Genomic DNA, 57671 nt, shown 5'->3' on the forward strand with positions numbered 1-57671 from the left:
AGCCCTTCGGGGTGCCGATCCGGCGACGGTGCGCGGCCAGCAGACGGGCCAGATACTCCACGAGGTGGCGTGGGACGTCGAGCATGGCAGCATAGGGGACCAACGTGAAGCCTCTGGTTCATCGGACGATCTTGTGGTGAGAACCGTCCTACCAGGGGCTTCACGTCTGCCCACACCCGGGCCACCACTGTCCACCCGAGCCCGCAGGGACCAGATCAACCCGATTCGCGAAGATCAGCTCGCTGAGAAAACCTCAGTGTTCGAGGCCTCGCCCGTATAGAGCTTGAGGGCGCGTAGTGCTGCCGTACTGTCCGCGAGGCGGCTCTCGAGTGCCGCGAGCCGCGCCGCTGCCTCGTCGCGCTCGCGCCGGGCAGCCTCGATACCCTGCCGCAGCTCATCGGTCTGCGCACTCAGCTGCGCCAGGAAATGGTGGGTAGATGTGTCGATGTCGTCCACCGGTACTACCCCCTCCCCGTCTCTGTCAGCCTTGGTATCCAAGATCTGCGGCGACAGCTTAGACAACAACAACTCCCCGTGTCACACGGTCTGTTGGATGCGCATCAACTCATGAGTGCGCTATGAAGTACTACTTCGGATGCGTCTGCTGTGACCAGCGAAAACGGCCGCACGAAGGAATGCTGTTTCTTGGTGCGGAGGAGGGAAGTACTGGGGTGCGCACCAAAGTTGCAGGTGCGTCCTGCGAGGTTGCACCCTCACTGCGCGGCTCCAGCACGGGGGCGTGTCGAACTGCCCGCCTCCCACCGGCGCCGTCGGAGCGCCGGCACCGCTGCGGAGGACGTGCCCGTTGGCGGCGGACAGAGCGGCCAGATAGAAGTCGCTCACCCGCCGTACCGCCTGAACCGTCTCTATCCTGCCTCCCTGACTAGCCAGGCCCTCCGTGCATAGTCACGCAGAAGGTTATGCAGCCGGTACCGGTCTCCGGGCTGCTCATCGATCAGGTGTGCCTCGTCCAGCTCCTCCAGCCGGCTGCGCGCCTCGGCGACAGAGACGGAAGCGATGGCCGCGCCCGTGTAGGCATCGAGGTCGGTCCCAGCGTAGAAACCCAGGAGCCGGAAGAAGCGCTGCCGCTCCGCGTCCAGGCCCTGGTAGGACAGCTCGAACGCCGCGGCCACCGCCCTCTCGCCCGCGCGCAGCTCGGCCAGCCGGTCGCGTGGCACGAGAAGACGGCTGCGCAGATCGTCCGCACTCCACGACGGGTGGTGCCGAGCCGGGCCGCCAGCAGCGAGATCACCAGCGGCAGGCACCCGCACAGCCCGACCAGCTCCTGCACGACCGCCCGCTCGGGCGACTTCGCGGGCCTGCCGCTCAGCCGCACGAACAGCTCAACGGCGTGGCCCTTCGGAGGGGCCGCGACCCGCAGCACCACCTCCTCGCTCGCCGCCGGCCGCTTCCGGCTCGTCACCAGCACCAGGCAACCGCTGTCACCGGGGAGGAGCGGCTCGAGCTGTCCGTAGCTGGCCGCGTTGTCCAGGATCAGCAGCGCCTTTTTCGGACAGCCGCGTGCGCCCCATCGCCACCCTCGCTTCGGTCACTGGGGTGGCGTTGTCACCGACCGGGATCTGTCCGGCCGGCACCCCGGCCGCCGCCAGTAACGACGCGAGCGCGTCGCCGGGCTGCACCGGGCTCCGGCCGGTGGTGGGGCCGTTCAGGTTCACGAACAGCTGCCTGTCCGGGAACATGTGCGTCATCAGATGGGCGGCGTGCACCGCGAACGCCGTCTTCCCGACCCCAGGCATCCCGTCGATCACATGCACCGGCAACGCCTCGCCACGCTCCTGCGCCTCCTGTACCGACCGCACCAGCGCCTCAAGCTCGGCGGTCCGGTCGGTGAACACCGTGGTGTCACGGCGCAGCACCAGCGCGGCGCTCAACGGGCCTTCCTGCGGCGGCGAGGCTTCGGGGCATGATGTCGGCGTCGCCGTGGGGGTGCGTCCCGCGTCTCGGGCAGGGCGGCCAGCGCCGCCGACATCACGACCAGCAGGCCCCCGAGCAGCAGAAACGAGGCCCAGGCATGATCCTGGATCCAGCCCAGCCATCCCGGCCAGCGGCTCTCCTCCGAGACGGCGTTGGTCACCAGACCGACGAACAGTGTGGTGACAGCGCCGCCGCCGGCCACGATGGCGACCGACGCCCCACGCCGGAGTCTCATTCGGACACCAGCTGACGGGCTGCGCGGCTCCCACTTGCCGTACTGCGGAAGCACTCCGGTCGCTTGCGTCCCTTGCGCATCACGACCCCCCGGAAATCGGCATCTGCTGCAAGAGCGTCAGGGTAGGTGAAGACAGTCAAGAGTGCTGATTCGGCTGCTTGGCCCTATAACGCCCATCAGGGCAAAGGCCGGAATCTCCCGTCCAGGCGGCGCTGTGGTGCACGGGAGGCGTTAGGCATTGCCTGTCCATACGATCCGCTGCTGGAACGCGCCACGACCCAGGGCCTTCTGGACGCGGACCACGTCGAGTTCGGCGGGCGTGAACCCCAGGTGCCGGGCGAGGGCGTGCACCACCTCCAGGACATCGGCGAGCTCTTCCACCTGCGCCGAGACATGCTCGGCGACCAGGAACTCGGCGAGTTCCTCCTGAAGCTTGTCCTTCAGACGCTGCACGTACTCCTCGTCGTCAGCGACGTAGGTCCGAGGCTCCCCGCCATCGCGACGGATGATCTCCGGGATGAGATCGCGGACGAGTTTCCCCTGCGCCGCACCAGCGGACAAAGCAGGGGAAGAGCCGCCGTCTCCTCCGGTGTTACGTGAACTCACGGCCCTGTCGAATCTCCCAGGGCCCTGTAGGGACGACACGTACTTCGCCGAAGTACTTGAGCCACTCGCAGATGTTCTCCGCGGCCCGCTGCGCCTGTGCCTCCGTGGTTCCGTCCGCCTCCATCAACTGCTGCTGAAGGTCGGCCATGCTCAGCCGTCCGCTCGTCACCAGCTGCTCGACCTCGGGCATGGCGTGTAGCTCCGCCAGCACGGCCTTGGAGAAGGCAGTCTCACTGAGCCCCTGGGGCAGGTTGAGGTGGGCCAGGTCCCGGACCACCCCAGCGAGGATCTCGCTGACGTAGTCGTGGCGGCTGCCCCTGTAGACCGGGTAGAGGCGATGCGGCGCCCGCGTCTCGGGACGCCAGGAGGGACCGTCTTCTTCCGCCTCTTCCGTGACCACGACGAACTTCGGGCAGTCTTCGTCGCTCTTCAGGACGTCGGCCTGAGCGCGAATCTGGCGCGCAAGTTCGAGCGTCGCCGGCACAGCGGTCGCCTGGATGTCGCGCAGGAGTTGCTGCACCTCGGGATGCGCTTCGGGTACCTCGACCAGGACCTCCAGGTTCCTCGGCTGCCGACGCCCTGTGGCCTTCGCGGTGAGGTTGGCGGAGCCCACCAGGCACCGGTCGTCAGCGAGGTACAGCTTCGCGTGGAGATCGTGGCACAGCAGGATGGAGACCCGGCTGTCGGCCGCAGCAAGTTCGGCGATCTCCGGGTCGGACACGCCGGCCGCCACCTCCATCACGGACCAGCGAGTCACGCAGAGGATCTCCGCCTCGGCCGCCGTGACAGCGCCCACGGCGGCCGCGAAGACCTCGCGCTTGATGAACGGCGCCACGAGGACCACGCGGCCGCGAGCGGTCGCGAGCAAGCCCTCGATCTGCCGCCAGACGTGGTCAGACGTCACTCGTCATCCTCGTCGTCGTCATCGTCGTCAGGGAGGTCGGCGGTGAAGAACTCGCTGGCCAGGCGACCCCAGTCCTGGCGCATCTTCTTCACTCGGTCCTTGGCCTTGGACTCGTCCGGAAGCTCATCCTCGAAGCGCGCCCACGAGAAGAGCAGGAGCTTGAACGCGCTTGCCGCCTGCTCGAGGCGGTGGGCGAGCTCGGCCCGGCTGGCATCCTCAACGTCGCTGTCGAGGACGGCCACGAGCTGGTTGTACACCGGGTGGTCCATGTTGAGCGCGACCTGGAGCAGGCCCGGGATGAACTCGATGTTGAAGAAGGCCGGCGAGTCCGGGTTGCGGCTGGTCAGCAGCCGCACCTTGCGATGCTGCGCCGTCGTCTCCTCGATGATCCGCTTGGCATCGGCTTCCGGGTACCGATGAGTCTCCACGAGGCTCTCGAGCTGGGCCTGCTCGATCTCCTCAGGGGTGGCCTCTTTCTCCAGGGCCTCGGTCCGGCTCGGAGGAACCTCGGTGCGGCGCTTCTTGACCGCCTGGTCCGCTTGGACCTCGGCGGTCTCGTGCCGCTTCCTGTTGCTCCGACCGCCACGGGTCTGATCCTGGAGGTCCTTCCGGAGCCGGCCGATCAGCTTCTGGCGGATGTGGTAGACGATGTCGATCAACGGAAGTCGCTGATCCCCTTCTTCCTGGAGCTGTGCACGGAACTCGCCCCAGCTCATGCCGGTCCCCGCAGCTTCCTCCTCCCAGTCGAAGTGAGCCAGGTTGGAGAAGGCGGTGGCCGCCTGCTTGTTGTTGGTGACGCCGAACACCTCGTCGAGCTGGGGCGGAAACTCGATCTCGATGCCCCACCAGCGCTCGACCGGGTCGTAGGTGCTGGTCCAGCCCTTGTCGAGGTCCAGCTCGCGGTTGGCTCTGATCAAGGAGACGCCCAGGTTACGCGCCGCGTGCTTACCCCAAGGCGTGGAGCCCGGGTTGGCGGTGGGCGAGATGCCGTCCGGCCAGGGCTTGCCGTCGATGTCGGAGCGGCGGGCTTCATCCTTAGCGATGGAGGCCCGGACAATCACCGGGTACTCGTTGCCGTCGATGCCCTTGACCATGAACTCTTCGACACCCACCTGCCCGACGGAGCCGGCGCCGCACGGACGGAACATCGGCGCGGTGTCGAACGGGTAGGGGGTCGACGTGTGCGGCATCAGGTACAGGGGGTCGTTCGGTCGCGCGTCCTTGGCGTCGACCTCTTCCCCTCCGTGGACCGGGACGAGCCTGATCCGGCAGATGCCGTCAGAGATGAACCGCCGGTAGACGCGACCGATCAATTCCTCGGTGTTCCGCAGAGTCGCCGTGGCGCCGAGCCACTGGACACGGTCGAGGTTGGTCCACAGGACGAGCGTGCCCGACTGCCCGAGCCCCTGGCTGAGCTTCTGCCACTCGTCGGGCAGGGGGTAGTGCGACGGAGCCGGAACCTGGGCATGGGTCCCTTCTATCTCCTCGATGTCCAGGTAGGTGTAGAGCGCGTTGTCCGGGCCGTTCTGCCAGGACCACACCTCGACGCGCTTGCACTGGGACATGCTGGAGTTGGGCAGTCCGACTCCGAAGCGCCCTATTCCCTTGCGGTCCTGTCGGGTACCGACGCCGAACCGGAGGGACCGGCGCAAGGTCTCGCGGTCCATCCCCCTGCCGTTGTCCATCACGGCGATCTTCTCGACGTGGTACCGAGCGCGCTCGGTGCGGCGCTCGGACGCCTCCACCGCAAAAAGCTCGACGATGTCGGCGCCCGCCTCGATGCCGTTGTCGATCAGCTCGGCGATGGCGTGGGCAGTGGACTTGTAACCGCTGTCGCGCATCGCCTTGATCGTCATGTCGGAGCTGACGATCGGGTAGGAGTCCTCGATGTCGATCACCTGTTGCTCCATACGTCCTCCCAGTTCGTGAATGCCTGCGCTACGTCCCCGAATCCTGGGAGATCAGGATCGATGACCGTGATCACGTCACACGTTGAGGTGCCCCCCGCCTTGGGGCCGCGGATGACCCGTCCCACCATCTGGCTGTACAAGACCAACGAGCGGGTGGGCCGAGCGATAACGGCTGCGCTTGCAGCCGGCGCGTCGAAGCCGGTGGTGAGCACGCCGAAGTTGGACAGGACCATCGGCTTGCTCGACGGCCCCTTGAACCGAGCGATGACCTTGTCCCGGTGCCGGGGCGGCGACTCGGCCGTCACCTGCTCGGCGTCGATCCCGAGGGCAGACAGGGTCGCGACCAGGAGGCGGCTGTGCTCGACGGAGGCTGCGAACAGGATGATCCGCCGGTGTTCCTCCGCCAGGTCGAGGATGGTGCGCACCACCTGAAGGTTCCACTGCTCGTTGGCCGCGAGTGCTTCGACCATGCCCTCGGGTAGATCGAAGGTGGCGGCGACTGCGCGCCGGTCCGCAGCGCTCAGCTCCATGCCTGAGGAGGCCGCGACCGTCCGGAAGTCGGGGCGAGCCAGGTAACCCTGTTCGATCAAGGCGGTGACCGGATTGTCATAGCCGTCGATCTCGAGCATCACCTTCTGCCGCGCGAAGAACTCCGACAGCTTCTCGTCCGCCGAGATGTCGGCCCAGGTGCGACCGGGCGTCGCCGTCAGCCCGAGCAGGCTCGCGTCACGCCGCAGAGTGAGCGCCTCCACCACTCGGCTGTAGGTGGGCGCGATGGCTTGGTGAGCCTCGTCAAAGACCGTAAGCGTGGTGTGCAGCGCGAGCCGGTCGTAGAACGACGGATCGGCCTTGGCAGCAGCGACCGCCTTGTCCACGCTGAGAACAACGAGGCCGTCCGTGACGCCCTCCAGGTCAGCGGGAGTGTCGCCCCACATGCGCACCACGCTGACGTCGCGGTTGCCCAGAGCACCCCAGGCGCGCTCGAACTCGCCGGCGGCCTGCTCAAGAAGCTCACGCCCTCGGGCAAGCCACACCACCACAGTCGGTTCGTGTGCCCGGAGGTGGTCGCAGATGATGTTCATTCCGGTACGGGTCTTACCGACGCCGGTGGGCAGGTGCAGCACCGCACGGCGTTCGCCGGAGTAGAGCAACTTGTGTACTCGGCTCGCGGCGCGGCGCTGATGCGGGAAGAGGCCGTAGGCCGGTGTGGCGGAGGATCGCGGAGAAACGCGCGTCTCTGATGCACGCTCAACTACCAAGCCCAGAAAGCCGAACAGCGTCCGCTTCTGTTCGGCCGACCACTCGACCTTGGAGAGGAAGGCGTCCTCGCTGGCAGAGCCGTCCCAGCCGAGTCGCTGGGCGAGCTCCCGCCGCTTGGGGGCAGGCACCAGAGCAAGGAAAGCGCTCCGGTCCTCCGGATCCGCCATGACCGCTTCGGCCGACACGGCACTCGCCGCGACCTTGCGCAACAGCGCCTCGTCGGCCGCTCCACCGCTGAGCAGGTCGAGCAGCGAGCAGGCGCTGTCGCCGAGCAGATGCCGCACATATGTGAGGGGCGCCTGCTCAAGCACCTCTTGAAACGGGTAGCCGGGTGATGAGGCCGCGCTCACGCCCTGCCTCGCGGTCGCCGCACACCCAACATGACCTGTGGAGTCTTCATCGACACCTGTACGCCCCCCCGGGCTACTTGCGTAATGACACAACTACTCATCGCCACAGGGTCGGGATCAGTCGATCTCGCGGCGAGTGGTTCAGCGTAACCTCCACCGCCGACAGCAGAGGCGTGCCTGCGACGGAATGCCGCGGTTCGGGGATCACGTTGCAGCTAGCGGCTGCTTAGTCGAGGCGCGAACGGCTTCCGGTGCCCCCACCCGACCCTCCGTTACTGCGGACTGTCATAGGTGGCGGATAGCATCCCGGTACACTCCTGGTGGAAGAAGAGAGTCCGCCGAAAATCTCCACCAGGACCGGCCCAAGATCATTACAGCGAGGGGGGGAGTGGCGCGCATGCGTACGGAGGGCGAGGTCGTCTACCTCGACTACAACGCCACGGCGCCCATGCGACCCGAGGCGCTCGAGGCCACTGTCTCGGCGATGCAAACCGTCGGGAATGCCTCAAGCATGCACCATCTCGGGCGAGATGCCGCAACTCGCGTAGATCATGCCCGGCGTCAGGTGGCTGATCTGCTGAACTGCTCTCCGGGTGAGCTGATCTTCACGTCAGGGGCCACCGAAGCCAACAACCTTGCCCTGCACGCTGCCTACGCGCGTGGAGGGTATTTGATGACGTCTGCCGTCGAACACCCGGCCGTCCTGGAAGCTGCCCGGTCGCTCACGGCGGAGCAGCCGGATGCCCTCGTGGTTCTCCCCGTGGACTCCGATGGGGCGCTCGATCTGGAGCTGCTGTCGTTCACGCTTGCGGAGCGTGATGTCGCCCTTGTTTCGATCATGCTTGCCAACAATGAGACCGGCGTCCTGGTCGACCTCCGCCCGGTTGTCGAGGCGGCCCACGCGGCCGGTGCCCTGGTCCACACGGACGCCACGCAGTACGTGGGCAGGCTCCCGCTGGACCTGAGCGAGCTCGACGTTGATCTGCTCTCTCTGTCGGCGCACAAATTCGGAGGCCCGCAGGGAGTCGGAGCGTTGTTCGTTCGCCGCGGTGCCGCCCTGCCATACAGGCCGATCCTGGTGGGTGGAGGCCACGAGCGTGGCTGGCGCGCCGGCACGTTGAACGTCGCGGGCATCGTCGGCCTCGGGGCGGCGGCTGAAGCAGCGGGTAAGCGGCTGGAACATGAGGCTGTTCGCATCGGCGAGCTGCGTGACCGGCTAGAGGGACTGCTCCTGGCGAAGGTCGATGACTGTCACATCAACGGTCGCCGCCTGGCGCGGCTTCCCGGAGTCACGAGCGTTACGTTCCCCGGAGTGCCAGCAGATGCGGTACTGGTCGCGATGCCGCACGTGGCTGCATCTGATGGCAGTGCTTGCTCCTCCGGAGCGCCTAGCCCGAGCCACGTGCTTCTCGCGATGGGCCGCAGCAGGGAGGACGCCGACTCGACGATCCGGCTCTCACTCGGCTACGCCACAACAGAGCAGGACATCGAACGAGCCGCCGAGGCTGTGGTGGCCGGAGTGCAGCACGTTCGCACGGTCTTGGCCGCCACGCACGCCCCCTGAGCGACGTTGCCTTTATAGACCTTTTGACCGCATATCTAGGGAAGGGCGCAACCCCGATGCCAGACAGTCGGCTTGCTGAAGCCGTCGAGCTTTCCTTTGGGCGCCATGAGACCTTTGCCCCGCGCTTCGGCTGGCTCCACAAGGCTTACATGCAGGTAAAGGACCACAGTGACATCTTCCTTCGCGATGACGCCCCCGTGGTGCTCGGCGTCGGCAAGAACATGGTCTACGCCATGCGGTACTGGTCGCGCGCGTTCAAACTCACCAAGGAACACGACCACGAGGACCCCAAGCAGCGGGCGCAGCTTGCCGCTCCCACGTGGCGGGCACGCTGGCTCCTCGACGAGGACGGGGCGGACCCCTACCTCGAGGACACCGGAAGCCTGTGGCTGCTCCACTGGTGGTTGCTCTCCGCCGACTCACCGGCTGCCAAGTGCTGGGCGCCGAGTTGGTACGTGACATTCAACCTGGCCCCGCGGTCCCGGGTGACCGCGGCCGAGCTGACCCGGGTGATCACTCGTCACGTCCACGAGACCTTCCCAGAGAAGGACTGGCCGGCGGCTGAATCGATCAGCCGGGATGTTGACTGCTTGATCAAGATGTATGCCTCTGATCAGGAGCTCAACCCTCTGTCGCCGGGCAGCTTCGAGGACCTGCTGATGTCTCCGTTCCGCGAGCTCGGTCTGCTGGAGGGCCAGGGGAAGGGCAAGGAGCGCACATGGCGCTTCACCAACGGCGCACGGTCGAACCTCCCCGCCGCCGTCCTTGCGTACGTGTGCCTGGACTACGCGGCACGATTCCACTCGAGCGCCGGCTCCATTTCCGTCGCCCGCCTCGCCGAAGAGGAAGGGGCACCGGGCCGGGCCTTCCGAATGCGCGAGCCGGAGATCACCAAGGCGATCGAATCGATCGTCAGCGACCACCCGCGTCTCCAGCTGGTCGAAGCTCTCGGGCAGCGCAGCCTCCGCTTCGAAGATGCGCCGCAGGATCTGGCCTGGGACATCTTGGACGAGCACTACGACCACGTCCGGAGGCGGGACCGCTTCCCAACGCCGGAGGACTGGGAGGAGCGCTACCCCGGGCTCCGCCGTGCCGGCGTGAAGCGTCCACGCAAGCAGGGGCAGCGGACGGAAGAGCAGGACCTGATCGAGGGGATGGCGTGATCATGGAAGCCCAGTCCACCCAGCTGGCTAGCCTGGTGGCCGCTCCCCCTCAGGTTCCTGCCGGCATCTCGCTCGTCGGTTCCCAGATGCGCTCCACCAATTTGGAGCGCGATGTTCAGCTGCAGGACCTCGGAGAGCCGTACTTCGGGGTGCGAGCCCTGGACATCCTCGATCGCGTAACCAATGCCATCGAGGATCTTCGACGTCCCCGTGCATGGTCGTTCACTGGTCCGTACGGCTCCGGTAAGTCGACCCTCTCGAACCTTTTCGACGCGCTCCTCGGTGACGACCAGGCCCGCCGCGATGCAGCCCACAGGGCTGTCACCGCAACCAGCGAGGGGCAGGCGAACAGGCTTGCGCGAGTGCGTGACGAACTCGCCGAGAAGGGCTTCCTCGGAGCGGTCGCCACGGCGCAGCGAGAGCCTCTGGCCGTCACGCTTCACCGAGCACTGGAGACCGCGGCCACCCGGCGATGGGGGAAGCGGCGCCCGAAGGACGTCGCCGCGGCTCTGGCCGCCTGCGCCGAAGGGGAGCTGCCCACTCCGCAGAACCTGATCGAAGCGACCACCGTTCTGTGCAGCAAGGACCCCGTCCTGCTGATCATCGACGAGTTCGGCAAGACGCTGGAGTACCTGGCCGCTCAGGGCGACTCCGGCAGTGCTGCGAACGATGTCTACCTGCTCCAGATGCTGGCCGAGAAGGGCGCGGGCCGTACCGGCCTCCGGCTCTTCATGTTCACCCTGCAGCACCTGTCGTTCACGGACTACGCCGCCCGCTCGAGCGCGATCCAGACCCAGGAATGGGCCAAGATCCAAGGGCGCTTCGAGGACATCACCTTCGCACCGAACCTCGGCGACTCGGTTCACCTGATGTGTCGGCGCCTGGACCACTCCAAAGTCAGCGCACAAGGACACGCGCTCATCAGGGCTCAAGCTGATGCCGCTGACGCCTTCTGGCGTGACAACGCGCTGCTCTCGGTTGTGGACATCTCAGCGCGGAGATTCGCCCTCCTGTACCCGCTGCATCCGTTGACCGCAGTGGCTGCTCCGCTTCTGGCCTCCCAGATCGGGCAGAACGACCGGAGCCTCACGGGCTTCCTGTCGAGCGACGAGCCGAACACCGTCCGCCGAACGCTGGAGACTGCAGCGTCGGAGGCCTCCGAGCGGGCCACGACCATCCGGGTGCCCCAGCTCTACGACTACTTCTTTGCGTCGGGACGCACCACCATCCTGGCGTCTTCGAACGCCAGTCGCTGGCTGGAGGTGGACTCCCGGATCAATGAGGCTCACGGGCTGCCGACCGAGGACCAGGAAGTCCTCAAGGCGATCGGCATCCTGAACCTCATCGACACTGACGGGCTGCTGAGGGCAACCCCCTCGATGATCCACTTCGCGCTGAACGACCCGGTGCAGGTTACCGACCCTGTGTCGTTTGCCGCGCTGCAGGAGCGGCTTGAGAGGTTGGTAGAGGACGGCTTCGTCGTCCACCGTGCCTATAGCAACGAATACCGCGTCTGGCAGGGAACCGACGTCGACATCGACAACCGGGTCCGGGAAGTCACTGCCCGTATCGATCCGACCGATGTCGTGCAGTACTTCAGCCAGCACCTGGGGAGCGTGCTGCCGTCGGCAGTCGTCGCCGGCGGACACAGCCAGCGCACTGGCATGCTCCGCTACTTCACCACGGCGGTAAGCCACAAGGGCGGCAAGGTCAGTGGTCCGGACGTCATTCAGGACGCAGCGGACGGCATGGTCCTGTTCCACCTCGGACCCATCGAGGACCGGCCCATGGTGGACTCACCCTTGCCGGTGCTGATCGGCACGACGAAGGACCCGGACGCGGTGCTGCGCGCCGGCATCGACCTGGTTGCGCTCGAAGAACTTCTCGACGATGACACCATCGACCACGTCGCCAAGCGTGAGATCGAGGAGCGAGCCTCCGAACTCGCCCAGAACATGGGCTTCCTGCTGGACACGGCCTTCCACCCGCTGGCCTCCCAGTCGACGTGGTCTCTGTGGCACAAGGGCACGAATGTCCCCGACCAGGACAGTGAGCCGATCGAGGCGCGCAGCTACGCGAACCTGGCCTCCCAGGCGTGTGACCGCGTCTACAAGCACACGCCGCACATCCGAAACGAGATGCTCGGCCGTCACCAGCTCACCAGCAACGGAGCCCGTGCCCGTCGGGAGCTGCTGACCGCGACGCTTCAGCAGTCGGGTCTCCCTCTCCTCGGCTTCGACAAGACGAAGTACACGCCCGAGCGGGCGATGTACCACGGTGTCCTGGAGTACCTCGGGCTTCACCAGGCGGCGGGGGAGGTCAAGGCCGGCACAGAGGGAGGAAGCCTCCTCACCCACGGCCTGAGCCGCCCGAGCGCTGAGAAGAACGAGAGCGTCCTCGCTGTCTGGGAAGCAGTGGACGAAGCCCTCACCCACGCCAAGCAGCCCACCCCAGTCGTGGACATCTACCGGCATCTGATGGCGCCGCCCTACGGCGTGAAGGCCGGCGTCGTGCCGATCCTGCTCGTCACGGCACTGATCCTCCGCTCGCAGGACGTCGCCCTCTTCGAGGACGGAAACTACTGCCAGCGACTCACGCCAGAGATCATCGAGCGACTCAACGTCCCGTACCCGGACCGGTTCACCGTCAAGGCGTCGCCGTCCGGTCGAGGCCAGCGCCGGCTTGTCGTTGACCAGCTCGCCAAGTCCCTCAACGCGGACACCCCCAAGTCCCGAACGGCACGTAACCCAGCCCTTCTCTCGGTGACGCGGGCGATCCTCGAGCGGATCATGGTCATGGACCCGTACGGCCGTCAGACCCGCCGACTCAGCCCCGAAGCGGTCGCCATCCGCGCGGTGCTCTCGGCGGCGACGGATCCTGACGAGCTGGTCTTCATCTCGCTGCCCCAGTCTCTTGGCATGGAGCCGATCGGCCCGAGCATGCCCAGGGATGAGGGCGCCGCCCGGGCCTACGTCGATCGCCTCACGACGGCGCTCGACGAGCTCTCCGGGGCCAGAGCGGCCCTGCGGCGCGAAGTCGTCGGTGTCCTCGCCCGGGAGTTCAGGCTCCCCGCCGACCTGACGGAGTTGCGTACGGGCCTGACCGAGCGCCTCAGCGGGTTCGCCAGCGCGCCTCTGGAGCTCAGCCTGCAGGGTTTCGTCTCCCGGGTCCTCAACAAGAGCCTGCCGGACGAGGACTGGCTGGACCCGCTCATCATCCGCCTGACGAACAAGGCTCTGGGCGACTGGAACGACAGGGACGTCGAAGCGTTCCCGCGGCAGGTCCGCGAAGTCGCCCGAGCTCTTGACCGCGTGAGCCACCTCTACGAGGTCCAGGAGGCTTCGACCACCGGCGAGGGCAAGGCCGCCAAGCCGCGTCAGATCGACACCCATCTGCTGACGCTTACCACACCCAGTGGCACCGAGGAGCGCACGCTAATCCACGTGCCTCGACAGTCGCGCCAGACTGCTGACGAGCTTGTTGTCAGTGTCATCAAGCAAGCTGAAGATGCACTGGGCCCCGACGGAGCACGCATCCTGCTCGCCGCACTGGCCGAGCACCTTGCCGCGAAGGACTCCGCCGAGCAGCCCCATACTAAGGAGACGCCGTGACCAGCACGAACACCCCGGAAGGGAAGAAGCGCCACGTCCTCGGCCTGTCCGGGGGCAAGGACTCCTCCGCTCTCGCGATCTACATGCGTGACCGCGTCCCGGACATGGAGTACTTCTTCTGCGACACCGGCGCCGAGCTGCCGGAGACCTACGAATACCTCAACCGCCTCGAAGCTGCGGTCGGCAAGCCGATCGTCCGCCTCAACGCGAGCCGGGACTTCGACCACTGGCTGGAGGTCTACCAAGGCACCCTGCCCAGCCCCCAGATGCGCTGGTGCACAAAGAACCTGAAGATCAGGCCGCTCGAAGAGTGGGTGGGCGACGACGAGGTCATCTCGTACGTCGCGATCCGTGCTGACGAGAACCGTCTCGGCTACGTCAGCACCAAGCCGAACATCGAGGCCGTCTTCCCCTTCCGGGAGGACGGCATCGACCGGGCCGGGGTGGACCGCATCCTCGACGAGGCCGGCATCGGCCTCCCGGCCTACTACGAGTGGCGCACGCGCTCCGGCTGCTACTTCTGCTTCTTCCAGCGCAAGCACGAGTGGGTCGGTCTCAAGGACCGGCACCCGGAGCTTTTCGAGAAGGCCATAGCGTACGAGGAGAAGGTCAACTACCGGCGCACGGCCATGCAGGAGCGTCAGTACACCTGGTCCCAGGGCGAGTCGCTCCACGAGCTCATAGAACGCCGCGACGAGATCGAGGCCAAGCACGAGGCCGCCCTGGAGCGTGCCGCGAAGCGCACGAAGCCGAACCGCCCGCTCCTGGAGATCCTCTCCGACGCCCTCGACGAGGACGACGACTCGGCAGCCTGCGCGGTCTGCCACCTGTGATCTGCGCCCTGAGCCCGGTCCACGCATCAGCGTGAACCGGGCTCAAGCATGCAACCGGCGGGGCAGTGTCAGAGTTACCTGACACACTGTGAGGCCAGAGAGAACTTACGGTTCTTCTTTCCAAGATCAGTCGCTTGCAAGGGGGCGGGGAAAGATGGTTGAGCAGCACGGACAGCCTGCGCCAGACGCCGTGGTCGCGGAGGTTCCAATCAATCCGGGCCGGGTACTCCGCGCCATCGCGCGCATCGGCTACACGCCCGAAAGCGCAATCTGTGACATCGTAGACAATTCGGTTGCAGCTAACGCTCGTAGGGTTGCGATCGTCCTTGAGCGGCAGCCCAACGTGGCTGAGTCGCGCCGCAATAGTGCCGCGCGATACGTCATTGCCGATGACGGCGACGGTATGGACGAGACGAGCCTGATCGAAGCGCTGGGACTGGGCACCGAGAGGCCATACGACAAAGACAGCCTCGGGAAATACGGTCTCGGGCTGAAGAGCGCTGGTCTTTCACAGGGAGATCGCCTCGTCGTGGTCAGCGCTCCACGAGGGGGCAGCTGGAGCAAAGTTGTACTCGACCTTCCGCATGTGGAGAAGGTCGGGAAGTTGGAATGCTTGGTCATGGAGCCGAATGAGGTCGACCTCGCGCGTATTGAGCAACTGATCCCGGGAGCTGAGCACGGAACAGTCGTTACTATTGAGAAGGTTCATAAGTCCAATCATCCCAGCATCCGTAAGACGCGAGAAGCCCTGAAGCGAAACCTGGGGGTGACTTATTTCTATTTCCTTCAGGGCGGGGACCGTGAGTTCGATATTTGGCTCGACGGTGAGCCCGTAGCTCCATTTGACCCCCTGTTCGTTGACGAAGCTGACGCCGGAGGTAATCTGGACGATTCGACGTGGGATGGCCGCTCGGTTCGATGGCTTGAACGCCAGCGTTCGGTAGTACTGGACTCCGAAAATGGTGTGCGAGCACAGTTGGAGGCCACCCAGCTTGTGCACCCGCCAGCCTTCGATAATCCCGCAGAGATTCGTAAAAAGTACATGATTGGAGCCGGTCACTACGGCTTCTACATCTACCGGAACAGGCGGCTCATTCGCTGGGCTGAGCGTTTCGATGGGATCATCCCAACAGATCAGGATTTCTTTGCATTTCGAGGTCGGATTCTGATCGATGATACTGCTGACGACGCATTCAATATCGACGTCAAGAAGTCCCAGATACTGCTGAGTGAAGAAGCTGAGCAGTCGCTGGATGATGCCGTACATGAAGCTAAGCGCCAAAGCAAAGTTGCATGGAAGACGGCAGCCAAAATCCTCAGGCGGAAGGCGAACTCTGATCCATACAGCAAGGCAGCCGAGGCTCTGAGCGAGATTGAGTTCCCGGACCTTCTGCCGGCTGACCCCGACGACGTTATGGCCGAGGCGGAACGCAGTAAGCGTGCCGAGAAGGAGTCGGTTAGGCATCCGCTGAAGAGCGGTGAGCGCGAGCAGGCCCGCAAGGACGGGGCCAGAGTCACCCTCGTTGATCAGCTGGACGATAACGCGCTTTGGGAGCGAGCCCACGATGCAACGCTCGGGACAGTGGTGAGGGTAAATCGATCGCATCGCTTCATGCGCATGTTTGAGGAGCGATTCGGCAGTGATGCCGACGTCGTCCTCCTGCTGCAGGCCCTGTTCTTGAGCTTGGCATTCGCTGAAAGCGGGACAGTGCGCAATAAGCAAGACCTCGATGACGAGATCATTGAAGAGGTGTTCGTCAGGTTCCGCAATCAGGCTTCTGCGGCAGTCTATAAGGCGACCACTGACGCCCTTGAGCGGCGCTTCGCTTAGAGAAGGATAGAGGGTGGGGGACTCTCCGGCGGAAGGAGAATGGGGCTCCGCAATCATTGGGCGCCCCACTCTCTGTCGCACTCGCGCGTACGTCTACTGCGGCTACTCAAGAAGTGTCCGCGTTGCCTATATCGGCATGACCATGGGCCGTAATGGCATATTCGGCAGATGGGGTGATCACCTCGGGCGCGCTCTTGAGAGATCATCGTTTCGTAGGCGACTCTACGAGTTTGATGAAGATGCATGGGATCGCATGGATGACCTTGCCATCTTTTGGGCCGAAATGGGCGAGCAGCAGGAGTTTGTGACTGTGGAAACGCTCCATCGCGAGGCGGTTGAGTATCTTGTGCAGCGGGAATTGCGTGAGATTGTTGCTCTGGGTGACCCGCCTCTGCGAGTGATCAGCAAGGTGCGTTCCAATCGAGCTGTGCAACTTCCAATGGTGAGGCAGGGTGCCGGTCGTATTGTGGCTCAGTTCCGCGATCACTTCGAGGCTGCTAACGGGATGGCCTTCTGATAATAAAGGCAGGCGTCGACGATTCTTCTTCCCGCATCGACGATGCTGTCATTCCCTCGATTTGTCTCTCCAGTGCACGGACATTTTCTGCGCTGTTCACCGTGGCGACTCCCTGGACAGTCACGGTCAGGGGGTCGGATAGGAGGGCAGCTCTTCGGTCCTGCAGGACCTCCAGGGCGACGGCTTGGAACGACCCGAGGCGCTGGTGTCGGCGGTCCAGGTCGGCTCGGTCTGCCTCGCCGAGTTCGGAGCATAGGTAGGCGTACTCCGCATCCGTGAGGGCGGTCATGTCGGCTCCGCCTTGGCGAGGTGTCGAGGAGGATCTGCTCCAGCTCGCCGCCGACGAGCTTCTGGCCGAGGGGCGGCAGCATGCCCTCGGTGATGATGCGCTCCGCCTGGCGGCGGGCGACTGCCGTCTGGGCGTCGTACGCACGGAACTTGGCGGCGTTGACGCGGCGCTTGCTGGACCGGATCCGGAACTTCACGGAGTTCAGGCGCCGCTCGGGCATGACCGTGCGGGTCAGCTCGTAGTCGGCGGGGGTGGTCATCGTGCGGGCGAAGGCGTTGAGGTCGGCGGCGTCCACGCCGCGGAGCAGGGTGTCGAGCATGAGGGGATGAGCTCCTTCGGCGGGTAGGTCAGACGAAGTGGATCTGGGCGGTGGACGTGGCGGTGGCAGCCGCGGGGTCGAGGCCGCCGGGAATCTGGGCGGCTTCCACCACGCCGTGCCAGAGGAGTGCGGCGGCGGCGCGTCCGGAGCCGGGAGCGAACGCCACGTCGGTGAGGAGCAGGCCGGTGAAGGCGGCGCGGCTGTCGGTCGCGGAGGAGTCCCAGGGGCCGTACAAGCCGGTGGCTGCGATTTGGCCCAGGGGGAGCCCTGCGTGCATCACGTTGTGCGGCCGTCCCAGCCCGGGCGGCATGTAGTGGGTGCCCTCGGCGAAGAGGCTGGTGTCGAGGGTGATGGTGAGCGGGGCGTCGAGTCCGTGCCGCGAGGCGAGCCAGGGGCGGTCTGCGGTGGCGGACTCGAAGTATCGGATGGGCTGCAGGTCCATGCCTGCTCCTTCGCACGGGCGGGCCGGGTCGGCCACGGGTCCGTACGGTCACCGGTCGGTGCCGTCGTCCGCGGTGTGTCAGCCCGACGTGCGGGGTGGGGCGCGGTCCCCAGGTGGTGCGGTGTGGGCGGGCGGGTCGTCAGGAGGGCGGCAGGTGGCCGCGGCGGCGCGCGATGTCCAGCCCGCGCTGGCCCGGAGGCGGCGGCGATCCGCCGGCTCGTCCCGGTACGCCGGACGGCGGGCCTGCCGGGGGCCGCCCCTGTTCCTGCCCCTGGGCGAAGAGTTCGGGACGTCGCCTCTTCAGGTCGTCGGCCGCCTGGGCGAGCGCGGCGTCGTCCGCGTCCGGCTCGATGTCCCGGGTGAGCAGCGCGACGGCGTCCTCCAGGCCATCGCCGGCAGCACAGAGGTTGACGAGGACGGCTCGTCGGGCGGCGTCCCGTTCGCGGAGGGCGGCAGCGCTCTCACGTTCCCCCGCCTGGCGTTCACGCTCGGCGGCGGCCTGCTCGCGACGCTCCGCCTCGGAGAGGCGTGCCTGCTCTGCGGCTTTCCGCTCGTGCTCGGCGTCACGCTACGCCTGCACGAAGTCGGTGAGGGCCTTCTGCGAGTCGAAGCCGAGCCGGGCCATCAGGTCCCGCACGCCGGCGCGGCGCTCCTGGTCCTTCTCCCTGGCGAACAGGCGGGACAGTTCGTCCTGGGGGACGCTGATCGGTGTTCCGCCAGTGCTTTCGCCCCCGCGCCGCCAGCAGGCCCGTTGCTGGGGTCGTCGGCCGATGCGCCGAGGATCGGGTAGATCGGGCGGCCGTCCTTGCGGAAGCCGAGGGGTGCGGCTGAGGGAAGGGGCGCGTGTGCGGCCATGGGGAAGCTCCTTCGCCCAGACGTCCCCGCGTCGCGCGGAGCCTAACGCGTCATGGCGCTGTCGGCACCCTCGGAAGCCACGGTCAGCTGGTGACCAGCCGCAGTGCCGGCCGCTGCCGTTCCTCGGTCTTGGTCGTGCTGCCGCCGCTCTCGACGGTGGTGAGGGTGAGGCCGAACAGCATGGAGTTCATCTCCTCGACGGTGATGTCGAGTTCGGCGGCGACGTCGGCGGGCCGGATGCCCTTGGTCCGCAGGGCCCGGAAGACCTTGGTGAGGACCTGTGAGGTCTCGCGTTGCTTCAGACCGTTCGGTTCTCCGGTGCGGTAGCCGCGGGAGCTGAGTTCGGCGCAGACGGAGCGGTACTGCCAGTCGGTGAGGAGGTTGAGGTCGTGCAGCCGGTAGGTGAGGGCCATGGCCGACACCTTCCAGATCGACTTCGCCTCGAGGACCTGGTCGACTCGGGCGCCGGCCGGCATGTGGCCGAGGACGCTGGCGGCGGGCATGAGGAATGCGCTGGCAAAGCTGTTGGCCTGGCGCTCGGCGTCGGGGCCGCTGCAGTGTCTGTCGTCGCTGCCGTGCATCACTAGGTGGCCGAGCTCGTGGGCGGCGTCGAAACGGCCTCGTTCGACGGACTTCATGGTGTTGAGGAAGACGAACGGGATGGTGCCCCGCCAGACGGCGAAGGGGTCCACCTCGAGGGAGTCCGCGGGAAGGGAGAAGACGCGGACGCCGTGGGCCTCGAGGAGGTGAACCATGTTGGGCGCGGCGGCGTTCCCCAGGCCCCATCGGCTACGGACCATCTCGGCCGCGGTCTCGGCGTCAGGCTTCGTCAGCGAGGGGAGGTCTGGTTCAGGTAGGCGGAACTGCTCGTCGATCCAGTCGTAGAGGCGGGCTGCCAGGGTGCCGGCCGCTCGGGCGGCGTCGAGTGTGCGGGGTGGCGTCTTGGTGCGTGCCCGCCAGGAGATCCCTTCGGCAGGCAACTCGTCGATCTCGCGACCGCTGAAGAAGCCTTCCGGGAACCCGAGCGCCTCGGCGAGACGGCGCACGGTGGTGGAGCGAGGCGCGGTCCGGCCCGTCTCGTAGTTCGACAGGCTCTGCAACGACAGGCCCGTTGTTCGGGAGAGCTCGGCGAGGGTGAGCCCCCGGCGTCTCCGGGCCAGCGTGATGCGGGATGGGGTCACCATGGTCGTCGACTGCCTCGCGGGTTGGGTGGTGCGGGGGTGCGGCACTCCCGCCAAGAGTGCCGCACCCGGACGGTTGATCAGCGGAAATCGATGGCGATGTTGATCTCGCCATCCCCATCATCGTCCGGACGTTCGATTCCGTCCATCTGAAACGCCGGGAGAAGGATCCGCTGCTCCCACCGCGTGACGTACCCGTCCGTTACGTCTCCAGGCAGGGACAGCTCGCAGGGGAAGAACACCTTGTCGCCCACCTGATGGCGGTACCAGACGAGGAACCACACCTGCAGGCGCTGGGCCTCATCCTTGCTGAGAACGATCTCGTTGCGAGGGCGGGGACCGGAGAAGAGCTCCATCTGCTGGAAGGCGTTCTCCTCGGCTGCCCGCGCCGTCGATCCGCCGCGGCGGCGGGCGTTGCGGGGAAGCAGAAGAGGGTCGCCCGTCGCCGTGTCGCCGGGCATGACGCCGATGGCGACGGCTCCGTCCGGCGAGCAGACGAGCTCAAGGTAGTCGTGGCGGAGTCGCTTCCAGCCCTCGTGCCGGATGTGCATCTCGCGAAGGATCCGGACGTGCTCTTCGTACGCCCGAGTGCCCGCCGTGTTGGCCGGGTGGTTGAGGGTCGCGGTGCGGCGAGCTTCCTCGCCGGCGCGCAGCGCCTCGTACAGGTACTCCAGCTTGGTGCCGAGGGCGGCAAGCCGCGCGTGACAGTCGTGGTTGTCGGGCGCGGCGAGGGGAAGGACTGCCATGCAACCTCCGGGGTGGGGAACAGATCTTATAGGAACCATACCGCATCTGCGGTTCCATTCTTATAATCGCCTGCTGCTGGCTGAGCGTTACATCGCCCCCGTCTATCCCCGGTTGTGGACTGGAATCCTGGGGCCGTTCTGTTCGGCGGCGCTGTCGACCTGACCACGCAGTCGCTCAGCTTCCGCCGTGACGTCCTCGACGGGGAAGCCTGCCTCGAGGAGGAGGCGAATCCCGGTCTCGAGGGACAGGACCTTGGCCTGCACGCCCCGGGCGCCGAGATCGAGATTGCCCGCTCGGTCGGTGGGGAGGAAGGCGCCGAAGGAGAGGGTGGCCCGGGGGTAGTGCGCCACCGAGTTGGTAGAGGCGCTGCACCATCTTCAACAGCAGCGGGTACTTGGCCTCCCGTGCCAGGCGCATGGACCTGACCATCGCCTCCAACAGCCCGAAAGGTGAGTTGTAGGGCGTAGCCGGACGGCACTTCGGCCGGGCTGACGGTGCCGATGACGCTGGCGGGGAGGCGGGAGACGACGGAGGGCCGCTCCCGCAGGGTCTTCACGTAAGCCCGTAACTCCGCGAGCTGGGTAAAGGTGTCCACGGTGCTCAGCCGGCCATCGTCGCTGAGGGGCCACACTATGCCTGGCTCCACCTGGACCGGTAGCGTCTGGCCTGTCCGGCGGTCAACGGGGAGCCGGGCGCCGGACAAGCCGATGATCGGTGAGCCGGTGGTGGCGGAGGCGCGCTGGCTGTCCGTGTCGGCGGAGGCGATGTCGTCAAGGAGCTGGGGCGAGCGCCAGCAGGCTGGACTGGCCGAAGTGGCCGACGCTGCTCACGGTGTTCGGCACGTGTACGAGCGGAATGAAGTCGAACTCCAAGTCGAGGTGGTCGAGCACATCGCCGTCTGCGTTCGTGCGGAACCGGGCGTGCCGTAGGGAGAGGGCGTCCACCGTGCCGGTGCGGTCGACCTTCTCGAGGTCCCATTCCGCGCCCGTCAGATAGCACGTGACCGAGCTGGGCCGTGCCGACCACGGGTAGATGCGAGTCGCCGTTCCGCTCTCGTCGATCGTGCCGAGCTCGTACGTCACCCTCCGGAGAGTCGCCCTCCGGCCGGTGGCCGGGTCCGCGGGAACCTGCGGCAATTACATATGCACGTCTTCGCGGATCGCCATGCTCAGGGCCGCTCCCGCTCGGTCCACGCCTCCAGGCCAGGCCACAAGCGAGCTCCCAACGCGACCTCAAGGCGGGCGAGGGTTCCCAGGTCCGGCAAGACCATCCCGCGCAGCAGCCGACTGATCGTCGCGTGGGAGACACCCGCTCGGTCTCCCAAGGCCCGCAGGCCGATCTCGGACGCTTCCATGGCGCGCGTCAGGTTGCGCGCAAACGCCTGGCCGTAATGCGCACTGACTGGAGCATCCCCGGACAGTTGGGCGTACGGCCAGTCGCCTGACGCGACGTATGTCGCAGGCAGTTGGTCGTTGTTGCTCCGGGGCATGCCGAGATGATCCCACGTCCCCATGGGTCCCGTCCCTCCTGCCGCAGGAGTCGGCGCACACCTCCGGCTGGTGCAAGTACACACCACCATAGAGGATGGAAGAGCCGGTTGTGTGGTCTTGCTCGCATCCCGGCGAGCCGAATCCCTCGGCCCAGAGGTGCACGCGCTTGATCACTCGACGAGCGTGATCGGGCCATCAGGAATCCGGCCTTCGACATACCCCCGGAGAAGAGGGCCGAGCTCACGCGGATGCACGTCGAACTCTGCAGCCTCGACGGTTGAGAGCGGATGCCAGATGTAGTCGGCTTTGAAACCGTGGGTGGCCTGGGGTCGGAGAATGAGCGAGTGGATCTTGTCTCGGCGCACAATGAAGATGCGTACTGCTTCCGTCGGCTCCTTGTTCTTGGCAAGGGGTGCGAAGTGGCCAACCACCGGAGTGGGGGCGAGGAAGCAGTGCGTGAAAAGAGAGTCGTGAACGTGCACTATCGACGATCTGGAGGGCCGCAGACGGATGACCCGCGCCCTCACTGGGCGCCAGGTCGTCTGACCGTGACGACGGCACAGCAAAACACGCTCGTCGTCGTCGATCACGACCAGCGCTGTGGAGTTCTTGCTCCGAAGGGCCTGTCTCATGTGCCGAGAATCGGTCAGCGCTTGTATCTCGGCCACCACTGGGTTTCCAGGCGAATGAAACCGATAAGGCGGACTGGTTCCCTGAGTTGAAGCGGAGCGATGCAACAGCTTCCTGGTGGGCTGCGCTCAGACCCTGGCCCGAACCCACTGCATCACAGAGGTGCCGGTGCTCGGCAGAGAGCGAAGGGGCGTGCGCATCAGAGTCGATGTCGACGGGCTGAGTCACCGCACCTGACCAGTGCAGATGGCCTTGGCGTTCCCGGATCACCCTCGGTGCGTTTCGGCCGCGATGCGCGCACCCGCTGTGATCTGCGGCGGAACACTTCCGATCAAGCCCCCCTACGAGGGGTAGCAACAGGAGCTGGAGGAAGTCGGCACGGTCTTCCGCAAGGGTCCTCATCGCCCCTACGAGGGGTAGCAACGGTCGGACGCGGCGTCCTTCCCGCAGCGGATCGTCACCGGTCCTCATCGCCCCTACGAGGGGTAGCAACCCGGTGAGGGCGGGGACGTCAACGTGCTTGACGTCTTGTCCTCATCGCCCCTACGAGGGGTAGCAACCCGGCCGAGCCAACAGCCAGCGCGATGAAGAGCAGTCCTCATCGCCCCTACGAGGGGTAGCAACACGGAGACGATCCCGCCGCAGGGGCAGAGCTTCCGGGTCCTCATCGCCCCTACGAGGGGTAGCAACGTGACGGCGACGGAGACGCCAGCGGACTTGCCGCTGGTCCTCATCGCCCCTACGAGGGGTAGCAACCAGATGTGCCCGAGGACATCCGAGAGGATCAGGGCGGTGGTCCTCATCGCCCCTACGAGGGGTAGCAACGCGCCCGTCGATCATGCACCGTGCGGTGCCTGCGGTCCTCATCGCCCCTACGAGGGATAGCAGCCCGCCGAGGGCAGGCCGCCGGTTCACGGCGCCAGGCTCTGGGCCTTTTCGGCAGACAGGTGAAGCGCGTTGCCCCGGAGGCACGTGGCTCGTTCACCGGTCATGAAGAAGATCATCGCCTCTGCCGCACTTGCCGTGGGAAGCCTCGCCCTTGCTGCACCGGCCCACGCGGACAACGATTCCAACTTCGGTGAGGGTGTCAACGCCGCCAACAATTGGAACTTCACTGCGGCGGCTGTCTGCCTGCAGGAGGTAGCAGTCGTCCCCGTTCTGGGGGACTACGTAAGTGACCACGTCAACAACTGCTCGAACGGAAACGTCATCGACCACTCGGGGCGGTGACGCCGTGCCTCCGGTTCGAGAGCCGAGCCTGCCTCGGGCCGGAGGCCCCGGTCAGCCGGGTCGGCGTAGCCCGCTGTCAGCGCGCCGACGCTCCCGCCAGGTCTCGTCCAGGTGGGCACTCGACGAGTCGGAGACGGGCCGAGGCCCAGGACAACGGCCCCGGGCGCCAACTGGCCCGGGGGGCGTCGAGCACCTGGGCCGGTCCGGGGCCGCACCGCCAACGGGCAAGCCCAGCCATCGCTGACCGGCGTCCCAATCGCGCGGCGACTGTCCTGCACTGCGGCGCAGTCACGGCGCACCACCGCCAGCCCCGGAGACGCGAGCAACCCAGTGATCGAGCTGGGTCTCGACCTCGGAGGTCGAGGTGATGCCCGCAGCCGGGAGGCTCCCGGCGTCGTCGAGGTCGGCAATGACGTCCACGTCGGCCCAGCCGCCCCGGAACAGCACGATCGACAGCTCCGCCTCGTCCGGGCCGGTGACGACGATGCCGAGCGAGTCGGGGTCATGGACTCGCTCCCTGTCGGTGTGGTGCGGCTGAGGCCACGGCGCCGCCCCGTCGCGCCAGGTGAGCTGGCCCACCTCCAGCCCGGCCGAGGTCCAGGCTTCGGCCCGTTGGGCCAGCAGGGCGGCCACCGCATCGAGATCGACAACGTGGTCCATGGGTGAAGGATCGTCTCCCTGCTCAGTTGGCCCGGGAGCTGCGGGTCAGGGGCGTGTGGTGCGGCAGGGGCCTGCCTGTCTGCTCTTCCGCGCAGGCGCGGAGCGTCGCGAGGAGGATGCCTCCGGGGTAGGTGTCGAACGACGGATGGCGCCATCGGTAGTAGCACGACCAGTAGCTGACCACTCGCCGTTCGGTCCGGGCGAAGAAGGCCGGGTTGCTCGCGATGAACTCGCCGTAGAGGCGGCGCTGCGGCGAGCCGGGGGTGGCGAGGCCGGGCAGACCCCGGCCGATCGCCTCGACGATCTCCAGCACGTACTCACCAACGAGTCGGATCACGTACGGGACGACACACGGTTCGTCAGAGGTCAGGATCTGCTCCACGTGCCGCTGGCGCACGTAGCCGTCGCCGTGCCGCGTGTACAGGCAGTGCAGCACCAGCCGTTCCGAGGGCGTCAGCGCCTGGAGGGCAGCGGGCCCCGGTTCGTCTGCGTTGAAGCGTTCCGGGACGACGAGGACTTCGCCTCGTACGTCGACGGTGAACGACTGGTTCGCCGGGTACCGGTCCGGTGGTACCGCCTCCAGCACCCGCGCGACGTCACCGGCCAGCCGGGTGGGGAAGGCCGCCGGCCAATTGGCTTCGGGGCGCAATGCCCGCGGGGCGTCGTTCATTGCGGCATCGTAGGCCGCGCGACGGCCCTGGCAGGTCGCGCCGGAGGGGCTGTCCCGGTCACGCCGTACGGCGGTTGGCGGTGACGAGGAAGAGCCAGGTGCCGGTGAGGCCGAGGATGAGCAGCGGGATGTCGGCGCCGGCGAGGGCGAAGAGCGCCGCGGCGGCGAACAGGCGCAGGGCGACGGCGCGGGCGAGGCGGGGTGTGGTGTCGGCGGCGGGGGTGGGGGCGGTCTGCATGGTCGTCACCTTTCTGCGGATTTCTGCGGAGGGCGGCAGCGGTCCGGCGGTCGGGAGAAGGGTGGTCGGGGCTCGGGGACGGGGGTCGGTGGTGGTCAGGCGGCGAGGAAGTAGAGGGTCGTGGTGGTGGCGGCGACGGTGAGGATCGAGCCCTTCAGCAGACGCGCCGAGAGCCGGCGGGCGAGGTGGGCGCCAGCCCAACCCCCGGCGACGGCGCCGCCGAGCATGCCGAGGAGCAGCGGCAGGTTGCCGCGGACGTCGGGCACGAAGACGAACAGGGCCGCCGCGCCGAGGTAGATGGCAGCGAGCTGGACCAGCCGCATCGGGTTGCCCGCCGCCGCGTCGAGGCGGAGGCCGACGCTCCACAGCGCCATCATCAGGATGCCGACGGCACCGCCGAAGTACCCGCCGTACAGGGCGAGGACGAACTGTCCGGCGAGTACGGCCCGCGGCCCGAGCACGGCGTCCTCCCCCACTGCCCGTGCCATGAGCCGAGAGAGTCGGCCGCCGAAGGCGAGCAGCAGTGTGGCGAAGAGCAGCAGCCACGGCAGGGCCGCGTCGAACGACTCGGACGGCAGCGCCAGCAACAGCGCCGCGCCGAGTGCGCCGCCGACGACGCTGACGGTGGTCAGCGCCCGGGTGGAGGTGCCGCCGAGCGGGGCGGCGTCGCGGCGGGCGACCCAGGCGGAGGCGACCGCGCCGGGCGCGAGTGCGATGCGTGAGACCGCGTTCGCGGCGACCGGCGGCACGCCGAACGCCACCAGCGCGGGCAGTGCGACAAAGGTGCCGCCGCCCCCGATGGCGTTCAGTGTGCCGGAAGCCACACCGACGAGAACGATCACCACGATGTCGTACACATACCGATCATTGCTGGCAGAGCCGGGCGGCACAATGCGTAATCCCCGAAGCCAGACTTAGGCCACAACAGAGGCTGAGCGGCGTAGGCTGTCCGGCGTGCGCTACGACCTGGACGACCTGCGGCTCTTCCTGCACACCGTGACGGAGGGGTCGATCACCGCCGGTGCAGCCCGGCTGCGGCTGAGCCTGCCCTCGGCCAGCGCCCGCATCCGCGCGTTGGAGCACCACGCGGGGGTGACGCTGCTGGTGCGGGGGCGCCGGGGCGTGCGGCCGACCCCGGCGGGTGCGACGTTGGCGCGTCACGCCCGCGAGGTGCTGGACCGCGCCGCGCTGCTGGAGAGCGCCGTGGGCAGCTACGTGCGGCCGGACACCGCGCCGCTGCGGCTGCTGGCGGGCGGCTCCGCAATGCACCACCTGGTGCCGCGCGCCCTGGCCTCGTTCCTCAGCGTCCATCCGCACATCGACGTGGCGGTCTCGGAGAGCCGGACGCCGCTCACGGTGCGGCGGTTGGCCGCCGGGGAGGCCGACCTGGGTGTGATCCTCAACGACGGCGCGCACGACGACGAGTTGCGGACGGAGTCGCTGGGCGACGACTCGCTGGTGGTCATCGGGCAGCGCGGCGGCACGCTCTCGGGACGCACCGCCGTCTCCTACGAGGAGGTGGCGGAACATCCGCTCGTGGGGCTGAACGCCGAGTCGTCGCTGCGGCTGTGGATCGAGGCGCGTCTCGGGGAGCACGCCCCTGCGGTGCGCTACCGGACGACGGTCGCCGGGCCGGGGGTGGTGGTGGAGCTGGCGGCGGCCGGGGTGGGGCTGGCGATCGTGCCGCGCCGCACGTTCGACCCGGACCAGCCGTTGGACGTCTGCGAACTGCTGGAGCCGTGGGCGTCGCGCGAGCACCTGCTGGCGTGGGGCGCCGGTCCGGTGGCGGACTCGGCGGAGATCGCCGCGCTGGCCGACCACATCCGCCGCGCCACCCGCTCCCGCCGCCCGCACTCCCCCGAGCCGCCGCCCGGACCGGGCACTGCTGGCTGAGCGGGCGAGCGGCGGCCGACTGAGCGGACCGGACCGCGCCGCCGGGCCGCTCACCGGGTACAAGCGCCGCGCATCAGTGCCGCGTATCAGCGCCGGGCCCCGGCGCCGGCCTCAGCGGCGGGGTGCGGGCTCCAGCAGGTCCCAGCGGTTGCCGTACAGGTCGCGGAAGACGGCGACCGTCCCGTACGGCTCGTACCGCGGCTCCTCCTCGAAGGCCACGCCGGCCGCCAGCAGCCGCGCGTGGTCGCGTGCGAAGTCGTCGGTGTGGAGGAACAGCGCGACCCGGCCGCCCGTCTGGTCGCCGACCCTCTCCCGCTGGCCGCGGTCGGCCGCCTCCGCCAGCAGCAGTCCGGTCGCCGCGCCGGGCGGCGCGACGACCACCCAGCGCTTGCCGTCCCCGAGCGGGGTGTCCTCGCGCAGGTCGAACCCGAGCCGCCGCACGTAGAAGTCGATCGCCGGGGCGTAGGAGTCGACCACGACGGTGACCAGCGCGAGATGCCGGGGCACCCGGAGCTCGGACGTCCCCGCCGGCCGCAGGCCCGCCCCCGTGGGCCGCCGCGCCGCCCCCTCGGCTTCCGCGGGGCCGCGACGGTGGGCGAAGAGTCTGTGGAAGAACCACGAGGCGGCGACCACTCCCACCGCCCATACGGCGCCTTCGGCCAACGCCAACGGCAGCGAGACCTCACCGGTCATGTCCGCCAGCATGGGCCTCGTGGAGAAGATGACGAACAGGATCGCCGCGTTGATCGCGACCCAACGCTCCTTGTACGTAAGCTTTTTCATCGCCGACGAGACTATCGGGGCGCGCCGGGGCACCTTGGATGACGGACAACCAGGCAGCGAACGGCCGGAGTTCGGCCGCGCACCGGTCAGGCGGCGGCGCGGGCCAGGTGGCGGTTGCGGAACTGGTTGGCGGCGCGGGCGCCGAACGCGATGCCGGGCACGAGGAAGAACAGCACGTTGACCGAGTCGCCGCCGCTGCTCGCCCAGAGCGTGATCAGCATCAGGGTGGCGATCACGCTGACGGCGACACCGATGGCGATCTCGGCCCACCAGTTGCGCACCGGGTAAGCACGTCGGGACATTGCGGTCTCCCCATCCAGGCGGGCACGGAGCGGCACACGGCGGCGGTCCCGGAGCGGACACGGGCCCCCACCTGCCGTGAATGCGCCGACCATAGCAACGCCCCGCGCACTCCGCCCACCTGGACCCCGGCAGGGCGGCCCGGACGGCGGGGCCGGGGCTCGAACGGCCCAGTCCGGCCCCGCCTGCGGACGTCCCGCGTCAGGCCGCCGGGACGTGGCGTTCGGCCGGGCCGGTGTAGGCGCCGAGCGGGCGGATGAGGGTGTTGCCCTCGGACTGCTCGACGATGTGCGCGGTCCAGCCGGTGATGCGGCTCATCACGAAGATCGGCGTGAAGACGGGGATGTCGAACCCCATCAGGTGGTAGGCGAGACCGGCCGGGTAGTCCAGGTTGGGGTGGATGCCCTTCCGCTCGACCATCGCCGTCCGCAGCGCGGTGTGAAGGGTGGCGAGCCGGGTGGTCTCCGGGGAGCCGTCGGCGGCGATGAGCCGGTCCAGTGCCTCCTGCATCAGCGGCACCCGGGAGTCGCCGTGCTTGTAGACGCGGTGCCCGAACCCCATGATCTTCCGCTTGGCGGCGAGGGCGTCGGTGAGCCAGGCGTCGGCGGCGGCGGGGTCGCCGATCTCGTTGAGCATGTGCATCACCGCCTCGTTGGCGCCGCCGTGCAGGGGGCCCTTGAGGGCGCCGACGGCGGCGGTGACCGCGCTGTGCAGGTCGGAGAGGGTCGAGGTGACGACGCGGGCGGTGAACGTCGAGGCGTTGAAGCTGTGTTCGGCATAGAGGATCAGCGAGATCTCGAAGCAGCGCACCACCTCGGGTGCAGGCACCTCGCCGAAGCACATGTGGAAGAAGTTTTCCGCCAGGCCGAGCGACGGGTCGGGCTGGATCGGGTCCAGGCCGCGCCGCCGCCGCTGGTCGGCGGCGACCACGGTCGGCAGCTTCGCCAGCAGCGCCAGCGCCTTGGTGCGGTTGGCCGCCGGGGAGCCGTCGTCCTCGGTGGGGTCCTCGGCGCCGAGGAAGCTGACGGCGGTCCGCAGCACGTCCATCGGGTGGCAGGTCTCGGGCAGCCGGGCGACGATCTCGGCGGTGGTGCGGTCCAGCGGGCGCATCGCGCGCTCGCGGGCCTCGAACTCGCGGAGCTGGCCGGCGTCGGGGAGTTCGCCGTTCCACAGCAGATGGGCGACCTCCTCGAAGGAGCGCGAGGCGGCGAGTTCCTGCACTGGGTAGCCGCGGTACGTCAGGGAGTTGCTGGCCTCAATGACGGTGGAGATGCCGGTGGTGTCCACGACGACCCCGGCCAGGCCGCGGTGGATGTCGGCGGCCGCGGGCCGGTCGGTGCCGGGCGGCGGGGTGGTTGCGGCGGTCATGGCGGTACCTCCGGGTGCGGTCGGGCGGTGCGGGAGTCGGGGTGCGTGCTGGGTGCGTGCGGTGCCGTGCGGGCCCCGAGGGTGCGGCGCGGGCCGGGGTGCGGCGGGCCGGTTGCGGGGTCGCCCGGAGCCGGCGGGGCGCCGGGGGCGCCGCGGCCGGTGCGGGGAGTGGGTGAGGTGCGGAGTGGGGTGGAGGAGGGCCGCTCGGGGGCGCCGGGTGAGGCGGCGCCCCCGAGGGGCCGTTCGTGGTCCGGTCGGCCGCGCGCCGCGCGAGGGCGGTCGGCTCCGGCCTGGAGTGGGTCAGGTGCCGGGCGGCAGGGTGAAGTCGTGGACGCTGCCGTCGAAGGCGGCGTACTCCTCGTACCCCAGCAGTTCGTACAGCCGGAAGCGGGTCTGCATCCGCTCCAGCAGCGCACGCTGGTGCCCGTCGGCGGCCAGGGTGCGCAGCCCGTCCTCAACCGCGCCCATGGCGAGCCGCAGCAGCGTCACCGGGTAGAGCGCGATGTTGTAGCCGAGGTTCTCCAGAGTGGCGGCGTCGAGCAGGGCGCTCTTGCCGAACTCCGTCATGTTGGCGAGCAGCGGCACGTCGACCGCGGCGCGGAACGCCTCGAACTCCTTCTCGTCGGCGAGTGCTTCGGGGAAGACGGCGTCGGCGCCGGCGTCGACGTACGCCCTGGCGCGGTCGATCGCCGCGTCGAGCCCCTCGACGGCGCGGGCGTCGGTCCGCGCCATCAGCAGGAAGTCCGGGTCGCGGCGGGCGTCCACGGCGGCCTTGATCTTCCGCACCATCTCCTCGGCGGGGACGACCGTCTTGCCGTCGAGGTGGCCGCAGCGCTTGGGGTTGACCTGGTCCTCCAGGTGCAGCCCGGCGAGCCCCGCGTCCTCGATCAGCTGGACGGTGCGGGCGGCGTTCATCGGCTCGCCGAACCCGGTGTCGGCGTCGACGAAGGCCGGCAGGTCGGTGACGCGGGTGATCTGTTGGGCGCGGGTAGCGACCTCGGTGGAGGTCGTCAGCCCGATGTCGGGCAGTCCCAGGTCGGCGGCGAGGACCGCGCCGGAGAGGTACACCGCGTCGAAGCCGGTCTCCTGGATCAGCTTCGCCGACAGCGGGTTGACCGCCCCGGGCACCCGCAGCAGCCGGCCGGACGCCAGCGCCTCGCGGAAGGCGCGGCGCCGTTCGGCGGGGGTGGTCCGGGTGTGCAGCATCTAGAACAGTCCCTTCGGGAGTTCGGCGTCGGACCGGGCGAGGGCGACGTCGTCGGAGACGGGGAACAGCGCGTCCAGACCGCGGGCGTCCAGCTCCGGCAGGCTCTCGGCGGCGGCGAGGAACACCCGCTGGGCGCCCGGCTCGACGACGCCCTCGGCGAGGGTGCGGAACTTCGCCGCGTACTGCTCACGGGCGAACGGCCGCGCACCGGCCGGGTGGGCGTCGGCGACCGCCAGCTCCTGCTCCACCACGCGCCCGTCGGTGAAGGTCACCACGGCCCGGCCGCCGAACGCGCGCTTCTCCGGGTCCGGGTGGTGGTACCGGGTGGTCCACTCGGCGTCCTCGACGGTGCTGATGCGGCGCCACAGCGCCACGGTGTCGGCGCGGCGGGCGCGCTCGGGGGCGTAGGAGTGCTCGTGGTGCCAGCCGCCGTCCTGGAGCGCCACGGCGAGGATGTAGGGGACGGAGTGGTCGAGGGTCTCGCGGCTCGCCTCGGGGTCGTACTTCTGCGGGTCGCCCGAGCCGGAGCCGATGACCTGGTGGGTGTGGTGGCTGGTGTGCAGCACCACCGACTCGATGTCCTCGGCGAACCGGTCGACCGGGCCGAGCTTCTCCCGCAGCGAGCGGGCGAGGTCGATGACGGCCTGCGCCTGGTACTCGGCCGAGTGCTCCTTGGTGTAGGTGTCGAGGATGGCGCGGCGCGGCTCACCCGGCGCGGGCAGCGAGACCGTCCACTCGGCGTCCTTGCCGTCCAGCATCCAGGCGAGGTAGCCGTCCTCGCCCTCGTAGATGGGGGACGGCGCGCCCTCGCCGCGCATCGCCCGGTCGACCGCCTCGATGGCGGCCTTGCCGGCGTAGGCGGGGGCGAACGCCTTCCAGCTGGAGATCTCGCCCTTGCGGGACTGCCGGGTTGCGGTCGTGGTGTGCACGGCCTGCTGGACCGCCTGGTAGACGACCTCGGTGTCCAGCTTCAGCATCGCGCCCAGGCCGCAGGCGGTGGCGGCGGAGAGGTGCGCGACGTGGTCGATGCGGTGGGCGTGCAGGCAGATGGCGCGCACCAGCGCGACGTGGACCTCGTAGGCGGCGATGACGCCGCGCAGCAGGTCGGCGCCGGAGCGGCCGGTGTGCTGGGCGACGGCCAGCAGCGGCGGGATGTTGTCGCCGGGGTGGGAGTAGTCCGCGGCGAGGAAGGTGTCGTGGAAGTCCAGCTCGCGGACGGCGGTGCCGTTGGCCCAGGCGGCCCACTCGGGGGCGACGCGGAAGTCGGAGCCGGTGCCGAAGACGGTGGCGCCGGCGCCGCCGCCGGTCACCGGATGCGCGGTGGCCTGGGCGCGGGCCACGGCGACGGGGCGGCGGCGCAGCGAGGCCATCGCCACGGCGGCGTTGTCGATCACCCGGTTGATCGCCATGGCGGCGGACTCGGCGTCGATCTCGGCGGCCGAGGTTCCGGTCGCCACGGCGGCGAGCTTCCACGCCAGCTGCTCCTCACGGGGCAGGTGCGAGGCGCTGGGGTGGACTCGGACTCGGTGGTCGATCACGCGGTCTCCTCGACGGTACGCGACAGCACGGTACACACCCGAGGATTCCCCGCGACGGCGGGCGCCGCCACCGCTCCAGGCTGCGGAATCCGCACCGCGTGGCGCTGCGAAACGGCGAACTTTGCGAAAGATGCGGATGGTAGTTTCGCAAGTGTCCGCCGCTCGGGCGGGCGGGCCCGGGCGGGTGTGCGGTGGCTCACCGCGCGCGTCCCGGAGCGGGCGCGGCCGTCGCGCCACCGGGCGCGCGGGCGGCATCGGCGTGGACGGTCGGCCCGGTCGGCGTCGGGCCGGTCGGCGGCGAGCCTGTCTGCGTCGGGTCGGTCGGCGTCGGGCCGAGGACCGGCGCGCGGCGCCGCGGGCGTCGGCCACGGGAGACCGACGACGGACGACGGGGAGAGGACGGGAGCGGCGATGACGGCAGCGGAACCGGCGGGCCGAGGGCGCGGGCGGAAGGTCTGGGCCCACGCCCGGCTGCGGCGACTACGACGCGAGCACGGCCTCAACCAGGTGGAACTCGCCCGGCGGCTCGGCATCTCCACCAGCTACCTCAACCAGATCGAGCACAGCCAGCGCCCGCTCACCGCACCCGTGCTGCTGCGAATCTCCGAAGTCCTCGGCGTGGAGCCGGAGTTCTTCTCCGGCGCCGACGAGGAGCGGCTCGCGACCGACCTGCGGACCGCCCTGGGCGACGAGGCGTGCGACGCGGACCTCCCCACCGAGGAGATCAGCGAGGCGGTCCGCGACCACCCCGCGCTGGCGCGCGCGCTGGTGACGCTGCACCGCCGCTACCGCGACGCCGCCGAGCAGGCCGCCGCCCTCGCCGACCGTTCCGGCGCCCCGGCGCCGGAACCGACCGCCGCCGAACCGCACGACCAGGTACGCGACTTCTTCTACGCCCACCACAACCACTTCGCCGCGCTCGACGCGGCGGCCGAGCGGCAGGCCGCCGACCTCGCCCCCTACCCCGGCCGCGCCCCCGACGCCCTGGACGCGCACCTGGCGCAGCACCACGGCGTCCGCGTGGTCACCACCGCTCCGCGGGCCGGCGGGCCGCCCGGCGCACCCACCGACGCGCGGCGCTACGACCCGGACAGCCGCGTCCTGCACCTCTCGCCGTGGCTGACCGACGGGCAGCGCGCTTTCCAACTGGCCACCCAGCTCGGTCTGCTGGAGCAGCAGGAGCTGCTGCACCAGCTGTCCGACTCCGCCTCGCCGACCTCGCCGACCTCGCCGACCTCGCCGCAGTCCCGCGCCCTGGCCCGCATCGGCCTGGCGACGTACTTCGCGGGCGCCCTGCTGATGCCGTACACGGCGTTCCACCGCGACGCCGAACAGCTGCGGTACGACATCGAGTTGCTCCAGACCAGGTACGGCGTCGGCTTCGAGACCGTCTGCCACCGGCTCTCCACGCTCCAGCGGCCCGGGCTGCGCGGCGTGCCGTTCTCCTTCCTGCGGGTGGACCGCGCGGGCAACATCTCCAAGCGGCAGTCGGCCACCGACTTCCACTTCTCGCGCCTGGGCGGCACCTGTCCGCTCTGGACGGTCTACGAGGCGTTCTCCACCCCCGGCAGGGTCCTGCCGCAGGTGGCGGAAATGCCCGACGGCAAGCGGCACTTCTGGATCGCACGGACCGTGACCCGCGGCGGCTGGGGGCACCGCGCGGCGCGCGCGACGTTCGCGGTGGCGCTGGGATGCGAACTGCGGCACGCGCACCGGTTGATCTACTCCGACGGCATCGCGCTGGACGACCCGCGTGCCGCGACGCCCATCGGGCTGGGGTGCCGCAGCTGCGAGCGGCGGGACTGCGCGCAGCGCGCCCGGCCGCCGGCCGCGGGAGCGCTGGCGATCGACCCCGATCGGCGGTCGTTCGTGCCGTACCCGGTGACCGAGACGCGCCCCTGACGACGGCGGGGCGCCGGTGGGCCGGGCGCCGGACGGGCGAGCGGCGTGGTCGGTCCGCGCGCAAAGCGGGCATACGGCGTGGTCGGCGCACGTGCCGATGGCCGGTCGAGGGCCCTTGGGAGGGGGCTGATTGGCGGCGGGGCAGGGGGGCGGGGCTACCGTGCGCGGCGATCGGCCGTTTCCCGGCCACCGCTCAGTAGGAGTTCACATGGCAGTGTCCCCGCCCGACTTCGCGCAGATCCTGGCGCCCGGCACCGTGCACCCCGTCTTCGAGGACGGTACGACGCTCCGGGTGCGTGAGCTGCCCGGCGTGCCGCTGTCGCTGCCGTCCGGACGGCTGATCGCGATGGAGCCGTTCTCCGCGGGCATGGGCGACGCCGAGGAGTTGGCGTTCACCGACACCGTGGCGCCCGGTACCTACCCCGTGGTGCTCTCCCTGGTGGACGTGTACGAGCCCGACGGTTCCTTCACCGGCGACAGCCGGGTGGCGGCTGCCCGGCTGGTGGTGAGCGAGGAGCCGGTGGAGCGCTGGGAGCTGGCGCTCTCCGCCGGTCAGGACCTCGGCGACCTGGAGGACGACGAGTTCTACGGCTACCCGGTCGACGGCGGCACCGGCTCGTTCATGGACGTCGAGACGTTCCACTCCATCGGCGACCAGGACTTCGGCGACCGCGTGCTCTCGGCCATGTTCCCGGGCGCGGACGAGGAGCCGGCCGGCGAGCCGCCGGAGCCGGCGGACGACCCGGTGACGCTGCCCGTCGGTGAGGACGAGCACGCGGTCGTGGCGTTCTCCACCGGCTGGGGCGACGGCGCCTACGCCACGTGGACGGGGCGGGCCGCCGACGGCTCCATCGCCTGCTTCCTCACCGACTTCAGCACCATGGACGAGGACAGCGACGAGGACGAGGACGAGGACAGCGAGGACGGGGAGCCCGTCGCGGAGGCGCAGCAGTCGCACGCGACCGCCTCGGCCTGACAGCCGCGCGGCCCGCGCCAGGGGCCGGCCCGCCACGGCGGGCGGCCCCTGGCGCGGGTGCTGGTCCGCCCGTGCCGCACCCGAGGCCACCGCCGCGGCCGCCGCTCAGCCGACGTCGGGGGCGGGCAGCGTCAGCATCTGAGGTGCCGTGCCCCAGAGCTGCACCTCGACGGTGTCCAGCCGTTGGTCGCAGTCGACGGAGAGCGCCGCGCTGCCCCCTGACAGGACGGCGACGAAGCCGTCCTCGTCCGCACAGGCCAGCGGCACCCCGCGGGCCAGCGCGATCCGCAGCGGGACCACGGCGGCGCCGGTGTGGCGGTAGTGGCGGAACAGCAGCGTCACGGACTGCTCGGGGTCGTTGCCCGGGTGCAGCCCCGCAACGGGGCCGCCGCCGTGGGAGGGGAGCCAGACCGAGGGGCCCGGGTCCCCGAGCGCGGTGAGGCTGAACTCGCCGTCCGCGCCGGGCCGCTCCCAACTCCGGGAGACGCGCGTCGTCGCCGCGGGCGACAGCCAGCGCAGTTCGGGGTCCTCGCCGGTCAGCTTCCGGTACCGGCCCGCCAGCGTCCGGCGGAGCCGGCGGCGCTCCGCGTCGGCGGAGCGGTCCCGCCGTCGGCCGCCGAAGTCGGCCTGCCGTGTCCCGCTCATCTGACGCCCGCCCGCGACCGGCACCACCAGGCCGTTCCGCACGCCGGTCCACCGTGTGTGCCGCGCGGACCGCGCGACCCCCACCCACCCGAGAACACCATGCGTGGCTCCCCTCTCACAGCACGTCACGTACCCGCGCGAGGGGCGGGGTAAGAACTGATGACCGGTGGCGCGGGACCGATCGCCCGCACCGCAAGAGATTACGGCGCCTTTGCCGCGTCCGGCGGCGCAAGGGGCCCGGTGGGACGACTCTCACATTCCACACTACTTCGGCCGGGCGCCCCGGGGGACCCCCGCACTCCACCGGGAACCGCGGCCGACCGATGGGACGTCGCACCCGGGAGAGGTGTTCGGCTCGCCGCCGACCAGCGGTGAACCCGACCAACCCGGCAGCGCGATAGCCGAACGTGATTCAGCGAACCGCATGCGTGACCGATGTTGGTAGGTTCATCTCACACCATGACACCGGCGCCGGTCCTGCCGGCGCGGCCGACGAACAGGGGTGGGGAGATGCGCGGTACCGCGCGAAGGACCGGACGCGGGCGGGGTGGCGGCGGGCGAGGGGTGCGCACGGCGGCCGTCTGCCTCGCGGGGGCGCTGGCGCTCGCCGGGTGCAGCGGCGACGGCGGGGCGTCGGACGACGCCCGGGGGGAGCCGTCCGCGGGTGGGGAGGAACCGCCGGCCGACACCCGGGTCTCCGCGGAGTTCGCCGCCGACCCGACGCTGACGCTCTCCGAGCACTACGCCGGATCGGTGCGTGCCGTCCTCGACGCCGACACCGCGTACGTCAGCGACCACGGCGGGCTGACCGCCTACGCGCTGACCGACGGGTCCGAGCGTTTCCGGGTCGAACCCGCAGCGCCCGGTGTCGACGCCTACGAACCGGACGACATCCCGGAGAACGAGAGCGGCCGGCAGTGGTTCACCACCGGCCTGGCCAACCTCCCGCAGCCGCAGCTCACCGAGGTCGACGGGGTGGAGGTCCTCCTCGCCGCCCACCTCGTCGAGGCGGACGGCAACGGCGTGCGCGGTTCCCTCATGGCCGTCGACGCGGCGAGCGGCGAGGAACTGTGGAGTCTGGAACTCGACCCGGAACACTGGCGGAGCGACCCGTCCAGTCCCACGCTGGCGCTCAGCACGGCGCACGACGGACACGTGGTCGTCACCAGCACCAACGGGGACTATCTCCATGAGCAGCCTCCCGTCACCCTCGAACGCCACGTCGTGGACCTCGCGGCCGGAGAGGTCGTGCGGGAGCTGGAGGACACCCTCATCGGACACGTCGACGGCGTCGTCTACACCGCGGTCGGCTCCGACGGGATCATCGGGGGAACGCTGGTCGCCGCCGACGCCGCCGACGGCGAGGTGCTCTGGGAGCTCGACGTCCCCGACCAGGGCTCCGCCGTCATCGGCCCGTGGCTGCTCCTCACCGACTGGGACGGGCTGACACAGGGCGACGGACAACTGCTCCGGCTCTCCGACCGCGAGGTCGTCCTCGACCGCGGGGAAGGGCCCGACGCGGCCCGCGGCTGCACCCACGACGACGCATCCGCGGTGACGGCCTGCACGCTGGAGAACGAGCTGATCGGCATCGACGCCGACGGCGCGATCATCTGGAGCATCCCCACCGACGGCGGCTGGGTCAGCCTGGAGCCGGGCAACGGCTACCTGTACGGCCGGCCCGACGGCACCCCGCTGGCGATCGACGCGGCGACCGGTGAGATCGCGGCGGAGTTCGACCGCGGCCCGGAGGTGGTCGGCCCCGCCGGCGTGCTCCAGCGCGACGGGACCACCCTCACCTTCCACGCCTTCTCGTAACGGCCCACGCCCGCCGCGGCCCCTGACGCCGAACGGCCGGTGGGGTCGGGCACTCCGCCCGACCCACCGGCCGTTCACGACCACGCCGCGCCACCCGGGGGCGGCGCCCGCCGTCAGAGCGCCGCGCGCGCCTCCGCGACCAGCGCGGCGACCCGCTGCGCCGCCTCCGCCAGCGGCAGCTCCTCCGCCTCGCCGCCGGCACGGGAGGCGAACTCCACGACGCCGTTGGCCAGTCCGCGGCGGCCGATGGTGATCCGGTAGGGGATACCGACCAGTTCGATGTCGGAGAACTTCACGCCGGGACGCTCGTCACGGTCGTCGAGCACCGTGTCGACCCCGGCCTCCCGCAGCGCCTCGTACAGCTCGCCGGCGGTCTTCTTGATCTCGTCGTCCTTGCCGATCGGCACGACCGCCACCTCGAACGGCGCCACCGAGACGGGCCAGAGGATGCCCTTCTCGTCGTGGTGCGCCTCCACGATCGCGGCGATGCCGCGCTCGATGCCGATGCCGTAGCAGCCCATGATCGGCATGACGCTCTTGCCGTCGGGGCCGAGCACCGTGAGGTCGAGCGCCTCGGAGTACTTGTAGCCGAGCTTGAAGATGTGCCCGACCTCGACCGAGTTCATCACCGACAGCGGCTTCCCGCAGGTGGGGCAGGGCTCGCCCGCGGTGATCTCCCGCAGGTCGGCCCAGCGGCCGACGCTGATGTCGCGCGCCACGTCCACACCGCGGACATGGACGCCGTCGCGGTTGGCGCCGGTCGCCATGTTGGTGCGGCCGCGCAGCGCCTCGTCCGCGACGACCGGCAGGTCGGTCACCCCGACCGCGCCGAGGCTGCCCGGGGAGGCACCGAGCGCGGCCCGGATCTCCTCGACCTGCGCCGGGCGGGCCTCGACCGCGCCGGTGGCGTCCGACAGCTTCTGCTCCACCAGGCTGTGGTCGCCGCGCAGCAGCACCAGGGTCAGCTCGCCGTCGAGCACGTAGACCAGCGTCTTCACCTGCCGCTCACCGGGCAGGTCGTGGTCGCGCGCCAGATCGTCGATGGTGCGCACGTCGGGGGTGTCGAACGGCTCCGGCGCGGCGGTGGCGGCGGGCTCGTCGGTGATCTTCGCCAGGGTGGAGGTCGCCTTCTCCACGTTGGCGGCGTAGCCGCAGCCCTGGCAGTGGACGACCAGGTCCTCACCGGCGGCGGTCTCCGTCATGAACTCGACCGAGGCCGAGCCGCCCATCGAGCCGCTGGACGCCTCGACGCCGATCGCGGGGATGCCGAGCCGGGCGAAGATCCGCTCGTAGGCGGCGCGGTGCAGCTCGAAGGAACGGTCCAGGCCGGCCTCGTCGAGGTCGAAGCTGTAGGAGTCCTTCATCGTGAACTCGCGGACGCGCAGCAGACCGCTCTTGGGGCGGGGCTCGTCCCGGAACTTGGTGTGGAGCTGGTACCACATCTGCGGCAGCTGCTTGTAGGAGGCGAGCCCCTGCGCCGCGAAGGTCGTGAAGATCTCCTCGTGCGTCATGCCCAGCACGAGGTCGGCGCCCTTGCGGTCCTTGAGGTGGAACATCTCCTCGCCCATGACCTCCAGACGGCCCGAGCGCTCCCAGATCTCCGCCGGGTGCATGGTGGGCATGGCCCACTCCTGCGCGCCGATGCGGTTCATCTCCTCGCGGACGATCCGGCTGACCCGCTCCCGCACCCGGACGGCCAGCGGCAGCAGCGCGTAGTGGCCGGCCGACAGCTGCCGGACGAAACCGGCGCGGACCAGCAGCCGGTGGCTGGCGGCCTCCGCGTCCGCGGGGTCGTCACGCAGGGTGGGGACGTACAGCTGGGACCAGCGCATGGGAACTCTCTTCGTCGAAGCAGTGGCGGGCGCGGGCCGGCACGGCCCGGGAACCGGACTCGCCCCGCCACGCACCTGACGGCGCCCACCGCCGCGGCCGGTGCCCGTCGCGCGGTCCAGGGGGCCGGGGCGGGTCCGGACGGTGGCAAGCCACCCCGATCGTACCGAGCGACCCACCCCCTCCCCCACCGCTTTCACCCGAGGTGGCGTCCGTACGCCCGGGCGGTGGTCAGCGGACGATGGTCTGCACTTCCTGCACCTGGACGGACTGCGAGGAGCCGAACTCACCCGAAGGAAGATCACCGCCGCTGCCGTCCCCGCCCCCACCGAACGCGTCACCTGCGGCCACACCACCGGAGCGGCCCGGCGACAGAAGGCGCGGCCGCCGCTCACCGTCCGAGGGTTGCAGGGCGCACCGGGCCCGCACCACGGAGAGGCACTCAGTGGACGGCGGTCCGCACCACCTGTGCGCGGACGTACGGGCAGGCAACGGCCTCACCCGCCTGGAGCGGGGTGCTCATCCGACGTCCCGCCGGCAGCGCGTACTCAACGAGACTGCCGCACGCAGCACGCCTCACCGACATTCGCTCCCGCCGGACTCGACGGAAAGTGACACGATCTGCCAGACGCCCCCTTCGGTCCGTTCGAGCCTGGATGCGTACAGGAACTGCTCGTCGTCCTCCGGGAACCTGTCACCGGACTCGACCTCGACCATGAACGCATCACGGAAATCGGCACAATAGGCTGCCGTCGCCACCCCTTCCTCCCGAAGGGTCACCGACCTGTTGTAGTACTTCGTCCTGCCACTGATGCTGTAACCCTCGTCGTGGAATCGCGAAACGAAATCGAGGGAGGCGATCAGTCCCTCCCCTGTTGCGTAGAAACCCAACGCCGGGCGATCGACCGACCCGCTGGTGATCGCTTCGTCCACGGCCCAGATGTACTGCTCCTGATCGGCAAGGACAGCGAGCTCATCGGGGTCGTCGGTGTCGACCGGCTCGAACACCTTCTCCAGATCGTCCGGAACATCGATCCCAGGGCGGACCATGTCGCCGTCCCGAGCGTCAGCGGCGACGTCCGTGTCGCCTTCCGACACCTCCGGCTCCTCGCCCTCCGGCTCCTCCGACGGCGCCGGGTACTGGAGACCCGAGATGTTGTCGTCAGACTCGGATCCCCCACCCGAGCACGACGTCAGCAGCAAGCCAGCAGTCGTCGCAACGGCGACAGGCAGAACCAGACGATGCTTCACAGCAAGAACTCTCCCCCGACAAGTCGTGACCAGCAGACCCACGTTGCCGAACGCTACCGATCCACGACCCGACGGACCACACGCGCCCCGCACCCGCCGTCAGTCCCCGCAGCGGAGGTCCCCACCGGCATGCCGACGGCGCCGCGGCATCGCGCTCGAACTGTGCCCCGACGGCGTCACCGCCGCACTGGTCGCCGAATCAGAAGTCCGGGGCAGGGCGAGGGAGACGTCAACGGATCAAGCGCACTTCCCCGCGCCGTCCTCCAGTGAGTAATCGACGGTCTGCCAGACTTCGGCCTCGTTGCGCTCCAACCGTGAGGTGTACAAGCCCTGCCGCTCGCCCTCCGGGAACCGCTCGCCCGACTCAAGGTCCACCATGGAGGAGTTCCGCCAGTCGACACAGTACGACGACGTGGCCGCCCCGTCTCCTCGCAGAGTGACCCTGCGGTCGTAGTAGCGCACGGTTCCCGAGACCGTGTATCCGTCATCGTGAAAACTCGAGATGTAGTCGAGAGCCGTCAGGTAGCCCTCCCCATCGCTGTAGAAGGCGAGCGCCGGGCGATCGACCGACCCGCTGGTGATCGCTTCGTCCACCGCCCAGATGTACTGCTCCTGATCGGCAAGGACAGCGAGCTGGTCGGGGTCGTCGGTGTCGACCGGCTCGAACACCTTCTCCAGATCGTCCGGAACATCGATCTCCGGGCGGGCCACGTCGCCGTCCGCGGGCCCGGAAGCGTCTTCTCCGTCGCCCTCCAGTGTGCCCGGCTCACCCTCTTCCGACGGCGACGGCGACGGCGACGGCGACGACATATCCGCGGCGTCGCCGGCCGGCTCGCGCTCCTCGGCTGAGCACGACGACAACAGCAACCCGGCCATTGCTGCAACGACAACGGACAGGGCCAAGTGGCGCTTCATGCGGACTCCCCCCAGCAGGACAACCGGCAGCGGCACGATGGAGCGGCGTCACCACACGCTACCGACCGGCCACCCGCGGGCTCGCACGCGCCCCTGGTCGAACGCGTCGCAACTCCTCGTCTCACGACCGCGACCCCACCGGGGCACTCACGGCATCGAAGGCTGTACGACTTCCCGACCGGACGCATCAGCCCGGAATCCGACTCCCGGCCGACGCGTCCGCTCCGTGAACGACGTCTCACGCACTACGAGAACGTTGCCGCGCTCCTCAGTCGCATGCCTCACCACCGGACGCGGCGCGCCAGGCCTCGACCTGCCAGACCCCGGAATCGTTGAGCACCTGCCGGAACGAGTAGAGACCCTGCTCGTCGCCGTCAGGAAACTCTTCCCCGGTCTCCACGTCGACCGAATAGGCGTGGGAGAAGTCGACGCAGTAGGAAGACGTCGCTACTCTCTCGTCACGCAACGTCACAGACCTGTTGTAGTACCGAGTGGCTCCAGCGACGCGATAGCCGTCCTCATGGAAACCCGTCACGAGCTCCAAGGCGTCGGCATAGCCTTCGCCCGTCGCGTAGAAGTCAAGGGCGGGGCCCACTTCCCCGGCAGCAATCGCCGCGTCCACCGCAGAGGCGTACTGCGCCTGGTCGGCGAGGACGGCACGTTCCGTCGGGTCGTCCGTGTCGACGTCCTCGAACTCCTTCGTCATGTCGCCCGGAAGTTCGATCTTCGGCCGGTCGACGTCTTCGGCAGAGTAACCCTCGTCGCCTTCCGCGTCCTCCGACTCCCGTTCTTTCGACATGTCGTCCTCCGACGGCGACGAGACCTCTGCCCCCTTGACGTCGTCGGCCGCCCCGGAGCCCCCACCCGAGCACGCCGACAGCAGCAATCCAGCGGTCGTCGCAACGGCAACAGACAGAACCAGACGACTCTTCATACCGGGAACTCCCCCACCTACCCGAACAAATGAACAACGGAACAACGGAACAACGTCACGACACGCTACCGATACGCACTGTGCACGCCCGACGCCGGGCAGGCCACAGGATGCCCAGGGGCGCTGAGGACATCGTTGAGGAGGCTGGGGCGCCAACCACGCCTCCGGCGGCATAGTTCGTTCGCTCCGGCGGGCAGGTCTGCACGCAGGGCGCTACGAACGGCCGCACCGGCCTCCGATCCTCCAGCTCACAGGCGGCGCCGCATGGCCCGCATGCCGCCTCATGGGCAGGCGCCGTCCTCGGATGTTGTCGACGTCTCCGAGACCGTCTGCCAGACGTCTGCCTCATTGCGTTCCGCACGCGTGGTGACAAGAGCGCGCACGTCGCCCTCGGGGAACCGTTCTCCGGAGTCGAGCTCCTCCATGTGCGACTCGCTGTAGTCGAGGCAGGTGGAGGTGGTGGCCACGCCCTCGTCCCGCAGCGTCACAGTGCGGTTGTAGTAGCGGATCGACCCGCCGACGGTGTAGCCGTCCTCGTGAAAGGTGCCCACGTACTGGAGTGCATTGAGGTGAGCGATGTCGTCGGCGTAGAAGGACAGGGCTGGACGTTCACTGTCCCCGCTGGTGATGGCCTCGTCCACCGCCCAGAAGTACTGCTCCTGATCGGCGAGCACCGCGAGCTCGTCGGGGTCGTCGGTGTCGACCGGCTCGAACTCCTTCTCCAGATCGTCCGGAACAACGATCTCCGGACGGTCGATGTCGCCGCCCGGGGACCCGGAGGCGTTCTCCGCGTCGTCCTCCAGTTCGCCCACATCACCCCGTTCGTCGTCCTCCGACGGCACCGGGGACTGCACTCCCGCGGCGGCGCCGGCCGGCTCAGACTTCCCGCCCGAGCACGACGACAACAGCGACCCGGCCGCTGCCGCGGCAACAACCGACAGAACCAGACGACGCTTCATACCGAGAGATCCCCCATCAGCACAACCGGCACAAACAACTACGGAACAGACGACCGATGTCGTAGCACGGCAACGTCGCCCACCACGACCCAGAACGCATGACTTATGTGCGTTCACTCCGAGACACAGAGGTCACCGCCCGACGTGACAGTCCACCCGACCACCTGCCACGTCCCATCGCCGTTCAGTTCGTGACTCAACGCATACCGTCCTTGTTCCGCGCCCTGCGGGGTCTGCTCACCTGTCTGGAGCTCGACCGAGTAGCTACGAGAGAAGTCAACGCACGCGGACGATGTCGCGCTGCCGTCCCTTCCCAACGTCACGGCACGGTCGTAATACCGGATCGGGCCTCCGATGCGGTAACCCCTATCCGCGTACCGTTCCACGAGCTCCAGGGCACTGATGTAGGCCTCGCCGCCCGCGTAGAAGTCCAGAGCGGCGCCCACTTCGCCCTCTGCCACTGCTCCATCCACAGCAGCGACGAACCGCTCCTGATCGGCCAGGACGGCACGTTCGTCGGAGTCGTCGGTATCGACGTCCTCGAACTCCTTGGTCATGTCATCCGGGAGCGCGATCTCCGGGCGGTCGATGCCGTCGTCCGGGTCGTCGTCGGAGTCGTCCGGCTCCTCAGGCTCATCGCCCTCCGGCACCTCCGACGGCGGCGCGGACTGCGCGCCCGCAACGTCGTCGTCCGGCTCGGAGCCCCCACCCGAGCACGACGTCAACAGCAACGCGGCCATCGCAGCAGCAACGGCAGGCGGGACAAAGTGACGCTTCACAACAAGTACTCCCCCGACAACACGACAACAGAGCAGCAGGGCCGAGGCACGCGAAAGCGCCAACGTACCCATCAGTGGACGATGGCGTGCACTTCCTGCACGTGGACGGTCTGGGACGAGCCATACCAACATGCTCATACACCAACTCAGCCAACACCCGCACATCCGGAATACCGGACATACTCGTGGGCGGATCGGAGTGCTCCACCCAGAGGTACGACCGCCCCCAGCTGTCCACGGACACCGCTGCAAGAGGCTTCCGCGGAGATACGGCCACCGTCACTACCCCCTGTGATCCGCCCCCGTGAGATCGTTCAAACCGCCTCGGGGCGGAGTCGCCGCCACGCTCGTGAGTCCCCCCAAGGACGACGGTCGCACCGATGAGGGCTCCAACTGACCTCAGACGCATTCGTCAGTCTCCGATGTGGCCGACCACGCTGCGACCTGCCAGACCCCAGAGCCGTTCACCTTGTGAGCGAACACATAGAAGAACGACTGATCACCCTCCGGGTACTTTTCGCCGGACTCGATCTCCAACGAGTAGGAATCAGCGAAATCGGAGCAGTAAGTCGAGGTCGCCGTACCGTCGCCCCCCAGCGAGACCGAACGGTTCAGGTAGCGGAAATCCCCTCCGATGCTGTAACCGTCGTCGCGAAAGTCCGCGACCAGCTCAAGCGCGGTGATGTATCCCTCGCCCTTTGCGTAGAAGTCGAGCGCCTCAATAGCTTCCCCCCTCGTAATGGAAACGTTCAGCGCAGCGACGAATCGCTCCTGGTCGGCGAGGACTGCAAGCTCATCCGGGTCGTCGGTGTCGACGTCCTCGAACTCCTTGGTCATGTCATCCGGGAGTTTGATCTCCGGGCGGTCGATGCCGTCGTCCGGGACGTCCGTGTCGGCTTCGGCTTCCGCGTCGTCCAGCTCGTCGCCCTCCGGCGGTGCCGAGGTCTGTGCGCGCGCAATGTCGTCGTCCGGCTCGGAATCACCGCCCGAGCACGACGTCAGCAGCAGACCGGCCGTCGCCGCGGCGACGGCGGGCAGGACAAGATGACGCTTCATGGCAACTCCCTTGTTGGGTGTGAGTACAGACCTGCGGGACGGAGGCGCACCAAGGTGGCAACGCGCCCATCAGCGGACGATGGTCTGCACTTCCTGCACCTGGACGGGCAGGGAGGAGCCGAACTCACCCGAAGGAAGATCACCGCCGCTGCCGTCGGACCCCTCCCAGCTCACCTCCCACGTCACGGTAGCGCTCAGCTCGTAACCATCCCCACCGTGCGTCGCACGGTGATAGGTGACGCCACACGGCGGCGTCTCACCCTTCCGCGCACTCGTCCACTCCGCGCCGATCACGCCGGCCGACGACACCGCACACCCGCCCGACCCCGCATGAACCGTGGCATCCGCGGTCCCCGCGTCCAGCGAAACCGACACCGGCCGCGCCGTCACCGTCGACGACAGATTCGCGTAACCGTCCAACCGCGCCGTCACCGACACCGGTTCCAATTCCGACGCCGGCAACCACACCCACGTCGCCAGGTTCACCTTCTGCGCATCAGCAGCCGGGTTCACCTCGAAGGAGAGCTCAGGAATATGCACGTGCTCATACGCCAACTCCGCCAGCACCTGGGCGTCGGGGACTCCCGAAACACTCGGCGGCGGATCGGAGTGCTCGACCCAGAGATACGACTCGTCGCTGTAGCACGCCATCGCATCTTCGGTGCCGCGAGCATTCGGATTGGTGTGGACCCCCCACCACGTACCCTCGTCCGCCCGAGCAACGTTGTGATCCTCGTATTTACCCTCCGGCCCGTAGAGCTTCTTGTGGTCCTGCCTCAGGTCGGATGTAAAACCGGGAGCCTCAGTCTTCTCCGCCATTGGCAACACATGACCGGTCCACCACTTCTTGAACTCCTCGGCGGTCCACTTCGGAGCGAAGTAGCAGGCCGGGGGCTCCCACAATGTCTTCACCGGGCTCATCTGACCTGCGCCTGACGCGTCGCCGCCTTCCACAATGACCCCGACGAACGACGCCTCTGCGGAGAGCACGCCCCCATCGTGGCCCGCGGCACTCTCTCTCGACCTGTCGAGAAAGTTATCTGAGGACTGGGCCCAGGCTGCGTGAACGGGAACGCACAGAACTGCAGATACTACGAGAAAAACCCCCGCGCCCCTCAGTCGCACGAGTCACCACCAGAGGCGGCAGTCCAGGAATCGACCTGCCAGACCCCGGCATCGTTGAGCACGTGCCGGAACGAATAGAGGCCCTGCTCATCGCCGTCCGGAAATTCTTCTCCGGTCTCCAGGTCGATCGAATAAGCATCGGAGAAGTCAACACAGTAGGAGGATGTCGCCATGCTATCCTCACGCATCGTCACAGACCTGTTGTAGTAACGAGTGGATCCACCAACTCGATAGCCGTCCTCGTGGAAGCCCGTAACCAGGTCCAGTGCGCTGGCATAGCCTTCGCCGGTCGCATAGAACTCGAGCGCGGGGCCCACTTCTCCGGCAGCGATCGCCTCATCCACAGCTGAGGCGTAGCGGGCCTGATCGGCGAGGACGGCAAGCTCGTCCGGGTCGTCGGTGTCGACGTCCTCGAACTCCTTGGTCATGTCCTCCGGGAGTTCGATCACCGGGCGGTCGATGCCGTCGTCCGGGGCGTCCGTGTCGGCTTCGGCGTCCGCGTCGTCCTCCGGCTCCTCCGGCTCGTCGTCCTCCGGTGGTGCCGAGGTCTGTGCGCCTGCGATGTCGTCGTCCGGCTCGGAGTCCCCGCCGGAGCACGACGTCAGCAGCAGACCGGCCGTCGCCGCGGCGACGACGGGCAGGACAAGGTGGCGCTTCATAGCGGTAACTCCCCCAACAACACGACAACGGAACAGCGGATCGACGTCACAGCACGCTACCGACCCGCGACCCGACCGGCCAGACGCACCCCGTACCGAACGCGTCACAAGCCGCCCACTCCGCCACCAACCCCACCACCAGGACACGCACGACGGGCCGGACACGCGCTGTCGCGCGTGTCCGGCCCGTCGTGGTTCAGGGTCGGTCGAGAACTCCTGCCGTCAGCCCAGCAGCCCCGGCAGTCCGTCGAGGGTGGTGGCGAGGTCGGCCGCGGGGATGCCGCCGCCTTGGGCCACGTCGGCGCTGCCGCCGCCGCGCCCACCGAGCAGCCCCTTGACGACGTCGGCAGCGGACCGGCCGGCCTCCTTGGCCGCCTTGTTGACGGCGACGACCACGACGCCCTTGGGCCCGGCGCCCGCACCGACCACAGCCACACCCGGGGTGCGCTCGGGCAGCCGGTCGCGGATGGCGAGGGCCAGTTCGCGGGCACTGCCGCCGTCACCGTCGATGGTGGTGGTGACGGCGAGGGTGCCGGCGATGTCCCGTGCTGCGGCGGCCAGTTCGGTGGCGCGCCCCATGGACTCCTTGCGGCGCAGCTCGTTGATGGTGCGGTCGGCGGTCTTCAGCCGCTCCAGCAGCACACCGACGCGTTCGGTGAGCTGCTCGCGGGGCGCCTGGAGCTGCTCGGCGAGCTGGGCGACGAGGTCGCGCTCGCGCGCCAGGTAGGCGAAGCCCTCGACGCCGACGGCCGCTTCGACGCGGCGCATGCCGGCGCCGACGGACGCCTCGCCGGTGAGGGCGATGGTGCCGACCTGCGAGGCGTGCTGGACGTGGGTGCCGCCGCAGAGTTCACGGGACCAGGCGCCGCCGATCTCGACGACGCGGACCTTCTCGCCGTAGGTCTCGCCGAACAGCGCGAGCGCACCGAGTTCCTTGGCCTCGGCGAGCGGCATCCACCGCACGCCGACCGGCAGGTCCTGGCGCAGCGCGCGGTTGGCGGCCTCCTCGACCTCGGAGCGGACGGTCGGGGAGAGCGCCCCGCGCCAGGGGAAGTCCAGGCGGAGGTAGCCGGGCCGGTTGTAGGAGCCGGCCTGGAGCGCGGCCGGGCCGAGGATCTGCCGGAGGGCGGCGTGCAGCACGTGGGTGCCGGAGTGGGCCTGGCGGGCGCCGGTGCGCCACTCGGCGTCGACCGCGGCGCGTACGGTGTCGCCGGGGGCGAGTTCACCGGCGGTGACGCGCACCTGGTGGACGACGAGCCCGGGGAGGGCGCGCTGCACGTCGAGGACCTCGGCCTCGGCGGAGGTGCCGGTCAGGCGGCCGGCGTCGGAGTCCTGGCCGCCGGACTCGGCGTAGAACGGGGTGCGGTCCAGCACGACGGTGACGATGTCGCCGGCGGTGGCGACGGGCAGCGGCCCGGCGGGGCCGAGGAGGGCGAGGACCGTGGACTCGGTCTCCAGCGCCTCGTAGGCGACCCAGTCGGTGGGGCCGTTGGCGTCGAGCACGGTGCGGAGCGCGGCGGTGTCGGCGGCCCCGGCCTTGCGGTTGCGGGCGTCGGCGCGGGCGCGTTCCCGCTGTTCGGCCATGAGGGCGGCGAACCCGTCGCGGTCGACCTCGACGCCCTGTTCGGCGGCCATCTCCAGGGTGAGGTCGATGGGGAAGCCGTAGGTGTCGTGGAGGAGGAACGCCTGGGCGCCGGCGAGGGTGCTGCCGCCGTCGGCCTTGGTCTTCTCGACGGCGGTGTCGAGGACGGTGGTGCCCTGCTTGAGGGTCTTGCGGAAGGCGTCCTCCTCGCCGTAGGCCTGCTGTGAGATGCGCTCGAACTCCTCGGCCAGCTCGGGGTAGCTGGGCGACATGCAGTCGCGGGCGACGGGGAGCAGCTCGGGCAGGGCCGGGTCCTGGTAGCCGAGGAGGCGGGTGGCGCGGACGGCGCGGCGCAGGATGCGGCGCAGCACGTAGCCGCGGCCCTCGTTGCCGGGGGCGGTGCCGTCGGCGAGGAGCATCAGGCCGGTGCGGACGTGGTCGGCGATGACGCGGAGCCGGACGTCGTTCTCATGGTCGGCGCCGTAGCGGACGCCGGTGAGCTTGGCGGCGTGGTCGAGGATGGGCCGCGTCTCGTCGATCTCGTAGAGGTTGTCGACGCCCTGGAGGAGGCTGGCCATGCGCTCCAGGCCCATGCCGGTGTCGATGTTGCGGCGCGGGAGTTCGCCGAGGATCGGGAACCCGGACTTGCCGGGGCCCGCGCCGCGCTCGTACTGCATGAAGACGAGGTTCCAGAACTCCATGTACCGGTCCTCGTCCACCTCCGGGCCGCCGGCGGGCCCGTAGGCGGGTCCGCGGTCGTAGTACAGCTCGGAGCAGGGGCCGCAGGGTCCGGGGACGCCCATGGACCAGAAGTTGTCCTCGTCGCCGCGGGCGACGATGCGGTCGTCGGGCAGGCCGGAGACGCGGCGCCAGATCTCGCGGGACTCGTCGTCGCTGTGGTGGACGGTGGCCCAGATGCGGTCGGGGTCAAGGCCGTAGCCGCCCTGGTCCTGGGGGTTGGTGGACAGCTCCCAGGCGAACCGGATGGCGTCCTCCTTGAAGTAGTCGCCGAAGGAGAAGTTGCCGTTCATCTGGAAGAACGAACCGTGGCGCGTGGTCTTGCCGACCTCCTCGATGTCGAGGGTGCGCACGCACTTCTGGACGCTGGTGGCGCGGTCCCACGGCGGGGTGGCCTCGCCGGTGAAGTAGGGCTTGAAGGGCACCATGCCGGCGTTGATGAAGAGGAGGGTGGGGTCCGGCGTCGGCAGCGGGGCGCTGGCGACGCGGTGGTGGCCGCGCTCGGCGAAGTAGTCCAGGAATCGGCGGCGGATCTCAGCGGTACGCAAGGGATGCTCCGGGCGTCTGCGGGTCGGGGGGATCGGGCGGGCGGCGGCGGGGTCAGGCCGCCGCGGAGGCGGGTGTGCGTGCCGCGGGGGTGAGCGCCGCGTAGGTGAGGGGCGCGGAGGGGTCGATCGACAGGTCGAGCGGTGCGGGTTCGGCGCCGGAGCGGACGAGGAGGTCGCCGACGGCGGCGATCATCGCGCCGTTGTCGGTGCACAGGCCCAGCGGGGGGACGCGCAGGGTGATGCCGGCGGATCGGCAGCGCTGCTCGGCGAGTTCGCGGACCCGGGAGTTGGCGGCGACGCCGCCGACGACGACGAGGGTGGAGACGTCGTGCTCGCGGCAGGCGTCGACGGCCTTGCGGGTGAGGACGTCGGCGACCGCTTCCTGGAGGGAGGCGGCGCCGTCGGCGACGGGGAGGTCGCGTCCTTCGGCGCGGTGCTGCTCGGACCAGCGGGCGGCGGCGGTCTTCAGGCCGGAGAAGGAGAAGGCGAAGCGGTGCCGTTCGTCGCGGGTGCCGGTGAGGGGGCGGGGGAAGGCGACGGCCTTCCGGTTGCCGTCGCGGGCGGCGCGGTCGATGGCGGGGCCGCCGGGGTAGGGCAGGCCGAAGACGCGGGCGACCTTGTCGAAGCACTCGCCGGCGGCGTCGTCGAGCGTGTCGCCGAGGTGGAGGATCGGATCGCGGACGAGGTCGCGGACGAGGAGCAGCGAGGTGTGGCCGCCCGAGACGATCAGCACCATGCAGGGTTCCGGCAGCGGGCCGTGTTCCAGGGTGTCGGCGGCGACGTGCCCGGCGAGGTGGTGCACGCCGTAGAGGGGGACGTCGAGCGCGTAGGCGATGCCCTTGGCGCCGGCGAGGCCGACCTGGAGGGCGCCGGAGAGGCCGGGTCCGGTGGTGACGGCGACCGCGCCGATGTCGGACATGGTGAGCCCGGCCCGGTCGAGCGCCTGCTGGACGACCGGGTTGAAGGAGTGGACGTGTGCGCGGGCGGCGATCTCGGGGACGACACCGCCGTAGCGGGCGTGTTCGGCCATGCTGGAGGCGACGGCGTGGCCGAGCAGCTTGCCGTCCCGCACCAGTCCGGCGCCCGTCTCGTCACAGGACGATTCGATGCCCAGCACCACGCGACCTTGCATGTCCATTCCTCCGTGCTTGCCTGAGGCATTCAGAGTAGAGCGCCCGGCGTGTCCGACGCACACCGATAGCCGAGCCCGCCTCGGGGCGGACGGGTCGGGACGCGGGGGAGGACGGCGGCGCGCGGTGGGCGGGGGCGCGGGCCGGGGCGGGCCGGGCGCGGTGCGGCGGGGGTGCAGGGCGGCCGGCGGCGCGCCGGGGTGGTTGACGGGGGGCCGGTCCGTGGGGGCGCCCGGCCTGTGGTTGCACCGGGTGCCGCGATGCGGCGGCACCCGGTGCGGGCGGAGTGCTGGTCCGGCCGGGTTTCCCCTCGTCCCCCTCGTTGCGGGGTTGGCCGGTCCGCGACAGCTGCCGGTCGGCGCTCCGGTGAGCGGGGGCGACCGACCGGAATTCGATGGCTCCGCCCTCTTGCTGGCACGCAGTGCCACTGTCACAGTTGAGAGCAGCGCATCACAGATGAGCAGAGCCGTGATGCGCGATGCTCCGCCGCGCCAACAGCGGCCGCCTCGCGGTCACCATCACCGCCGACACCGCCGTCGGCGAACGGAACGGCACAGCCCGCCACGCCCCCGCACCGCCCGTCGACACCCCCGCGGCGCCCCACGCGCCGCCGCGACCACCGGGAGACGCCATGGCCCAGCACCAGCAGCCCCTCCACCCCCTCCGGACGCTCCGCAACGGCCACGCGCCGGGCGCCGCACCAGCACCCGCGCCGGCCACCGCGCCCGCGGGCAGCGCGGCGCACGGCGCGGGCCCGCACGCCGACGAACTCGCCGTACGGTGGCGCACCGACCCCCGCTGGCACGGCATCACCCGCGACTACACCCCCGAGGACGTCCTGCGGCTCTCCGGCTCGGTGCGCGAGGAGCACACCCTCGCCCGCCGGGGTGCGGAACGCCTGTGGCGCCAGCTCCACGAACTCGACTACGTGCACGCCCTCGGCGCGATGACCGGCGGCCAGGCGGTCCAACAGGTCCGGGCCGGCCTCCAGGCCGTCTACCTCTCCGGCTGGCAGGTCGCGGCGGACGCCAACCAGGCCGGCCAGACCTACCCCGACCAGAGCCTCTACCCCGCCAACTCGGTGCCGCAGGTGGTCCGCCGCATCAACAACGCGCTGCTGCGCGCCGACGGCATCGCCGTCGCCGAGGGCGGCGGCGACACCACCGACTGGCTGGTGCCGATCGTCGCCGACGCCGAGGCGGGTTTCGGCGGACCGCTCAACGCCTTCGAGCTGACCAAGGCGCTCATCGCGGCAGGCGCCGCCGGCATCCACTACGAGGACCAGCTCGCCAGCGAGAAGAAGTGCGGCCACCTCGGCGGCAAGGTGCTGGTGCCGACCTCGCAGCACATCCGCACCCTCAACGCCGCCCGGCTGGCCGCGGACGTCTCCGACGTCCCCACGCTGGTGGTCGCCCGCACCGACGCGCTGGCGGCGAACCTGCTGACCACCGACGTGGACGAACGCGACGCCCGGTTCACCACCGGAGAACGCACCGCCGAGGGCTTCTACCGGGTGCGGCCCGGCATGGCGCCGGTGATCTCCCGCGGCCTGGCGTACGCGCCCTACGCCGACCTGCTCTGGATGGAGACCGGCACCCCCGACCTGGCACAGGCCCGCGAGTTCGCCGAGGCGATACACGCCGAGTTCCCCGACCGGATGCTCGCCTACAACTGCTCGCCGTCGTTCAACTGGCGGGCCGCGCTGGACGACGACAGCATCGCGGCCTTCCAGCGGGAACTGGGCGCCATGGGCTACCGGTTCCAGTTCATCACCCTGGCAGGGTTCCACTCCCTCAACCACGGCATGTTCGACCTCGCACGCGGTTACGCACGCTCCGGGATGACCGCCTATGTCGATCTCCAGGAGCGGGAGTTCGCCAGCCAACGCGACGGCTTCACCGCCGTCCGGCACCAACGCGAGGTCGGGACCGGCTACTTCGACCTCGTCGCCTCCGCCCTCAATCCGGCCGCGGAGACGCTCGCGCTGCGGGGCTCCACCGAGGAGCAGCAGTTCCACTGAGCTTGGCGTTCAACCGGGGCGCCGCCCCTGCTCCACCTGGGCGGGGAGCGGCCGCTCACCGACGCCTCGGCGCGGCATGCCTCGCCGGCCGCGTTCCCCCACCGCTCGACCCCGCCCCGGGCCCGTCGCCCGGGGCGGGCCGCCGGCACGGACCGCTCGGCCCGTCCCCTCCGCTCCCCGCCCCCCGGGAGGACCCATGGCGACCCCGACCCTCAGCTCCGGCGCCCGGCTGCTCGCCGCGCCCGGGGACCAGCACCGGGAACTCCTCACGCCGGAGGCGCTCGCCCTGCTGGCCGCGCTGCACGCGGCGGTCACCGGCCGGCACGCCGAACTGCTCGCCGAGCCCGCCGGCACAGCAACAGCGGCGACAGCGACGACCGCGGATGGTCCTGCGCGGCGGGCGTCGCAGCGCGACCCGGCCTGGCTCGTCGCTCCCGCCCCACCGGGCACCGAGCGCCGCACCGTCGAAGTGGTCGCCTCACCCGCCGATCCGGCGGCCTCGGCCCGGGCGCTCTCCTCCGGCGCGGACGTCTGGGTGGCGGACCTCGACGACGCGACCCCCGACGACTGGGCATCGCTGCTCGCCGGACAGCGTGCCCTCCGGGAGGCGGCCCGGCTCGTGCGGTCGACGCCCCGGCCCGAACCGGCCACCGGCACCGGCACACCCGGCGGGCCCACCGCCGCGCACCGCACCACCCGGTGGCGGGGCGCCCGGTCCGCGGCGGGGCCGGCGGGCACCGCCCGCCCCCACCGTCTGCCGCCGCAGCCGAATCCGGCCGGGGCTCCCCGCATCGTGCTCCGCCCCCGCGGCTGGCAGGCGGTGGAGCGCGCCGTGCTGCTGGACGGCCGTCCGCCGGCGGCGCCCGTCGTCGATGTCGGGCTGTTCCTCTTCCACCACCTCGCGGCACGCCGCACGGTGGCCGCTCCCCCGCCGGGCCTCGTGCTCCCCCGCGTCGGCCACCGGGGCGAGGCGCTGCGGTGGCACCGGCTGCTGCTGGCGGCGGAGCGGCTGCTCGGGCTGGAGCCGGGGACGGTGACGGTGACCGTGCCGATCGAGCGTGTGCGGGCGGCTACGGAGGCCGAGGAGATCCTCTTCGTCCTGCGGTCGCGGCCGGCCGCGTTGGCCGCCGCACACCACGCCTACCTCGCCGACCTCGTGGAGACCGTCAGCGCCGAGCGGCCCGGCACGGTCCTGCCCGAGCGGGACCGGCTCCCCGTGACGGCACCGTTCCTGCGGGCCTGTACGGATCTGCTGGTGCAGGTGGGCCACCGGCGGGGAGCCCACGTCATCGGCAGCGGCACCACCGCGACAGCCGACGCGGCCGCCGTCGGCGCCGCCCGGCTGGTGTTGGAGCGCGAGGCGGAGGACGGGTTCGACGGCACCCGGGTCGCGGACCCCGCGCTCGTCCCCACCGCCCGCGCAGCGTTCGCCCCGGTGCTGCGCGGCCGGAGCCACCAACTCGACCGTCAGCGACCGGAGGTGGCGGTCACAGCCGCCGAACTGCTCGCGGTGCGGCGCACGGCGGCACCGCCCGGGCCGGAAGGGGTGCGGGCTGCACGGCAGTTGGTCGCCGGATACACCGCCGCCCGATCCGAGGGGCGCGCGACCGTGGTGATCGAGGGCGCGGTGCACGACGCGGCGTCGGTGGCGCTGGCCGTGGCGCAGCTGCGCCAGTGGTCCCGGCACGGTCCCGCCGGGGCCCGCGGCGACCGGCAGCCCGCGGCGGGCGTCGGGGCGCCCCCGGCCGTGCCGGGGGTCAGCCCGTCCGCACCCCCGGAAGGTCCGGCCGCCGGCGCCTGCGGGCCGCCGGCGGGAGCGGGGCGCCGGGCGCCGGGCTGACCCGGCCCAGCGCGCTCCCCCCCGACGCGACCGTGCAGCTGGGAACGTTGCCGGGCAGGCGGTGCGCCGTCGGCCGACCGAGCAGGGCGCGCCGCGCCGCGGCGGCAGTGCGGCCGCCGACTCGGTCCGGAGTGGAACCGGGGCGGGCGTCCCGCCGTGGAGCAGCACCTCGGCCCGGAGGGTCGCACCGTCCTGCATGAAGCGCACGACCGCGGTGTCGACACCGTCGTGGGAGGTACCGGAGATCCTGCGGAGTCCGCGCACCGTGGGGCCGCTCCTCTCGTCCACCCCCGCCCGGACCGACTCCTGCCGCCGCCCCGGGGCGGGGCCCCACCGCCGGCAGGAGTCGGGCAACGCGGCGGGAGCCAGGGACCACAACGGGGCGCCGCGGGCCGAGTATCCACCGCGGTCGGCCGCACGGGGCGGCGCCGCACCGTCGGCGCCCGCCGCTCCCGGCGGACGGGCCCGGGCCGGTGACCGCACGGGGCGCGTCCGTCATCCGGTCGCACTCTGGTTGGGAGGCGCCGCAGCGCCTAGCCTGGGCGGTGCAGCTGGTTCGCCCCGTCCGCCAGGCGGGGTGTCGCAAGAGGGAACCCGGTGGGAATCCGGGACTGCCCCGCAGCGGTGAGCGGGAACGACCGCCGTCACACGCACTGGACGCGCCGCGTCCGGGAAGCGACGGCCAGTAGGTGCCGGTGTGCCCGAGAGGTGCGCGCCGGCGGGCCCGTGAGTCCGAAGACCTGCCACTGCCCGTGCGCACCCATGGCGCGCGGCGACCTTCGGAGACCCTCGCGGGCGGGTCGGGAGGACGCGGGCCACCCGCGCGCCACCGGCGTGCGTGAAGGGTCGCCGCGCCGTTCCTTCGCACCGTGAGACGTCCCCCGGGGGCCGTATCTCCGCACGACTCGCGAAGGAGAGTCTCGTGACACCGAAGTCCGCAGCCGCGGCAGCGGGGGCGACCGTCCACGGTTACCCCCGGCAGGGCGGGAACCGAGAGCTGAAGAAGGCGATCGAGGGCTACTGGAAGGGCAAGGTCACCGCCGACACCCTCCGGACCACCGCGGAGGAACTGCGCCGGACCAACCGGCGGCAGCTCGCGGAGGCAGGCATCGCCGAGGTCCCCACGGGTGACTTCTCGTTCTACGACCACGTCCTGGACACCAGCGTGATGGTCGGCGCCGTGCCCGAGCGGCACCGCGCGGCCGTCGACACCGACGCGCTGGACGGTTACTTCGCGATGGCGCGCGGCACCCAGGAGGTGGCGCCGCTGGAGATGACCAAGTGGTTCGACACGAACTACCACTACCTGGTGCCCGAGTTGGGCCCCGACACCGTCTTTGCTGCCGACTCCACCAAGCAGGTCGCCGAGCTGCGGGAGGCGCTGGCCGACGGCCTCACGGCCCGCCCGGTACTGGTCGGCCCGGTCACCTACCTGCTGCTGGCCAAGCCGGCGCCGGGGGTGGACCCCTCGTTCGAGCCGATCACCCTCCTGGACCGCCTGCTGCCGGTGTACACGGAGGTGCTGGCGGACCTGCGCGCCGCCGGGGCCGAGTGGGTGCAGCTCGACGAGCCGGCGCTGGTGCAGGACCGCACGCCGGCCGAACTGAACGCCGCCGGGCGTGCGTTGCGCGATCTCGGCGCGCTCACGGACCGGCCGAAGCTGCTGGTCGCCTCCTACTTCGACCGGCTCGGTGACGCGCTGCCGGTGCTGGCGAAGTCCCCGGTCGAGGGGCTGGCGATCGACTTCACCGGCCCCGCGGCGGCCAACCTCGCGGAGCTGGCGGCCGCGGGCGGCGTGCCCGACAAGCGGCTGGTGGCGGGTGTCATCGACGGCCGCAACGTCTGGATCAACGACCTGACCGCCTCGCTCGGGGTGCTGGCGACGCTCCTCGGGCTCGCGGGTTCGGTGGACGTGGCACCGTCCTGCTCGCTGCTGCACGTGCCGCTGGACGCCACCGCGGAGCGCGACCTGGACCCGCAGGTTTCGCGCTGGCTGGCGTTCGCCCGCCAGAAGGCGGAGGAGACCGTCACCCTGGCGCGGGCGCTGCGCGAGGGCACGGACACCGTCACCGCCCGGCTGCGCGCCAACGCAGCCGACCTCGCCTCCCGGGCCGGTTCCGCGCTGACCCACGACCCCGCGGTGCGGGAGCGGGCGGCCGCGGTGACCGACGCCGACGCCCGGCGTTCGCAGCCGTACGCCGAGCGGGCCGTCGCCCAGCGGGAGCGGCTCGGCCTGCCGCTGCTGCCGGTGACCACCATCGGTTCGTTCCCGCAGACCGACGAACTGCGGGTCGCACGGGCCGATCTGCGCGCGAAGCGGATCGACGCGACGGGGTACGAGGAGCGGATCGCCGCCGAGATCCGCGAGGTCGTCTCCTTCCAGGAGAAGGCCGGCGTCGACGTGT

The 57671-nt window shown here is 69.9% G+C and carries 52 protein-coding genes, 1 CRISPR repeat array and 1 riboswitch (1 of these 54 running past the window's edge); of the genes, 15 read left to right on the top strand and 37 right to left on the bottom strand.

Annotation, left to right across the window (positions count from 1 at the left end; genetic code table 11):
- Positions 1-234: 234 nt before the first annotated feature.
- The 8 genes from HCN56_RS00465 to HCN56_RS00490 form a co-directional block, all read right to left on the bottom strand.
- Positions 235-456, bottom strand: a complete 222-nt coding sequence (locus HCN56_RS00465) for a hypothetical protein (RefSeq protein WP_167967393.1) — start codon at positions 454-456, stop codon at positions 235-237.
- 410 nt (positions 457-866) lie between these two features.
- A complete protein-coding gene (locus tag HCN56_RS25680; protein ID WP_209312190.1) occupies positions 867-1271 on the bottom strand; it encodes a hypothetical protein in 405 nt (134 codons plus the stop codon).
- Between the two features lie 171 nt (positions 1272-1442).
- The gene (locus tag HCN56_RS25685; RefSeq protein WP_209312191.1) at positions 1443-1892 is read right to left on the bottom strand and encodes a hypothetical protein; all 450 of its coding nucleotides are present in this window, start codon (positions 1890-1892) and stop codon (positions 1443-1445) included.
- Positions 1889-2170, bottom strand: a complete 282-nt coding sequence (locus HCN56_RS25690) for a hypothetical protein (RefSeq protein ID WP_209312192.1) — start codon at positions 2168-2170, stop codon at positions 1889-1891. The genes HCN56_RS25685 and HCN56_RS25690 overlap by 4 nt, the downstream gene beginning before the upstream one ends.
- A gap of 231 nt (positions 2171-2401) precedes the next feature.
- Positions 2402-2776 (bottom strand): nucleoside triphosphate pyrophosphohydrolase, encoded by a 375-nt coding sequence (locus tag HCN56_RS00475; protein WP_312870970.1) that lies wholly within the window; start codon positions 2774-2776, stop codon positions 2402-2404.
- The gene (locus HCN56_RS00480; protein WP_167967394.1) at positions 2763-3680 is read right to left on the bottom strand and encodes a phospholipase D family protein; all 918 of its coding nucleotides are present in this window, start codon (positions 3678-3680) and stop codon (positions 2763-2765) included. Before HCN56_RS00480 ends, HCN56_RS00475 begins: the two co-directional genes overlap by 14 nt.
- Complete coding sequence (locus tag HCN56_RS00485; RefSeq protein WP_312870971.1) at positions 3677-5578, bottom strand: ATP-binding protein; 1902 nt, start codon at positions 5576-5578, stop codon at positions 3677-3679. Before HCN56_RS00485 ends, HCN56_RS00480 begins: the two co-directional genes overlap by 4 nt.
- Positions 5575-7134 carry a DEAD/DEAH box helicase gene (locus HCN56_RS00490; protein ID WP_312870972.1) on the bottom strand — a complete coding sequence of 520 codons (1560 nt, stop codon included), beginning with the start codon at positions 7132-7134 and terminating at the stop codon, positions 5575-5577. The genes HCN56_RS00485 and HCN56_RS00490 overlap by 4 nt, the downstream gene beginning before the upstream one ends.
- Positions 7135-7597: 463 nt before the next feature.
- On the opposite strand from HCN56_RS00490, the gene HCN56_RS00495 reads away from it, so the two are divergent.
- The 6 genes from HCN56_RS00495 (at position 7598) to HCN56_RS00520 (ending at position 16719) form a co-directional block, all read left to right on the top strand.
- Positions 7598-8764 carry a cysteine desulfurase family protein gene (locus HCN56_RS00495; RefSeq protein ID WP_167967397.1) on the top strand — a complete coding sequence of 389 codons (1167 nt, stop codon included), beginning with the start codon at positions 7598-7600 and terminating at the stop codon, positions 8762-8764.
- A 56-nt stretch (positions 8765-8820) separates the two neighbouring features.
- Positions 8821-9927 (top strand): DUF4007 family protein, encoded by a 1107-nt coding sequence (locus tag HCN56_RS00500; RefSeq protein ID WP_167967398.1) that lies wholly within the window; start codon positions 8821-8823, stop codon positions 9925-9927.
- Between the two features lie 2 nt (positions 9928-9929).
- Entirely contained in the window at positions 9930-13538 is a 3609-nt protein-coding gene (locus HCN56_RS00505; RefSeq protein WP_167967452.1) for an ATP-binding protein, read from the top strand.
- Positions 13535-14371 carry a phosphoadenosine phosphosulfate reductase family protein gene (locus HCN56_RS00510; RefSeq protein ID WP_167967399.1) on the top strand — a complete coding sequence of 279 codons (837 nt, stop codon included), beginning with the start codon at positions 13535-13537 and terminating at the stop codon, positions 14369-14371. Before HCN56_RS00505 ends, HCN56_RS00510 begins: the two co-directional genes overlap by 4 nt.
- 154 nt (positions 14372-14525) lie before the next feature.
- Positions 14526-16202: an ATP-binding protein gene (locus HCN56_RS00515; RefSeq protein WP_167967400.1), complete on the top strand. Its 1677-nt coding sequence runs from the start codon at positions 14526-14528 to the stop codon at positions 16200-16202.
- A 136-nt stretch (positions 16203-16338) separates the two neighbouring features.
- Positions 16339-16719, top strand: a complete 381-nt coding sequence (locus HCN56_RS00520) for a hypothetical protein (RefSeq protein ID WP_167967401.1) — start codon at positions 16339-16341, stop codon at positions 16717-16719.
- Here the strand turns inward: HCN56_RS00520 and HCN56_RS00525 are convergent.
- Both HCN56_RS00525 and HCN56_RS00530 read right to left on the bottom strand, forming a co-directional pair.
- Complete coding sequence (locus HCN56_RS00525) at positions 16700-17008, bottom strand: hypothetical protein (protein ID WP_167967402.1); 309 nt, start codon at positions 17006-17008, stop codon at positions 16700-16702. The two genes, HCN56_RS00520 and HCN56_RS00525, sit on opposite strands and share 20 nt — an antisense overlap.
- Positions 17009-17355: 347 nt before the next feature.
- Positions 17356-17769: a head decoration protein gene (locus tag HCN56_RS00530; protein ID WP_167967403.1), complete on the bottom strand. Its 414-nt coding sequence runs from the start codon at positions 17767-17769 to the stop codon at positions 17356-17358.
- Between the two features lie 154 nt (positions 17770-17923).
- On the opposite strand from HCN56_RS00530, the gene HCN56_RS00535 reads away from it, so the two are divergent.
- Positions 17924-18559 (top strand): hypothetical protein, encoded by a 636-nt coding sequence (locus tag HCN56_RS00535; protein WP_167967404.1) that lies wholly within the window; start codon positions 17924-17926, stop codon positions 18557-18559.
- A gap of 148 nt (positions 18560-18707) precedes the next feature.
- Here the strand turns inward: HCN56_RS00535 and HCN56_RS00540 are convergent, their stop codons facing one another.
- From HCN56_RS00540 to HCN56_RS00565, 6 genes are all read right to left on the bottom strand, one after another.
- Positions 18708-19808 (bottom strand): helix-turn-helix domain-containing protein, encoded by a 1101-nt coding sequence (locus HCN56_RS00540; protein ID WP_167967405.1) that lies wholly within the window; start codon positions 19806-19808, stop codon positions 18708-18710.
- Between the two features lie 77 nt (positions 19809-19885).
- Positions 19886-20551 (bottom strand): hypothetical protein, encoded by a 666-nt coding sequence (locus HCN56_RS00545; protein WP_053914706.1) that lies wholly within the window; start codon positions 20549-20551, stop codon positions 19886-19888.
- A 102-nt stretch (positions 20552-20653) separates the two neighbouring features.
- Positions 20654-20902 (bottom strand): hypothetical protein, encoded by a 249-nt coding sequence (locus tag HCN56_RS00550; RefSeq protein ID WP_167967406.1) that lies wholly within the window; start codon positions 20900-20902, stop codon positions 20654-20656.
- A 420-nt stretch (positions 20903-21322) separates the two neighbouring features.
- On the bottom strand, positions 21323-21634 hold the full coding sequence (locus tag HCN56_RS00555; protein ID WP_167967407.1) for a hypothetical protein: 312 nt from the start codon (positions 21632-21634) through the stop codon (positions 21323-21325).
- Between the two features lie 86 nt (positions 21635-21720).
- The gene (locus HCN56_RS00560; protein ID WP_225619847.1) at positions 21721-22065 is read right to left on the bottom strand and encodes a helix-turn-helix domain-containing protein; all 345 of its coding nucleotides are present in this window, start codon (positions 22063-22065) and stop codon (positions 21721-21723) included.
- 147 nt (positions 22066-22212) lie between these two features.
- Positions 22213-22632, bottom strand: coding sequence for a hypothetical protein (locus HCN56_RS00565; protein WP_167967408.1), 420 nt, complete (start codon positions 22630-22632; stop codon positions 22213-22215).
- Positions 22633-23066: 434 nt separating this feature from the next.
- Positions 23067-23561: a CRISPR direct-repeat array (repeat unit 30 nt; unit sequence GTCCTCATCGCCCCTACGAGGGGTAGCAAC).
- A 101-nt stretch (positions 23562-23662) separates the two neighbouring features.
- On the opposite strand from HCN56_RS00565, the gene HCN56_RS00570 reads away from it, so the two are divergent.
- Complete coding sequence (locus HCN56_RS00570; RefSeq protein WP_167967409.1) at positions 23663-23902, top strand: hypothetical protein; 240 nt, start codon at positions 23663-23665, stop codon at positions 23900-23902.
- 288 nt (positions 23903-24190) lie between these two features.
- Here the strand turns inward: HCN56_RS00570 and HCN56_RS00575 are convergent, their stop codons facing one another.
- The 4 genes from HCN56_RS00575 to HCN56_RS00590 all read right to left on the bottom strand — a co-directional run bounded on the left by HCN56_RS00575 (position 24191) and on the right by HCN56_RS00590 (position 26327).
- Positions 24191-24562, bottom strand: a complete 372-nt coding sequence (locus HCN56_RS00575; protein WP_167967410.1) for a hypothetical protein — start codon at positions 24560-24562, stop codon at positions 24191-24193.
- A gap of 22 nt (positions 24563-24584) precedes the next feature.
- Positions 24585-25232 carry a hypothetical protein gene (locus HCN56_RS00580; RefSeq protein WP_167967411.1) on the bottom strand — a complete coding sequence of 216 codons (648 nt, stop codon included), beginning with the start codon at positions 25230-25232 and terminating at the stop codon, positions 24585-24587.
- A 58-nt stretch (positions 25233-25290) separates the two neighbouring features.
- Entirely contained in the window at positions 25291-25470 is a 180-nt protein-coding gene (locus HCN56_RS00585) for a hypothetical protein (protein ID WP_167967412.1), read from the bottom strand.
- 95 nt (positions 25471-25565) lie between these two features.
- Positions 25566-26327: a TSUP family transporter gene (locus HCN56_RS00590; RefSeq protein WP_167967413.1), complete on the bottom strand. Its 762-nt coding sequence runs from the start codon at positions 26325-26327 to the stop codon at positions 25566-25568.
- 97 nt (positions 26328-26424) lie between these two features.
- On the opposite strand from HCN56_RS00590, the gene HCN56_RS00595 reads away from it, so the two are divergent.
- Entirely contained in the window at positions 26425-27363 is a 939-nt protein-coding gene (locus tag HCN56_RS00595; RefSeq protein ID WP_167967414.1) for a LysR family transcriptional regulator, read from the top strand.
- Between the two features lie 111 nt (positions 27364-27474).
- On the opposite strand, the gene HCN56_RS00600 is transcribed toward HCN56_RS00595, so the two are convergent.
- The 5 genes from HCN56_RS00600 to HCN56_RS00620 form a co-directional block, all read right to left on the bottom strand.
- Positions 27475-27870 (bottom strand): VOC family protein, encoded by a 396-nt coding sequence (locus HCN56_RS00600; RefSeq protein WP_312870974.1) that lies wholly within the window; start codon positions 27868-27870, stop codon positions 27475-27477.
- Positions 27871-28232: 362 nt separating this feature from the next.
- Positions 28233-28448, bottom strand: coding sequence for a hypothetical protein (locus HCN56_RS00605; RefSeq protein WP_167967415.1), 216 nt, complete (start codon positions 28446-28448; stop codon positions 28233-28235).
- 199 nt (positions 28449-28647) lie between these two features.
- Positions 28648-29814: a bifunctional 2-methylcitrate synthase/citrate synthase gene (locus tag HCN56_RS00610; protein ID WP_167967416.1), complete on the bottom strand. Its 1167-nt coding sequence runs from the start codon at positions 29812-29814 to the stop codon at positions 28648-28650.
- 300 nt (positions 29815-30114) lie between these two features.
- Positions 30115-31020, bottom strand: coding sequence for a methylisocitrate lyase (gene prpB / locus HCN56_RS00615; protein WP_167967417.1), 906 nt, complete (start codon positions 31018-31020; stop codon positions 30115-30117).
- Positions 31021-32559: an MmgE/PrpD family protein gene (locus tag HCN56_RS00620; RefSeq protein ID WP_167967418.1), complete on the bottom strand. Its 1539-nt coding sequence runs from the start codon at positions 32557-32559 to the stop codon at positions 31021-31023. It lies immediately after the preceding gene.
- Positions 32560-32970: 411 nt separating this feature from the next.
- Here HCN56_RS00620 and HCN56_RS00625 point away from each other — a divergent pair, with 411 nt between their 5' ends.
- A complete protein-coding gene (locus HCN56_RS00625) occupies positions 32971-34461 on the top strand; it encodes a short-chain fatty acyl-CoA regulator family protein (protein WP_167967419.1) in 1491 nt (496 codons plus the stop codon).
- 208 nt (positions 34462-34669) lie between these two features.
- Positions 34670-35437, top strand: a complete 768-nt coding sequence (locus tag HCN56_RS00630; protein ID WP_167967420.1) for a DUF4241 domain-containing protein — start codon at positions 34670-34672, stop codon at positions 35435-35437.
- A 105-nt stretch (positions 35438-35542) separates the two neighbouring features.
- On the opposite strand, the gene HCN56_RS00635 is transcribed toward HCN56_RS00630, so the two are convergent.
- Positions 35543-36124, bottom strand: a complete 582-nt coding sequence (locus HCN56_RS00635; protein WP_167967421.1) for a hypothetical protein — start codon at positions 36122-36124, stop codon at positions 35543-35545.
- A gap of 522 nt (positions 36125-36646) precedes the next feature.
- On the opposite strand from HCN56_RS00635, the gene HCN56_RS00640 reads away from it, so the two are divergent.
- Positions 36647-37900 (top strand): outer membrane protein assembly factor BamB family protein, encoded by a 1254-nt coding sequence (locus HCN56_RS00640; RefSeq protein WP_167967422.1) that lies wholly within the window; start codon positions 36647-36649, stop codon positions 37898-37900.
- Between the two features lie 113 nt (positions 37901-38013).
- On the opposite strand, the gene HCN56_RS00645 is transcribed toward HCN56_RS00640, so the two are convergent.
- The 11 genes from HCN56_RS00645 to tsaD form a co-directional block, all read right to left on the bottom strand.
- Entirely contained in the window at positions 38014-39732 is a 1719-nt protein-coding gene (locus tag HCN56_RS00645) for a proline--tRNA ligase (protein ID WP_167967423.1), read from the bottom strand.
- 574 nt (positions 39733-40306) lie between these two features.
- Complete coding sequence (locus tag HCN56_RS00650) at positions 40307-40981, bottom strand: hypothetical protein (protein WP_167967424.1); 675 nt, start codon at positions 40979-40981, stop codon at positions 40307-40309.
- 237 nt (positions 40982-41218) lie between these two features.
- On the bottom strand, positions 41219-41896 hold the full coding sequence (locus tag HCN56_RS00655; protein WP_167967425.1) for a hypothetical protein: 678 nt from the start codon (positions 41894-41896) through the stop codon (positions 41219-41221).
- Between the two features lie 268 nt (positions 41897-42164).
- Positions 42165-42830, bottom strand: coding sequence for a hypothetical protein (locus tag HCN56_RS00660; protein ID WP_167967426.1), 666 nt, complete (start codon positions 42828-42830; stop codon positions 42165-42167).
- Between the two features lie 281 nt (positions 42831-43111).
- On the bottom strand, positions 43112-43789 hold the full coding sequence (locus HCN56_RS00665; protein ID WP_167967427.1) for a hypothetical protein: 678 nt from the start codon (positions 43787-43789) through the stop codon (positions 43112-43114).
- 113 nt (positions 43790-43902) lie between these two features.
- Positions 43903-44529: a hypothetical protein gene (locus tag HCN56_RS00670; protein ID WP_167967428.1), complete on the bottom strand. Its 627-nt coding sequence runs from the start codon at positions 44527-44529 to the stop codon at positions 43903-43905.
- A 438-nt stretch (positions 44530-44967) separates the two neighbouring features.
- The gene (locus HCN56_RS00675; protein WP_167967429.1) at positions 44968-45624 is read right to left on the bottom strand and encodes a hypothetical protein; all 657 of its coding nucleotides are present in this window, start codon (positions 45622-45624) and stop codon (positions 44968-44970) included.
- Between the two features lie 69 nt (positions 45625-45693).
- Positions 45694-46614, bottom strand: a complete 921-nt coding sequence (locus tag HCN56_RS00680; RefSeq protein ID WP_167967430.1) for a hypothetical protein — start codon at positions 46612-46614, stop codon at positions 45694-45696.
- A 125-nt stretch (positions 46615-46739) separates the two neighbouring features.
- Complete coding sequence (locus HCN56_RS00685; RefSeq protein WP_167967431.1) at positions 46740-47408, bottom strand: hypothetical protein; 669 nt, start codon at positions 47406-47408, stop codon at positions 46740-46742.
- 222 nt (positions 47409-47630) lie between these two features.
- Positions 47631-50276 (bottom strand): alanine--tRNA ligase, encoded by a 2646-nt coding sequence (alaS, locus tag HCN56_RS00690; protein ID WP_167967432.1) that lies wholly within the window; start codon positions 50274-50276, stop codon positions 47631-47633.
- A 52-nt stretch (positions 50277-50328) separates the two neighbouring features.
- A complete protein-coding gene (gene tsaD / locus HCN56_RS00695) occupies positions 50329-51408 on the bottom strand; it encodes a tRNA (adenosine(37)-N6)-threonylcarbamoyltransferase complex transferase subunit TsaD (protein ID WP_167967455.1) in 1080 nt (359 codons plus the stop codon).
- 476 nt (positions 51409-51884) lie between these two features.
- On the opposite strand from tsaD, the gene aceA reads away from it, so the two are divergent.
- The 3 genes from aceA to metE form a co-directional block, all read left to right on the top strand.
- On the top strand, positions 51885-53426 hold the full coding sequence (gene aceA / locus HCN56_RS00700) for an isocitrate lyase (protein WP_245245783.1): 1542 nt from the start codon (positions 51885-51887) through the stop codon (positions 53424-53426).
- A 196-nt stretch (positions 53427-53622) separates the two neighbouring features.
- Positions 53623-55266 (top strand): aldolase/citrate lyase/malate synthase family protein, encoded by a 1644-nt coding sequence (locus tag HCN56_RS00705; protein ID WP_167967433.1) that lies wholly within the window; start codon positions 53623-53625, stop codon positions 55264-55266.
- Positions 55267-55818: 552 nt separating this feature from the next.
- Positions 55819-56012: riboswitch (cobalamin riboswitch) on the top strand.
- A 176-nt stretch (positions 56013-56188) separates the two neighbouring features.
- On the top strand, positions 56189-57671 hold the 5' portion of the coding sequence (metE, locus tag HCN56_RS00710) for a 5-methyltetrahydropteroyltriglutamate--homocysteine S-methyltransferase (protein ID WP_167967434.1). 836 nt of this gene lie beyond the right edge of the window; the window shows 1483 of its 2319 coding nt (coding positions 1-1483); the start codon lies at positions 56189-56191; its stop codon lies beyond the right edge, outside the window.

Origin of the sequence: Streptomyces lonarensis (assembly GCF_012033735.1) — a bacterium.
Lineage (GTDB): Bacteria > Actinomycetota > Actinomycetes > Streptomycetales > Streptomycetaceae > Streptomyces > Streptomyces lonarensis.

What these genes read in the sequence shown, in the direction of transcription:
- HCN56_RS00495 (WP_167967397.1), top strand. Translation starts at nt 7,598, where the DNA reads ATGCGTACGGAGGGCGAGGTCGTCTACCTCGACTACAACGCCACGGCG.
- HCN56_RS00705 (WP_167967433.1), top strand. Translation starts at nt 53,623, where the DNA reads ATGGCGACCCCGACCCTCAGCTCCGGCGCCCGGCTGCTCGCCGCGCCC.
- aceA (WP_245245783.1), top strand. Translation starts at nt 51,885, where the DNA reads ATGCTCCGCCGCGCCAACAGCGGCCGCCTCGCGGTCACCATCACCGCC.
- HCN56_RS00570 (WP_167967409.1), top strand. Translation starts at nt 23,663, where the DNA reads ATGAAGAAGATCATCGCCTCTGCCGCACTTGCCGTGGGAAGCCTCGCC.
- tsaD (WP_167967455.1), bottom strand. Translation starts at nt 51,408, where the DNA reads ATGCAAGGTCGCGTGGTGCTGGGCATCGAATCGTCCTGTGACGAGACG.
- HCN56_RS00610 (WP_167967416.1), bottom strand. Translation starts at nt 29,814, where the DNA reads ATGACCGCCGCAACCACCCCGCCGCCCGGCACCGACCGGCCCGCGGCC.
- HCN56_RS00575 (WP_167967410.1), bottom strand. Translation starts at nt 24,562, where the DNA reads ATGGACCACGTTGTCGATCTCGATGCGGTGGCCGCCCTGCTGGCCCAA.
- HCN56_RS00505 (WP_167967452.1), top strand. Translation starts at nt 9,930, where the DNA reads ATGGAAGCCCAGTCCACCCAGCTGGCTAGCCTGGTGGCCGCTCCCCCT.
- HCN56_RS00605 (WP_167967415.1), bottom strand. Translation starts at nt 28,448, where the DNA reads ATGTCCCGACGTGCTTACCCGGTGCGCAACTGGTGGGCCGAGATCGCC.
- HCN56_RS00675 (WP_167967429.1), bottom strand. Translation starts at nt 45,624, where the DNA reads ATGAAGCGTCATCTTGTCCTGCCCGCCGTCGCCGCGGCGACGGCCGGT.
- HCN56_RS00645 (WP_167967423.1), bottom strand. Translation starts at nt 39,732, where the DNA reads ATGCGCTGGTCCCAGCTGTACGTCCCCACCCTGCGTGACGACCCCGCG.
- HCN56_RS00630 (WP_167967420.1), top strand. Translation starts at nt 34,670, where the DNA reads ATGGCAGTGTCCCCGCCCGACTTCGCGCAGATCCTGGCGCCCGGCACC.
- HCN56_RS00655 (WP_167967425.1), bottom strand. Translation starts at nt 41,896, where the DNA reads ATGAAGCGCCACTTGGCCCTGTCCGTTGTCGTTGCAGCAATGGCCGGG.
- prpB (WP_167967417.1), bottom strand. Translation starts at nt 31,020, where the DNA reads ATGCTGCACACCCGGACCACCCCCGCCGAACGGCGCCGCGCCTTCCGC.
- HCN56_RS00585 (WP_167967412.1), bottom strand. Translation starts at nt 25,470, where the DNA reads ATGCAGACCGCCCCCACCCCCGCCGCCGACACCACACCCCGCCTCGCC.
- HCN56_RS25690 (WP_209312192.1), bottom strand. Translation starts at nt 2,170, where the DNA reads ATGAGACTCCGGCGTGGGGCGTCGGTCGCCATCGTGGCCGGCGGCGGC.
- HCN56_RS00625 (WP_167967419.1), top strand. Translation starts at nt 32,971, where the DNA reads ATGACGGCAGCGGAACCGGCGGGCCGAGGGCGCGGGCGGAAGGTCTGG.
- HCN56_RS00525 (WP_167967402.1), bottom strand. Translation starts at nt 17,008, where the DNA reads ATGACCGCCCTCACGGATGCGGAGTACGCCTACCTATGCTCCGAACTC.
- HCN56_RS00580 (WP_167967411.1), bottom strand. Translation starts at nt 25,232, where the DNA reads ATGAACGACGCCCCGCGGGCATTGCGCCCCGAAGCCAATTGGCCGGCG.
- HCN56_RS00530 (WP_167967403.1), bottom strand. Translation starts at nt 17,769, where the DNA reads ATGGACCTGCAGCCCATCCGATACTTCGAGTCCGCCACCGCAGACCGC.
- HCN56_RS00660 (WP_167967426.1), bottom strand. Translation starts at nt 42,830, where the DNA reads ATGAAGAGTCGTCTGGTTCTGTCTGTTGCCGTTGCGACGACCGCTGGA.
- HCN56_RS00670 (WP_167967428.1), bottom strand. Translation starts at nt 44,529, where the DNA reads ATGGCCGCGTTGCTGTTGACGTCGTGCTCGGGTGGGGGCTCCGAGCCG.
- HCN56_RS00540 (WP_167967405.1), bottom strand. Translation starts at nt 19,808, where the DNA reads ATGGTGACCCCATCCCGCATCACGCTGGCCCGGAGACGCCGGGGGCTC.
- HCN56_RS00500 (WP_167967398.1), top strand. Translation starts at nt 8,821, where the DNA reads ATGCCAGACAGTCGGCTTGCTGAAGCCGTCGAGCTTTCCTTTGGGCGC.
- HCN56_RS00520 (WP_167967401.1), top strand. Translation starts at nt 16,339, where the DNA reads ATGACCATGGGCCGTAATGGCATATTCGGCAGATGGGGTGATCACCTC.
- HCN56_RS00515 (WP_167967400.1), top strand. Translation starts at nt 14,526, where the DNA reads ATGGTTGAGCAGCACGGACAGCCTGCGCCAGACGCCGTGGTCGCGGAG.
- HCN56_RS00665 (WP_167967427.1), bottom strand. Translation starts at nt 43,789, where the DNA reads ATGAAGCGTCGTCTGGTTCTGTCGGTTGTTGCCGCGGCAGCGGCCGGG.
- HCN56_RS00685 (WP_167967431.1), bottom strand. Translation starts at nt 47,408, where the DNA reads ATGAAGCGCCACCTTGTCCTGCCCGTCGTCGCCGCGGCGACGGCCGGT.
- HCN56_RS00545 (WP_053914706.1), bottom strand. Translation starts at nt 20,551, where the DNA reads ATGGCAGTCCTTCCCCTCGCCGCGCCCGACAACCACGACTGTCACGCG.
- HCN56_RS00560 (WP_225619847.1), bottom strand. Translation starts at nt 22,065, where the DNA reads ATGGGGACGTGGGATCATCTCGGCATGCCCCGGAGCAACAACGACCAA.